The following is a 54644-nucleotide window of genomic DNA, read 5'->3' on the forward strand; positions in this document are numbered from 1 at the left end:
ACACGCCGAGCAGTATCAGGATCAGCATGATTTCATACAGCGCGTGCGCGCGGATGACCTCGCCCGCGGCCAGCACGACTGACAGTTCGTAGCTGCCGGCGATGTGTCCCAGCAACAGCACGCCCGCGAACAGTGCCAGCCCGCCGCCACCGGTGACCGCCAGCGCGATGCGCCCTGCCAGGCGCGATTCGTAGCTCTCCTGTTTGTAGGAGATCAGCAGGAAGGACGCGAGGCTGGTCAGTTCCCAGAACACCACCAGCAACAGCAGGTTCTCCGACAGCACCACGCCCAGCATGGAGGCCATGAACAGCAGCAGCAGCGTGTAGAAACGCCCCAGCTTGTCGTGCCCGTCCAGATAGTAGTAGGCGTACAGCGTGACCAGCAGGCCGATGCCCAGGATGAGCAGGCTGAACATCAGGCCGAGGCCGTCCAGACGGAAGGACAGGGCCAAGCCCCATTCCGGCAGCCAGGCGAAGCTGGCCAGCAAGGTGGTGCCCGCCATCACCGGCATCACCAGCGGTGCCAACACCGCCAGACAGCAAAGCATCACCAATGCGCTGCCCAATGCCGCGTAGCCGCGCCCGTAGCGCTGCATCAGCAGCGGCAGCGGACTGGCAGTGAGGGCGATGACGAGGATCGCAATCAGTGAAGAGGTCGGGTCCATGCGGCTATGTTAGCCAAGCTGGCGCAAAGTGTGCATGGAATCGGAGCGGCGGATATGTTAGGCGCGGCGCAAGCGGCCGGTTGTCTGGTCAATAGCTGCGGGCGAATCCGAAGCCGATGAAGTCGGCGGCGTTGCCGTTCACATCCAGGCCGAGGTGCAGGTCGAGCTGGGTGCGCTCGTCCAGTAGCCAGGCGAAGCCGCCGTCCACCATGACGCTGTCGTTGCCGGCGTGGTTCAGTGGATGGTCGGCATACAGTTCGAGGTAGCTTCCGAGCTGGTCGCTATGCGTGAACGAAGCGCCGAGGGCGGTTTGCATGTTGGTCTGCAAGCTGCCGGGGTTGCTGCTGGCGAGCTGGAACATGCCGAACAGGCCGCTCGTTGCATGGCTCCACAACAGCGCTGCCAGCGGTGCCGCGCGACTGCCTGCAGGGTTGCCGTTGCCGCTGGGCAGCGTGAGCAGTCCCAGCAGCGACAGGTCCAGCGTGTCGGAATCGAGCAGGCGATATTTGCCGCCCAGTGTCAGGTCGCCCACAGTCGTGGCACCGTTGGCGAAGTTCCAGCCGCCCCATTGCAACTCGAGTTCGGCCACCGGCGTCAGGCCTATGCGCACATTGCTCAAGGGGAGATTGTGGCTGCCCGACTCGGCCTGCAAGCCCAGTTCGATGTTGTAGTGGCCGGGGCTGACAGTGTAGGTGCCGGTGCTGAAACCGGGGCGGTCGGCGACGATGGGTTCGGCGTGCAGGGCGGTGACGGAAAACAGCAGGGGCAGGCAGGCGAACAGATACGGTCTCATGGTCGGTACAGTGTGTTGAAGGGTTTCATTCAGCCTGTGCGGTGCGCAGGCTGACTTCGGGCAGTTCGGTCAGTTGCATCACCGGTGTGGCGATCCTGACTTTGCCTTCGGTCTTCTCGAATTCTTCCAGGATGGCGGTGTACAGCCTGTCCTTGGTGCTGCGGCGACGCGTGTAGTCGGCAAGGTAGCGCAGGGTGAACTCGATCCAGTTGGCATCGAAACTCATGGTGACCACGATATCCAGTCGCGCTTCTTCGGCGCGGTTGTGCAGGGTGAAGGAGGACCAGGAAGCGCGGGCCGCCGCGATGGTGTCCGCCTGCACGCGTTCGCCGGCGGACTGGATCAGGGCGCGTGCCAGCCGGTGGTCGGAATCCGTGCGCACCGGTACCGTGATCTCGTCCCACAGATAGTTGAAGCCGCTGTCGGTGTAGTTGTGCACCTGCTCGCGCAGCACGATGTTGTTGGGCAGATATACCACGCGGCCGTTGTACAGGTCCGACTTCACCCAGTCGCCGCACTCCATCAGCGTGGTGGTGAGCGGGCCGATGTCCATCACGTCGCCCATCATGCCGCCGAGTCTGATGCGGTCGCCGGGTTTGTACAGGTTGCCGAAAGTGACCACGGCCCAGCCGATCAGGCTCTGGATCAGTTCGCGCAAGGCGAAGCCGAGGCCGACACCGAGCAGGCCGATCAGCACCGGCAGGTTGGACAGCTGGTTGCTGAAGATGGCGATCGCGACGATCAGCGCGAGGACATAGCCGGCCAGGCCGAACGCCTTGCGCGTCTTGTAGCGCAGGTCCTTGTTCTCGATGTTGTTGGTGGCGAGCAGCTTGGCGAAGCGTACCAGCAGGAAGATGAAGAACAGGCTCAGCGCGAGCTCGGCCAGTCTGGTGAACATCGGGTGCGAGATCAGGTCCTTGAACAGTTCGGTCATGGTCTTATCCGTCCGCGGTCAGGATTCGGGAGGCGGCACGAAGGCCGGTACCTTCATGGTGTCGCCCGGCGGTTTGCCCAGCAGGCGCGAATAGAGGCTGCGCACAGCCGGTGCGGGGTAGAGCATCACCAGCAGGGCAGTGAGCGAGATGCTGAACAGCACCACCATGTAGGTGGTGTCGCGTATCGTCTCGCCGCCGTCGATGCCGTATTGCAATGGCAGCGAAGCCAGCACCGCTGCCGCCAGTCCCTTTGGGGCCATCATGGAGGTGACGGCGGTATCGCGCAGGGTGTAGCCCGGGTCGCGGAACACCACGCGCGTCAGCAGCAGGCGCATCGCATAGACCAGCAGCACCATCACGATGGCGACCGTGGCCGGACCGATGGCACCGAAGTGGATGGAGATGCCCAGGTAGACGAAGAAGTAGGTCTTCAACAGGAACACCGCCTCGCGGTAGAAGATCAGGTCGACCTCGTTCAGCGGCTCGATGCTCTTGTCCAGATTGGGGATGCGGTGCAGGCCGAACTTCTGGAAGTTGGTCAGCGTGATGCCCAGTGCCAGTGCGGCGATGGCACCGGAGAAGCCGAGCGCTTCGGTCGCCCCGTACACGATGAACACATAGGCCAGCGTGGACGAGATGGTGTTGGGGAAGTCGCGCACCTTGCCCAGCACCAGCAGCCAGCCGATGCCGCCCACCACACCGAACACGGCGGCGAATATCAGCGCCGCCATCACGCCGCCCACCACTTTGCCGGCCGCCACATCGCCCTGGGTCATGATCTGCAGCATGGCGAACACGCCCACGATGCACAGCACATCGGTCAGCGCGGATTCGAGCACCAGCACGGTGGCCGGTTTCTCCGAGAGTTTCAGCGCACCCACCATGGGGATCACCACGGCTGAGGAAGTGCCGCCCAATGTCAGGCCCAGCAGAAGTGCGGGCATCAGGTCGAGGGCGAGCAGGGACATGCCGACCGCCGCGACCACCGCCGTGGTCAGCACGAAGCAGGCGACGGACAGGAAGCCGGTGGTGCCGATGGAGTGACCGAGCACATCGAGGTCGAGCGAGGTGCCGCTCTCGAACAGGATCACCACCAGCGCGATGGTGGCCAGCAGCGAGCCGACCTTGCCGAAATCCTCGGGCGACACGATGCCCAGCACGGGGCCGAGCAGGATGCCGATCAGCATCAGCACCAGCACGTCGGGGATGTTGGTGCGGGAGAATTGCAGCGACAAAAAGTGCGCAAAGAACACCATCAGGCCGATGACGAGTATGGTGGTGGACATGGATGCTCCTGCAATGGATGGGGCGCGATTATACCCGAGCCAATATGACAGCTCTGCGCGCCGCATGCGCTAGAATCGGCACTCGGACAACAAGCTGGAGTCTGGCATGGAAATCACCCCGATCATCGACAGCCTGCACATCCCCAAGGATATCCTGCGGGTGTTGCTCATCCTCGCCATCGCATGGTTCCTGCTCGTGCTCAGCCGCAAGCTGATACGTGTGTTCCGCGACTATATGCATACCCGCATCGTAGTGGCTGAGGACGGGCGCAGGTACGAGACGCTGGCGCGCGTGTTCCGCTACATCTCCACCGTGCTGATCTGGCTGGTGGCCGGCATGCTGGCACTGAGTGAACTTGGCATCTCCATCGCACCTATCCTGGGGGCGGCGGGTGTGGTCGGTATCGCGGTGGGTTTTGCGGCGAAGAGCCTGATCCAGGATTATTTCAACGGTATATTCCTGCTGCTCGAGAACCAGATCCGCCAGGGCGATGCGGTCGAGATCAGCGGCAAGACCGGCGTGGTGGAGGACATCACCCTGCGCTTTGTGGCGTTGCGCGATATCGAAGGCAATGTGCATTACATCCCCAACGGACAGATCACCATCCTGACCAACAAGTCGCGCGGCTATGCCTATGCGCTGATCGAGTTCGGTGTCGCTTACCGCGAGGATCTGGACGAAGTCTACCGGGTCACGCGCGAGACGGCGGCCGCGTTCCGGCAGGACCCAGAATTCGGCCCGAAGATACAGGAGGATCTCGAGATACAGGGTGTGCAGAACTGGGCGGACTCCGCCGTGGTCGTGCGTTGCCGGTTCAAGACCGAGGCACTGGAGCAATGGGCTGTCCGGCGCAATTTCCTGCTGTGGCTGAAGAAAGCCTTCGACGCGCACGGTATCGAGATCCCCTATCCGCACCTCACCCTGTATGCCGGGCAGGGCAAGAATGGTGAGGCCCCGCCCCTGCGCATCATGCAGGCCGCAGGCGGGGACTGATCACTCGAAATCGTCCGCAGTGCTGCTGTCGTTGCGTTCGTTGAACATCCGCTCCAGTCCTTCCTCGAAGAAGAACTTCTCCGTGCCGAAGGCCGGCTTCAGCTCGTCTATCCAGGTCGCAGTCTCGTTGTATTCCGCGAAGAACGGGCGCTGCACCCAATCCGGGTCGCGCCCCTGCAGGAAGCGCATCACCATCACCTTGCGGTCGCCAGCATCGGCTACGCCCAGCATCTGTATCTTGCCGGGGTTGGCCGACATGCTGGGGCCGCGCACTGTGCGTGCCAATCCCGACACCTGCTGGTAGGCCTCGCGGAAGATCTGCCAGGCGCGCACCAGCGGCAGCGAGAAGTAATGCTGCGCGCCGGTGTCGCGCGCGAGGAACATGTAATACGGCACGCAGCCCAGCTTGACCTGCTCTTCCCACATGCGCGCCCACAGCGCCGGATCGTCGTTGATGTGGCGCATCACCGGCGACTGGGTGCGGATCATCACGTTGGCCTCGCGCAGATTGCGGATGGCACGGCGCACCGTGTCGTTCTCCAGCTCGCGTGGGTGGTTGAAGTGCGCCATCAGCGCCAGTTGCTTGCCCGAGTCAGTCACCTTGCGGAACAGCGCCAGCATCTCCGGCGTGTCCTCGTCGTCCACGAGCTTGTGCGGCCAGTAGGCCAGCACCTTGGTGCCGATGCGGATATTGACCAGGTTGGGCAACTCGGCCGACAGCAGCGGCTCGATGTAGGCGGCGAGGTTCTTCGCGCTCATGATCATCGGGTCGCCGCCGGTGAACAGGATGTCGGTGATCTGCGGGTTGCGCTTCACGTATGCCACCAGTTTCTCCACCTCGCGGCTGGCGAACTTGATGTCGGTCATGCCGATGAACTGCGGCCAGCGGAAACAGAAGGTGCAATAGGCGTGGCATGTCTGGCCCTGGCTGGGGAAGAACAAAATGGTCTGCCGGTATTTGTGCTGCATGCCGTGCAGGCGCTCGCCGTCCATCTCGGGTACGTTGTGGTCGGCTTGTCCGGCCGGGTGCGGGTTCAGTTGCATGCGGATGCGGTTGGCCGCCTCCTTCACCTCGTCCTTGTCTGCGCGATTCCTGAGCAGCGTCGCCATCTCCTCGAAATGCTCGGCGCTCAGCATGTCGCGCTGCGGGAACGTCAGTGCGAAGATCGGGTCGTTTGGTACCTTGTCCCAGTCGATCAGCCGGTCGACCACGTAGTTGTTCACCTTGAACGGCAGCACATGGCCGACCACCTCTATTTCGAATCGCTGCTGTTCGGAAAGCCTGGCGACCTGCGGGATGTCGCGGAAGTTGTTCAGGTTGTACGACCTGAACTGGGGGGCGTCGGCTGAATAGATGGGAAAGTTCGTCTGTCGTGTGTCGGTCACGGTAAGGGCTCCTGTGCGATTGGATGGAAGCATCGATGCACGCGGCATCGTGTTTCTCGAATTAGGGTGGGGCCGCGTTTATAACACAGGGTGTCCCGGCATTCCAAACGTCGGCGCGATGACGACAGATGCGGATGGATTGATGCGGCGATTCTGAGTGTAGGCGACAATTGCAGCAAGACTAGCGCAAGCTCCGGTATAATGCGCGCATCACTCACCAATTAGTTCGTCGCGGAACCAATGTGGCGGCTGTCGTTACAGGCCGATGAAAGAAACAGCAGACCAGACCCGTTACACCCCAGCATCTTCCCTATCTTCTCGGCGCAGTGGAGCGACCGTCGCGCTATTCGGCGAGGTCCTCGCCGATGTCTTCCCGGACCGCAGCGTCCTCGGCGGCGCGCCCTTCAACGTCGCCAGACACCTCAAGGCCTTCGGCCTGGATCCCGTCCTCATCACCCGTACCGGCAACGATGCATTGCGCGCCGAACTGCTGGCGGCGATGGACGCCTGCGGCATGGAGACGGTGGGCGTTCAGTGTGACCAGAGTCATCCGACCGGTCAGGTGAGAGTCCAGCTCGAAGGCGGTTCGCATCGCTTCGAGATCCTGCCGGAACAGGCCTACGACCATATCCACGCTTCGGTCGCGCGCATGGTCGCGCTGTCCATCCATCCCGAGCTGGTCTATTTCGGCACGCTGGCGCAGCGGCACGCGGTGTCCAGGGGCGCGTTGAGGATGTTGCTGAACAGCAGCGGGGTGCCGACCTTCTTCGATGTGAATCTGCGCGCACCCTGGTATGACGCGCAAGTGTTGCGCCGATCGTTGCGCCAGGCGGACACGGTCAAGCTGAACAATGAAGAGATGCTGGTGCTGGCGGAGATGTTCGCTTTGCCCGGCGATACGCTGGCCGGGCATGCACGCGCCTTCATGCAGACCTTCGATATCGGCCAGGTGCTGGTGACCTGCGGGGCGGAAGGCGCATGGCTGGTGCAGCGCGACCAGGAGGACGTGAGCATGGTTCCGGGCGGCGCGCCCGTACAGGTGGTCGATACGGTCGGTGCCGGCGACGGTTTCTCGGCGGTGTTCATACTGGGCAAGTTGCGGCGCTGGCCCGCGCAGCAGACGCTGGCCCGTGCGCATGCCTTTGCGGCGGCGATCTGTACCTTGCGCGGTGCCGTCCCCGAGCACGCGGATTTCTACGCGCCTTTCCTGAGCGCCTGGCAGTCATGAAAAAGCCGCCATTGTTCATCGTGCTGGTCAGCGTGCACGGCCTGATACGGGGGCACGATCTGGAGCTGGGGCGCGACGCCGACACCGGCGGCCAGACCAAATACGTGGTCGAACTGGCGCGCGCACTGGGGGAGCACAGTGATGTCGAACGCGTGGTCCTGCTGACCCGCCGCGTGGCGGACGGGCATGTCAGCCCGGATTACGCGGTGCCGCTCGAAGCGCTTTCCGACAAGGCCGCCATCGTGCGCATCGACTGCGGCGAGCCGGTGTATCTGCGCAAGGAGATGTTGTGGGACACGCTGGAGAACTTCTCCGACAACGCGCTGGCCTGGCTCAAGGGGCAGACGCGACTGCCGGATGTCATCCACGGCCACTATGCCGATGCGGGTTACGTCGGTTCGCGCCTGTCGCATCAGCTCGGCATCCCGCTAGTGTTCACGGGCCATTCGCTGGGGCGCAGCAAGCGCAAGCAGCTGCTGGCCGGCGGTGTGTCGCGCAGCGAGATCGAGAGCACCTATCACATCTCGCGCCGTATCGGGGTGGAGGAGGACACGCTGGGGGTGGCCGAGCGCGTGATCACCAGTACCCGGCAGGAAGTCGAGCAGCAATACGGTCTGTACGACTTCTATCAGCCGGCGCGCATGCGCGTGATCCCGCCGGGCACCGACCTGAAACAGTTCTTCCCGCCGCATGGCGACGAGAAGCAAAGCCCCATCGCGCAACAGCTCGGGCGATTCCTGAAGGCACCGAACAAACCCATCATCCTTGCCCTGTCGCGCCCCGACCCGCGCAAGAACATCGTGGCACTGATCGAGGCATACGGGCAGTCGCCCCAGTTGCAAGCGATCGCCAACCTGGTGATCGTCGCCGGCAATCGCGACGATATCCACGAGATGGAGGACACCACGGCGGGTGTGCTCAACGGCATCCTGCTCGCCATCGACAAATACGACTTGTACGGCAAGGTGGCCTATCCCAAGCACCACGCGCAGGAGGAGGTGGCCGTGCTGTACCGTCTGGCGGCCGCGACCCACGGCGTGTTCGTCAACCCTGCGCTGACCGAGCCGTTCGGTCTGACCCTGATCGAGGCCGCCGCCTGCGGCCTGCCCATCGTGGCGACCGAGGACGGCGGTCCCATCGACATCATCGGCAACTGCAACAACGGCCATCTGATCAACCCGCTGGATCGGGCCGCAATGGCGCAGACGCTGCTCGATACGTTGAGCGACCGGCCCGCCTGGCGTCGCCTGGCGAAGCATGGCATCGAAGGTGTGGCACGTCACTATTCCTGGCAGGCGCACGTGGAGAAATATCTGCAGGTGATACGCCCGCTGGTGGAGCGGTCGGAGCCGGTCGCTCCCATCACCACGATCCGTCGTGCGGGCGTGTTCCGCGACCGTGCGATCTTCACCAGCATCGATCTCAACCTGATCGGGGACGATGCGGCGCTGCGGGAGTTCCTGCAACTCATGCAGGCGAACCGCAAGACGACCATCTTCGGCATCGCCACCGGCCGCAGGCTGGACGATGCATTGGCCAGACTGCGCGAATACAACATCCCCAAGCCGGATGTGCTGATCACCGGTCAGGGCACGGAGATCCACTATGCGCCGGCCCTGACCCGCTCAGAGAGCTGGGTACGCCACATCAACCATCGATGGAACGCGCAGGAAGTGCGCGACATCCTGGCCGGGGTGCCGGGCCTGACCCTGCAACCCAAGATGCACCAGAACCCGTTCAAGATCAGCTACTACGTGGACCACTCCCTTGCCAACGCGCACGAGGTGCGGCAGACCCTGTTGCGCAACGAGCAGGCCGTGAATTCGGTGTTCTCCTTCGGCCAGTTCCTCGATGTGGTGCCGGTGCGCGCCTCCAAGGGGCTGGCCATGCGCTGGTGCGCGGAGCAGCTCGGCTTCCCGTTGGAGAACACACTGGTGTGCGGCGTAACGGCGGCCGATACCGACATGCTGATGGGCAACACGCTGGGCGCGGTGGTGAGCAACCGCCATCTGGACGAGCTGGCCGATGTCGCGGCCATCGACAGTATCTATCTGACGGAAAGCCAGCATGCGGCCGGCGTTCTGGAAGCGATCGCGCACTATGGATTCTTCGCGCAGGGAGGGCGTGGCGCATGAACCGGCATCTGCTATGCACCGACCTGGACCGCACCCTGATCCCGAACGGTGTGCAGCCGGAATCGCCCGGTGCGCGAGAGACCTTCCGTCGTCTGGTCGGGCGCGATGACGTGCAGCTGGCATATGTCAGCGGACGCCATCGCGAACTGATCGAACAGGCCATCGCCGAATATGATCTGCCGCAGCCGGATTTCGTCATCGCCGATGTGGGATCGACGGTGTATCAGGTCGGGCGGCGCGGCTGGCAGCGCCGCGAAGAATGGGATGCGCAGATCGCGCCGGACTGGGGAGACCTGTCGTGCGAAGGATTGGCAAAGTTGCTGCAGGTGTTCGGCGACCTGCGTTTGCAGGAGCCCGCCAAACAGAACTTGCACAAGCTGAGCTTCTATGTCGACCTGACGGCGGACAGCGCTGCACTGCAGGAACAGATGCGCCGCTTGCTGGCGGGACGCGGCATCAAGGCCAACCTGATCTGGAGCGTCGACGAGGCCGAGCATGTCGGCCTGCTGGATGTGTTGCCCGCTTCCGCCAACAAGCTGCACGCCATCGAGTATCTGATGCGGCAGCAGGGCTACGGCAGGCTGGATACCGTGTTCGCGGGCGACAGCGGCAACGATCTGGATGTGTTGCAGAGCGATGTGCCGGCGGTGCTGGTCGCCAATGCCTCGCCCGAGCTGAAGCGGCAGGTCACGCATCTGCACAAGGCGTCGCTGTGCACCGCGCACGGCGGCTTCCTCGGCATGAACGGCAACTACAGCGCGGGCATCCTCGAGGGTGCGGCGTATCATTGGCCCGAGATCGAAGCCTGGCTGCTGGAAACGGACTGAGCGGGACAAAATGTACGAACAAGCCTCCCACGCGATGCTGAACGAGATACTGGTCGAACTTAATCCCGAGATCGGCAAGCAACGCCTGCGCCATTTCTATACCCGTCTGGGTGCGAACTTCTACAGCATCCACACCCTGTTCCATCGTCTTTACGGCGACCGTCCCGATTTCAAGGCGCAGATGGTCAGTCTGGTGGAGACGCTGGCGCAGCGTTATATCGAGCGTGCTCCGCATCTGCGCAAATCTGACCTGGCGCGTGAGCGCGACTACAACTGGTTCCTCAGCCAGAAATGGGTGGGTATGGCGCTGTATTGCGACCGCTTCGCCGGCGACCTGAAAGGGCTGCGCAAGAAGCTGCCATATCTGCAGGATCTGGGTGTGAACATGCTGCACGTGATGCCCATCCTCGACTGCCCGGAAGGGGCGAGCGACGGCGGCTATGCGGTGCGTGACTTCCACAAGGTGGATGCCCGCTTCGGCAGCAACGCCGATCTGGAAGCGCTGGCGGCCACGCTGAAGAAACGCGAGATGCTGCTGGTGCTGGATGTGGTGGTGAACCATACCTCGGACGAACACGCGTGGGCGAAGCTGGCTTGCGCGGGCGACAAGAAGTTCCAGGACTATTACTACGTGTATGACGACCGCGAGATGCCGGACGCGTTCGAGGAGGCCATGCCTGAGATATTCCCCAACACCGCGCCCGGCAACTTCACCTGGAACGACGAGATGGGCAAGTGGGTGATGACGGTGTTCAACAACTACCAGTGGGACCTCAACTACCGCAACCCGGCCGTGCTGATCGAGATGGTGGACATCATCCTGTTCTGGGCCAACAAGGGCGTGGACATACTGCGCATGGATGCGGTGGCCTTCCTGTGGAAGAAGATCGGCAGCACCTGCCAGAACGAACGCGAGGCGCACCTGCTGCTGCAACTGATGAAGGACTGCTGTCAGGTGACCGCGCCCGGCGTGCTGTTCATCGCCGAAGCCATCGTTGCGCCGGGAGAGATCAGCAAGTATTTCGGCGAGGACGCGATCATGGCCAAGGAATGCGAGATCGCCTACAACGCTACGCTGATGGCCTTGTTGTGGGACGCGGTGGCGACCAAGAACGCGAAGCTGCTCAACCTCGGCGTGCAACACCTGCCCGCCAAACTGGAGCGTGCGACCTGGCTCAACTATGTGCGCTGCCACGACGACATCGGCCTCGGCTTTGACGACAAGGATGCCGTGCTGGCGGGCTACGATCCCTACCACCATCGCCGTTTCCTGATCGACTACTTCACCGGCCACTTCGAAGGTTCGCCCGCGCGCGGCTTGCCGTTCGGCGAGAACCCGAAGACAGGCGACGCACGCATCTCCGGTTCGCTCGCCTCGCTGGCCGGGCTGGAGAGTGCCGTCGAATCCGGCGATGAGAGCGCGATAGACGAAGCCATAAGCACCATCCTGTTGCTGCACAGCGTCATCCTGTCGTTCGGCGGCATTCCGCTTCTTTACTACGGCGACGGTATCGGCATGCTGAACAGCGTGGAGTATCTGGCAGATCCTTCCCGGCGTGACGATACGCGCTGGGCGCACCGCTCACGTTTCGACTGGGACAAAGCGGAACGCCGCCACAAACCGGGGACCGTGGAGCATCGCATCTTCCACGGCCTGAAGAAGATGATCGCGCTGCGCAAGGAGTTGACCGCTTTTTCCGACTTCGACAACCGGCAGCAGGTGTTCGTGGAGAACCCGAATCTGCTGGTGTTCGTGCGCAGTGACCCGGTGTCGCCGCGCAACCGCGTGCTGGTGGTGGCGAACTTCAACAATGCCGAGCAGTCGCTGCCGCTTGAAGTACTGCGGTCCTATGGTTTCTTTTCGCATGGCCCGATGCGCGAGCTCTGCAGCGGCATGCGCAGCGAACCCGAACAGGATGTCCTCCGTATTCCCGCCTTGTCCTGTTACTGGCTGGCCGACTGAGCCGCCACACGAGTCGCGATTGTCCGGGGCCTGCATGAAGGTGTAACGCGATTCAAGGTCGGCGAGAACGGGGGCGCTGCCGGGCAGCATGATGCGGCAGTGCGGTCGGCTCGTCCACGGCTCAGCCGAGCTGCTCGCGCCGGAAGTAGTACCAGAGATAATAGACGCCGATGGCGGTGCCGACAGGTACGGTGAAAAGCGACAATGCCGCACAGGGCAGGCACAGCCGCCAGGAATATGGCAACTTGGCCAGCAGCATGAAACCGGCGGCCGTGAACAACAGTCCTTCGAGTATCCCCACGAACAGTTTGGACGGTTCCAGCGATGCCTGGCTGGTGGCCAGCACCGACAGGATGAGCACCCCCAGCAGCAGCCAGCAGACGCCGATGATGCGCTTGTGGAAGTTCTTGTCCGCCGCCATCGTTTGTCCCTAGCGCAATACGGCCAGCGCCGCGTCGTAGTTCGGCTCGTGCGTGATGTCGTCCACCAGCTCGGCGTGGATGATCTTGTCCTTGTCATCCAGCACCAGCACGGCGCGTGCTGTGACACCCGCGAGGGCGGTGTCGGCGATCTTCACGCCGTAGTTGCGCATGAAGTCACGGCCGCGCATCAGCGACAGCGTGACCACGTTCTCCAGCCCTTCCGCCACGCAGAAGCGACTCATGGCGAACGGCAGGTCGGCCGAGATCACCAGCACCACGGTGTTGTTCAGCCTGCCGGCAGCCTCGTTGAACTTGCGCGCGGAAGTGGCGCACACGGCGGTGTCCAGACTGGGCACGATGTTGAGTACCTTGCGCTTGCCGGCGAAATCCTTCAGCGAGACGTCCTTCAAGTCCTTGTCTACCAGAGTGAATTCCGGGGCGAGCTGGCCGACGGCGGGGAAGCTCCCGAACAGGGTGACGGGCGCGCCAGCCAATGTGACTGCGGTCTTGTTGCTGGGGTCCTTGGCCATGAGAGTCTCCTTAGGTGTATGAAGCGATGGGCGGGCAGGCGCAGATCAGGTTCTTGTCGCCATACACATTATCCACCCGCGCCACGGCCGGCCAGAACTTATTCTCACGCACCCAGGGCAGCGGATAGGCCGCCTGTTCGCGTGAGTAAGGACGTGCCCACTCATTCGCGCATGCCGTCTTCGCGGTATGCGGCGCGTGCTTGAGGATATTATCCTTCTTGTCGACTTTGCCGGTGATGACTTCCTCGATCTCCTTGCGGATGGCGATCATCGCGTCGCAGAAGCGGTCCAGCTCGGCCTTCGATTCGCTCTCGGTCGGTTCCACCATCAGCGTGTCCACCACCGGGAAGGAGGTGGTCGGTGCGTGGAAGCCGAAGTCCATCAGGCGCTTGGCGATGTCGGCCACTTCCACGCCGCCCGATTTCCACTCGCGGCAGTCGAGGATCATCTCGTGCGCGCAGCGGCCGTTGCTGCCGCTGTACAGCGTGGCGTAGTGATCCTTCAGCGATTCCTTGATGTAGTTGGCATTCAGGATCGCCATCCTGGTCGCTTCGGTCAGGCCCTTGCCGCCCATCATCTTGATGTAGCCGTAGGAGATCAGCAGGATCAGCGCGCTGCCGTAAGGCGCGGCGGACACCGCGTGGATGCCCTGCGTGCCGCCGACCTTGACCACCGGGTGCGAAGGCAGGAAGGGGGCCAGATGCGCGGCCACACCGATGGGGCCCGCGCCCGGTCCACCACCGCCGTGCGGGATGGCGAAGGTCTTGTGCAGGTTGAGGTGGCAAACGTCGGCACCGATGTTGCCGGGGCTGGTCAGGCCGACTTGCGCGTTCATGTTCGCGCCGTCCATGTACACCTGGCCGCCGTTGGCGTGGATGATGGCAGTGATGTCTTTGATGGACTCTTCATACACGCCGTGCGTGCTGGGGTAGGTGACCATCAGGCAGGACAGGTCTTCCCTGTGCTCTTCGGCTTTCGCGCGCAGATCGTCCACGTCGATGTTGCCGCGTGCATCGCACTTCACCACCACGATGTGCATGCCGCACATCGCGGCACTGGCCGGGTTGGTGCCGTGCGCGGAGGACGGGATGAGCACCACGTTGCGCTGGCCTTCGCCGCGCGAACGGTGATACGCCTGGATCACCAGCAGACCGGCGTACTCACCGGATGCACCACTGTTCGGCTGGAAGCTCATCTTGGCGAAGCCGGTGATCTCGGACAATGCGGCATCCAGACCGGCGATCAGTTCTGCGTAGCCCTCGGCCTGCTCCAGCGGTACGAACGGGTGCAGGTTGGCGAATGCAGGCCAGGTCAGGCCCAGCATCTCGGAAGCCGCGTTCAGCTTCATGGTGCAGGAGCCGAGCGAGATCATCGAGTGGGTGAGCGACAGGTCCTTGTTCTCCAGGCGCTTGATGTAACGCATCATCTCGGTCTCGGTGTGGTACGCGTTGAACACCGCGTGCGCGAGGATGGTCGAGTTGCGCGGGGTGAACATCAGTGCGTGATTGATCACTTGTTCGCGCGTCACGCAGGGCGCGGCTTTGTCGGCGGCTTGTGCGAACACGGCGAGGATGGCGTTCAGGTCGGCGACCGAGGCCGTCTCGTCCAGCGAAAGCGTGATGCCGTCGGCGGTGTAGCGGAAGTTGATCTGTGCGGCTTCGGCCAGCGCATGGATCTTCACGTTGTCGGTGTGCAGCAGGTGCAGAGTGTCGAAGAACACGCCGTCGGCCAGTTGATAACCCAGCTTCTTCAACTCCTCGGCGAGCACGGCAGTCGCCTGATGTACGCGACGCGCGATGCCACGCAGGCCTTCCGCGCCGTGGTACACCGCATACATGCCGGCCATGATCGCCAGCAGCGCCTGTGCGGTACAGATGTTGGAGGTCGCCTTCTCGCGGCGGATGTGCTGCTCGCGCGTTTGCAGTGCCATGCGCAATGCCGGGTTGCCGTCTGCATCGACCGACACGCCGATGATGCGGCCCGGCATGGAGCGCTTGTGCGCGTCGCGGCAGGCGAAGTACGCGGCGTGCGGGCCGCCGTAACCCATCGGTACACCGAAGCGCTGGGTGGAACCGAACACCACGTCCGCGCCCCATTCGCCCGGCGGCGTGAGCAGCACCAGACTGAGGATGTCGGCGGCGACCGCGATGCTCATGCCGCTGGCCTTGGCGCGCGTCACGAAGTCGGCATAGTCATGCACCGTGCCGTCGGCAGTCGGGTATTGCAGCAGCGCACCGTACAGCTTGTCGTTCAGCGTGACGGTCTTGAAGTCGCCGATCACCAGCTCGATGCCCAGCGGCTTGGCGCGCGTCTTCAGCAGTTCGATGGTCTGCGGGAAGCACTCGTGCGACACGAAGAAACTGTTCTTGCCGGCTGCCGCATCCTCGCGCGAGCGCAGGCCGTGCAGCATGGTCATCGCTTCGGCCGCGGCAGTGGCCTCGTCCAGCAGCGAAGCATTGGCGATCTCCATACCGGTCAGGTCCATCACCATGGTCTGGAAATTCAGCAGCGCCTCCAGACGACCCTGCGCGATCTCGGCCTGATACGGTGTGTACGCGGTGTACCAGCCCGGGTTCTCCAGCACGTTGCGCTGGATCACCGCGGGCAGCACGGTGCCGTAATAGCCCAGACCGATATATGTTTTGAACAGCTTGTTCTTGGCAGCGATACCGCGCAGATGGTCGAGGAACTCATGTTCCGACATCCCGTCCGCCAGATTCAGCGGCTGTTGCAGGCGGATGGCCGCCGGCACGGTCTGGTCGATCAGTGCATCCAGTGACGGCGCGTCGATCTTGTCCAGCATGGCTTGCGTATCTTGTGCGTTGGAACCGTTGTGGCGGGAGACGAAGTGGTCGGTGTTCATGGTGGGCTCGGGATGTCAGGAGTGATTGAAAACGCCACTGCGAGCACAGGTATCCTGTGTCCCCAGTGGCGATGGTTCTGGTTCAGTGCGCTTCGCTGTCTACATGCGCCTGATAGGCAGCGGCATCCATCAGGGCGGCAACGTCGGCGGCATTGTCCGGCTTCATCTTGAAGATCCAGGCGCCGTACGGTTCGTTGTTGATGGCTTCCGGTGCGTTATCCAGATCGGCGTTGGCGGCGGTCACTTCACCGGCGACCGGTGCGTACACGTCGGCGGCGGCTTTCACTGATTCCACCACGGCGCACTCTTCACCGGCCTTCAGCTTGCGGCCGGCGGCAGGAGCTTCAACGAACACCATGTCGCCCAGCAGTTCCTGCGCGTGGTCGGTGATGCCGACAGTGATCGTGCCGTCGGCTTCGGTCTTCACCCATTCGTGGGAGGCGGTGTATCTCAGGTCGGTCGGATTGCTCATGGTCTAGTCCTCAAAGAAAATTAAATCAGGCCCTTGCCGTTGCGGGCGAATGGGTATTTCACGACTTGCGCAGCCAGCATCTTATCGCGGATGACGACTTGCACGGTGTCGCCGATCTGCACATCTTTCGGTACGCGTGCCAGCGCGATGGATTTCTCCAGTGTGGGAGAGAACGTGCCGCTGGTGATCTCGCCGTCGCCATGCGGGGTGACGACCTTCTGGTGGCCGCGCAACACGCCGCGATCCAGCAGTACGAGGCCGACCAGCTTGCTGCTCGGCGGGTTCGCCAGCAAGGCGGCTTTGCCGATGAAGTCTCGCTCGCTCTTCAGATCCACCGTCCACGCCAGACCGGATTCCAGCGGACCGACCGTCTCGTCCATGTCCTGACCGTACAGGTTCATGCCCGCCTCCAGACGCAGCGTGTCGCGCGCGCCGAGGCCGATGGGCTTCACGCCTGCCTTGTTCAGGTCGTACCAGAACGCTTCCACTTTTTCTTTCGGTAGCATCACCTCGAAACCGTCTTCGCCGGTATAGCCGGTGCGGGCAATGAAGTATTCGCCGCAGTCGGCGGCCTGGAAGTTCACCAGATGCTCGGTCGCAGCCTTGGTTTGCGGCAGCACTTGCCACACTTTGGTGCGCGCGTTCGGGCCTTGTACCGCGACCATCGCCAGATCGTCGCGCGAAGTGATGGTGAGCTGCGGTGCGCGGGTGGCGGCCTGCTGTTTCATCCAGGCAATATCCTTGTCCGCCGTGCCCGCGTTGACCACGATGCGGAACCACTGCTCGGTCATGAAGTAGATGATGAGGTCGTCGATCACGCCGCCTTCGGGGCGCAGCATGGCGGAATACAACGCTTTGCCGGGCACGGTGAGTTTGTCGGCATTGTTTGCCAGCAGGTAGCGCAGGAAGGCGCGCACACCGTCGCCCTTCGCATCCACGACGCGCATGTGGCACACGTCGAACATGCCGCTGTCGTTGCGCACCTGATGGTGCTCGTCGATCTGCGAACCGTAGTTGACCGGCATGTCCCAGCCGCCGAAATCCACCATCTTGGCGCCCATGGCGCGGTGGGCTGCATTCAAAGGAGTCGTCTTCAGAGTCATGTGTGTTTTCCGGGCGATAAAAAAGGGCGAGGCCACATAGCCTCGCCCCCATCTGTCCTTGGTACCTGAGAGATTGCAACTTACGTCGCGTGCCCCTTCGGTGGCTGATCCAACAGCGCTCTCCAGATTTGCCTGTCCCGATAGTTCCTTTGGCCTGAGCGGTTGCGGGTGTTACGCCTTCGGCGGTGCTGTTGTCAGCACACTCTCCCATCGGTTTGAACGGCGCGCGGATTATACCGGAATTGCGCCTTGGCAAAGCGCCTGCTGGCGGCCATGAGCGAATAGATGGTAAGGTAAAAAAACGTGGCGGCCGGTGTGGTCGCCAGACTTTAGGAGTGTAGGGCTTATGCGGGTGCTCATCATCGAAGACAACCGGGACCTGGCGTCCAATATGTTCGACTTTCTCGAATCCAAGGGGCATGTCGTGGACGCGGCGGGCGATGGCGTGACCGGGCTGCATCTGGCGGTAGTCAACGAATACGACGCCATCGTGCTCGACCTGACCCTGCCTGGCATGGATGGGCTGACCCTGTGCCGCAGGCTGCGCGAGGATGCCGGCAAGGGCACACCCATCCTGATGGTCACTGCGCGCGATGCGCTGGAGGACAAGATCATCGGACTGGAGGCGGGTGCTGACGATTACCTGATCAAGCCTGCCGATCTGCTGGAAGTCGAGATGCGACTGCGGGTGCTGATGCGCAGGGGAGGCGACAGTAGCCAGCGGCAGAAGGTTCTGACAGTGGAAGACCTTACTTTGGACATGCTGACCTGTTCGGTGCGTCGCGCCGGCAAAGCCATCATGCTGCCACCCATCCCGTACAAGATACTGGAGGTGCTGATGGCGCGTTCGCCGCAGGTGGTGAGCCGCGAAGACATCGAGCGGGCCGTGTGGGGTGAGGGCAGGCCGGACAGCGATGCGCTGCGGGCGCATCTGTACCTGTTGCGCGAACTGATGGACAAGCCGTTCGAGCGCAAGTTGTTACACACTCTGCGCGGTTTCGGTTACCAGTTGGCAGGCCAGGATGCTGCGAAGGAATAGCCTGCGCTTTCAGGCGGCCGTCGTTTTTGCATTGTTCGGTGCTTTGATCAGTGCTGCCATTTCGGGAGCACTGTATTGGGCATTGAAGGACGCTGGCCGCCACTTGATGCAAGAGACTTTGAATGCCGAGCTGCAGGATTCCGTGGCGCGCCATGCGCGCGATCGAGTGTTCGTGCCGCCCAACACGCTCACCATCAAGGGCTATGTGCTGTCGCCGAAGGAACCTGAAGAACTGGTCCCGGATCAGGTGCATCATCTGCTACCGGGCTGGCATATCGTCCAGATGGAGGGTGAGAGCTATTTCACGCTGGTCGCAGACCATAACGAAGCGCGCTATTTCATGCTTTACAACATGGAGCAGCAGCGCGCGCGCGAAGCATCCTTCCTGAGCGCGCTGGTGCTGTTTGCTGTATTCATGATCCTGGGTTCGGCGGTAGGTGGGTTCTGGCTGGCGCTGCGCATCGTCGCACCGGTCACGCGTTTAGCTGAATGGGTGGGCGAAGCGGAACCGGGCACCAAACATCTGCCATCCGCCAAACTGGCGCGTCACGATGAAGTGGGCGAGCTGGCGCGCGCTTTCGAGCGCTATGTCGAGCGGCTCGGCGAATTCGTCGAGCGCGAGAAGAACTTCGCCGGCGATGTCAGTCACGAGCTGCGCACACCGCTGGCGGTGATCCTGGGGTCGGTCGAGGTGCTGCAACAGGACGAGAGTCTGAATGAGAAGCAGCGCGACAGGCTGGGCCGCATCAAGCGTTCCGGAAAAGAGATGGTGGGGATGATGCATGCCTTGCTGCTGATGGCGCGGGAGCGCATGGCGGGTGTCGATGAGCCGCTGTGTCAGGTGGCACCGGTGGTGCGGGAGGCGGTGGACAGGCATCGTGCCGCGCTGAATGGTTCGGCTGTCGATCTGGAGTTGGCAGTGCGGGCGGAACCGGCGTTGATGGTCGAACCGTCGCTGCTCGTCATCGCGGTGGACAACCTGCTGCGCAATGCCGCTTTCCATACGCGGCAGGGCCATATCCGACTGAGCTTGGAAGCCGATCGGCTGGAAGTCAGCGATACCGGCATCGGGATGACCCCGGAAGAGATGGCGCGGGCATTTGACCGTCACTTCAAAGGCAAAGCCAGTGCCGGTTTCGGTGTCGGTCTCTCCCTGGTCAAACGTATCAGTGAACGGTATGGCTGGAAAGTGGAGATCGTCAGCCGTCCCGGAGAAGGTACCGCCGTCACGCTCCGTTTCGACAGCGCAACGTCCTGAAGCATTCACCCTCTGCTTGTTGCAGAAAAGTCAAAATTCACCAAGCCTTCACTTTCCATTGACGGGATGCTCACAACCCCGTTGCTAGGATTGCCGCCGTGGTTGCGAGGCTGAGTCCTTCCATCCATCCAAAAGGTAATTATCCAAATCATCGAGGAGAAACATCAATGAAGAAAGTCGCTCTCTCTCTGGCTGGCGTTCTGGCTGCAGCAGCCTTCGCACCGGAAGCATCCGCTATTCCCGCGTTCGCGCGTCAAACCGGCATGGCTTGCTCCGCTTGCCACGCACAACACTTCCCGGTTCTGAACGGCTTCGGCCGCGCATTCAAAGCAGCTGGCTTCACCATGATGGGCGCACAAGAGAAGGTTGAAGGTGAGCACCTGTCTATCCCGTCGTCTCTGAACGCCGCTATGTTGCTGAAGGTTCGTTACCAGAAGTCTAACGGTGCTGCTCCTGCAACGCCGACGCTGGACAACACTAACAGCGGTGACTGGCAGTTCCCTGACGAGTTTTCCGTGTTCTTCGGTGGCCGTGTTGCTGACAACGGTGCAATGAAGGTCGGTATGATGTTCGAAGGCAATACTGCTGGTTCCATGCTGGTTGCAGGTCTGCGTGTACCAGTTGTTGTTGAATTGGATGCTGCCAAGCTGTCCGTGATTCCTTTCACGACTGACGCATTGGGTCCATTCTACGGTTACACCGAATCCAGCAACGGTATCAACCGTGCGATTCGTTGGGCTGAGCACCGCAAAGAGATTTCCGCATACCAGTACACGGGTATGGGTAACGGTTCTACAACCGGTCTGGCATTTGTTGCACACACAGACATGGGCTACATCAACATTTCGCGCTTCGCCCCTCAGTTTGCGAATGCATACGAAATGTCTTCGACTGCGGTTGAACTGGCTGCAACGCCGACCATCGCTGACTTCGCAACTGTGCTGACTGTCGATGCAGTATCTGGCACCAGCTACGATTCCGCCATGGCTCTGCAAACAACCAAGGGTACTGGCTTCAGCGCACAGGCTCATGGCGAACTGGCAGGCATGGAGACAGGTCTGTACGCTACTTACGCCAAGACTGACGCGACCAGCATGTACGGCGACAAGCAAGCAACTACTGTTGCTGCTGACTTCACTGTCATCCCGCACACACTGTCTCTCGGCGCTGCGATCCGCTCTGCCAAGTCTGCAAACGTGAGCGACAACGCAACGACATTCACTGCAGTTTACGATCTGGCCCAGAACGTTGCCGCAGTGGCAAACTTCACCAAGTACTCTAAAGCACAAGGCACCAACGGCGACAACCTGTTGACCATGATGCTGGAAGCCGCTTGGTAAGTTTGAGCTGACGTGACGGTGGCTGGCTTGCCAGCCCCTTAAACAAAGCACAAGCAGCAATGGAACAGGGGAGACTTCGGTCTCCCCTGTTTTCATTTCTAGTGAATGGTCATTGGGCTATTGCGGCTCAGGCGGGGAGTTTGACGTGTTCGCACGGAGCGGGGTTTCGCGCGGGGCTTGCAGTGTCAGTGTGTTGCGCCGTAATCGGCGGGGAAATGTCAGGGTGCGCCGTACAGCACACGAGCAAGGGTGATCGTCAGGCATACCCGGGTGTGGTTCATTGCGGATAGAACAGTAAAAGCCTGTAACCGCTCGGCCGCAGCTCGGTCGTGTCCAGTCGCAAAGCGATCTCGCGTTCACGGTTGTGACCGATGCCGCTTTGCAGTTCATCCGCGTCCTTGAGGTAGTCGGCCGGATGGAAGGTGCGGCGGGCGATGACTTCGTCGCGCGAGTCGGTGAGGGTGAGCTCGAGGCTGGGCCAGGCTTGTGCGTAGCCAGCACGGTTGTGCAGCAGCGCGTGCAGCGTGATGACGTTCACCAGCTTGGCATCCGCTTCCAGTTCGGAGGATTCGATGGACAGCAGTTCCGCTTCGCGCGGCAGTTCGATGCGGCAGCCTAGCCGATCGCACAGCTGCACCAGCAAGGGTTTGAGTCCGGGGAGTTTGACTGCCAGCGTGTCGCGGAAGTGATAGGCGGCCTGTGCGGTCAACAGCAGGAGCAGTGTCGCGCCGAAGAAGGTGGCGAGATGTCGCCTGGGCATGCGGGATGTCTCCCCATTCTCTTCTATCGGGTCATCCACGAACTGTACTTGTTGTGCCAGCGTGGTCGGCGTGTCTTCCAGTTCGGTCAGATCCGGAATGGGCGTGAGATCGGGCTGGGGGGCATCTTCGGTCAGCGACTTCACGGTACTGGGGAAGTGCCAGGTTTCGGTCGGGGTCAGCTTGGCAGGCCCGCTGGAGTTCTGCGCTACGGCGGACTCAGGTTCCTCATCGATCAGCAGGCTCAATTGCGGGCTGTGTTCTTCTTCTTGCAGATGTTCACGCGCATTGAATACGTTCTGGCAGCGGCCACAACGCACCATCCCTTCATGCACCGCGAGTTGCTCTTCACTGACCTTGAAGCGGGTGGTGCACTGCGGGCACTGCGTGACATCGCTCATCGTTTCACTCCCGACAGGCAGCACCAGCCATCCTCGATGACCGGAGGCGCGAAGTCGAACCACTGCCCATAGATACGCATCACCTCGTCCGCCTGATCCGCCAGGATGCCGGATAGTACGATACGGCCGCCGGTTCTGGCATAAGCCGCCAGTAACGGCGCCAGCGCGCGCAAGGGGTTGGTCAGGATATTGGCGACCACGACATCGTATTGGCCTCCGGCGGGCGCGTTATCCGGGACGTAGAAATCTGCTTGTGCCTGGTTGGCCTGCGCGTTGTCGCGGCTGGCGATGACCGCTTGCGGGTCGATGTCCACACCGAGTGCACTACCTGCGCCGAGTTTCATCGCCGCGATGGCGAGGATGCCGGAACCGCAGCCATAGTCGATCACCGATTCCCCGCCTTTGATATTGCCGTCCAGCCAGCGCAGACACAGGCGCGTGGTCGGGTGGCTGCCGGTGCCGAAGGCGAGACCGGGGTCGAGCGCGATGTTGATGGCGGCGGGGTCGCTGGCTTCATGCCAGGTCGGCACGATCCACAGGCGGTCACTGATGCGGATGGGGTCGAATTGCGACTGGGTGAGGCGCACCCAGTCGTTCTCTTCCAGCGTCTCGATGCGGTGGGGAGCGGGGCGTGTGATACCGAGCTCGGCATAGCAGGTACGGAGGATGGACTCGACATCGGCATCCGGCTCGAACAGCGCGTTGATGAGATTGTGCTGCCATACGCTGGCAGTGGGCTCGCCCGGTTCACCGAAGATGGCTTGTTCGTCAGGGGTATCGGCATCGGCATCGAGCATGTCCACCGACAGCGCGCCATGCGCCAGCAGCGACTCGCTCAATGCTTCAGCATGGCTGGCTTCCGCCTGCACCGACAGCGTGAGCCAGGCCATGGCTTACTTGCCCTTCGTGCGTTCCGCCAACTTGTGCTCCAGGTAATGGATGCTGGTACCGCCGCGCACGAAGGCGGCGTCGCTCATCAATTCCTGGTGCAGCGGGATGTTGGTCTGGATGCCTTCCACCGCCATCTCCGACAGCGCCGTGCGCATGCGCGCGATGGCCTGGTCTCGCGTGTCGCCGTAGGCGATCAGCTTGCCGATCATCGAGTCGTAATGAGGCGGGATGAAGTAGTTGGCATAGACATGCGAATCGACGCGGATGCCGGGTCCTCCGGGCACGTGCCAGGTGGTGATGCGACCCGGCGAAGGCACGAAGGTGTAGGGGTGTTCGGCGTTGATGCGGCATTCCACGGCATGGCCACGGAACTCGAGGTCCTTCTGGCGGAACGGCAGTTTCTCGCCGGCGGCGACGCGGATCTGCTGCTGCACGATGTCCACGCCGGTGATCAGTTCGGTCACCGGATGCTCGACCTGCACGCGGGTGTTCATCTCGATGAAGTAGAACTCGCCGTTCTCATACAGGAACTCGAAGGTACCCGCACCGCGATAACCGATCTTGCGGCAGGCCTCGGCGCAGCGTTCGCCGATCTTGGCGATCAGCTTGCGGTCGACGCCGGGGGCAGGAGCTTCCTCGATCACTTTCTGGTGGCGGCGCTGCATGGAGCAGTCTCGCTCGCCCAGATACACCGCATTGCCGTGCTGGTCGGCCAGCACCTGGATCTCGATGTGGCGCGGATTCTCCAGGAACTTCTCCATGTACACCATGGGATTGTTGAAGGCGGCCTGCGCTTCGGTCTTGGTCATGGTCACCGCATTGAGCAGCGCCGCTTCGGTATGCACCACGCGCATGCCGCGTCCACCACCCCCACCGGCGGCCTTGATGATGACCGGATAGCCGATGTGACGGGCGATCTTGATGATCTCGGCCGGATCGTCCGGCAGTGAGCCTTCCACACCGGGTACGCAAGGTACGCCGGCCTTGTTCATCGCGGCTTTGGCGGAAACCTTGTCGCCCATCAGGCGGATGGTCTCGGCGCGCGGCCCGATGAAGACGAAGCCGGATTTCTCGCAGCGTTCGGAGAAGTCGGCGTTCTCGGACAGGAAGCCATAGCCGGGGTGGATGGCCTGCGCGTCGGTCACCTCGGCCGCGCTGATGATGGCGGGAACATGCAGATAGCTATGGCTGGAAGGTGCCGGGCCGATACATACCGACTCGTCCGCCAGCTTCACGTATTTGGCTTCAGCGTCGGCCTCGGAATGTACAGCGACGGTCTTGATGCCCATCTCGCGGCAGGCGCGCTGGATGCGCAGCGCGATCTCGCCGCGGTTGGCGATCAGGATCTTCTCGAACATGACGGGCTTCTCCGGCACGGACGATCTGGGTTTGCGTTCGAACACGGCCATGATGGCTTAACCGACGATGAACAGTGGCTGGCCGAATTCAACCGGCTGGCCGTTCTCGACCAGGATGGCCTTGATCACGCCACCCTTGTCGGTCTCGATCTCGTTCAGCAGCTTCATCGCTTCGATGATGCACAGCGTATCGCCGGCATTCACGTTGGAGCCGATGTCCACGAAGGACTTGGCACCGGGGGAGGGTGCGCGGTAGAAAGTGCCGACCATGGGCGACTTGACCACATGGCCTTCGGGCTGGGCTGGTTCGGCCGTCGCGGGGGGCACGGCCGGCGCGGCTGCCGGGGCGGCGTGCTGCGGCGCGGCGGCATACACATGCTGCACCGGCGCGGCGACGGAGCTGGCGCGCGAGATGCGCACATGCTCTTCGCCTTCGGTCAGTTCCAGCTCGGCGATGCCCGAGTTCTCTACCAGTTCGATCAGTGTCTTCAGTTTGCGCAGATCCATTTTTTAGCTCCTTACAGAATGTTGTAGTGCGAATTGCAAAGCGAGTTCGTAGCCGGTCGCCCCCAGGCCGCTGATCACGCCGACGGCGATGTCCGAGAAATACGATTCCTTGCGGAACGCCTCGCGGGCGAACACGTTGGAAAGGTGGACTTCGACGAAAGGGATGGCGACCGCGGCCAGCGCATCGCGCAGGGCGACACTGGTGTGGGTGAAAGCGGCGGGATTGATGATGATGAAGTCGGTGCCGTCGACGCGGGCCTGTTGTACGCGGTCGACCAGCATGCCTTCGGTGTTGCTCTGGAAGTAGTCCAGCTTGGCGCCGTTCTTCTCGGCTTGTGCCGCCAATTTGGCGTTAATTTCATCCAACGTGGTGCGACCATACACTTCAGGCTCGCGTGTGCCGAGCAGGTTGAGGTTGGGGCCGTGGAGGACGAGGATGCGTTTCATGGCGCGCAGTTTGCCGCAAAATGGGGAACTTTGTCCATCAGTTCGGTGAAGTTGAGCGGAATCATAGTCATAGACCCGCCCGGGCGAGCGACGCGCCGAACTGCTGCGCATCCTGATACCCGATCACCCGCAGATCGGCTTGCTCGCGACCCTGCTTGTCGAAGAACAGGATGGCGGGCGGGCCGAACAGCTGGAAGCGTTGCAGCAGGGCCTTGTCGTCCGCGTCGTTGGCGGTGACATCGGCTTGCAACAGCAGCGCTTTGCTCATGCGCGCATGGATGGCCGGGTCGCTGAAGGTAAAGCGCTCCATCTCCTTGCACGAGATGCACCAGTCGGCATAGAAGTCCAGCATCACCACACGGCCTTGGGCTTGCGCCACGCGCGCTTCCAGTGCGGCAAGGCCTTTCACGCGCTCGAAAAGCTCGGCCTTGGCGGGTGCGGCTGTTCCGGGCGCGTTTTGCAGTGTGCCCAGCGGGCGCAGGATGTCGCGTGCGCCGGACAGCGCACCGATCAGATAGGCCACGCCCAGCAGCAAAGAGAGGATGCCGAGCGCTTTGCCCAGTTTCTTGATGCCGCGCGCATTGCTCGGCAGCGGGTCGAGCGCATGCAGATGGATGGCACAGAAGATCAGCAGTGCCGCCCAGGCCAGCATCTGTGCGGCGAGCGGGATGACCGGGGACACGATCCAGATGGCCAGTGCCAGCATCAGCACGCCGAAGAAGCGCTTCACCGATTCCATCCACGGTCCCGCCTTGGGCAGCAGGGTGCCTGCGGAAGTGCCGATGACCAGCAGCGGCACGCCCATACCCAGTCCCATGGTGAACAGGGCGCTGCCGCCCAGCACGGCATCATGCGTCTGGCTGATGTAGAGCAGGGCGCCCGCCAGCGGCGCGGCGACGCACGGCCCCATGATGATGGCGGACAAGGCACCCATGGCGAACACGCCGGTGAGGTGGCCGCCGTGGAGCTTGTTGCTGGTGTCGGTCAGCCTGCTTTGCAGCGCAGCGGGAAGTTGCAGCTCGTACAGGCCGAACATGGACAGCGACAGCACAACGAAGATGGCCGCGAAACCACCCAGCACCCACGGCGTCTGCAAGGCGTTGGAGATCAGCGCGCCGGAATAGCCGGCGGCCACACCCGCCACTGCATAGGTGATGGCCATGCCCAGCACATAGGCCAGCGATAACAGGAAAGCGTGCATGTGGGTGATCTTGTGGCCGCGCCCGACGATGATGCCGGACAGGATGGGGATCATCGGGAACACGCAGGGGGTGAGCGAGAGCAGCAGGCCGAAACCGAAGAAGCTGACGACGATCAGCCAGAAGTTGCCGTCCCTGAACAGGCGCGCGATCTGCGAGTTCTCATCCTCGGCAGGGGGGGCGATGGCCGACGCGGGGTTGCTGGCAGTCGTCACCAGATCGAGCGTGATCGTTTTCTCTATAGGCGGATAGCACAGTCCGTCGTCGCTGCATCCCTGGTAGCTGGCGTTCAGCACCAATGGCTGCTTTGGATCAACGCCTTCCAGAGCGATCTCGGCCTGGAAGCTGTTGTGGAACACTTGCATCACGCCGAAGTTGGGGTCGTTCTTGGTCTCGCCTTCCGGCAGCGACACCTGTGCGATCCTGGCCGGGCCTTCACCCAGAATGAAGGTGGTCTTGTCGCGATACAGGTAATAACCGGGCGTGATGTTGAAGCTGGCGATCAGGGTGTGCTGGTCGAGCGGACGCACTTCCAGCTTGAAGGCCTGATCGGGCGGCAGGAATTTGGGCTTGCTGCCGAACGAGAGCAGGTCGGCTTGCGCCAGCGGTGCGATGCATAACAAAGCGATCAAAAACAGACGACGTATCATTTATTGTTCCTTTGTTTCCTGTGTCACCCAATCCAGATAGGCCGGCAACCCGGCCGTCACCGGCAGGGCGACGATCTCCGGTACATCATAGGGGTGCAGCGTCCGCAATGTCGTTTCCAGTCGCGCATAGGCGGTGCGGGTGGTCTTGATCAGCATGGGTACTTCACCCGCCCGTTCTACTTTGCCTTGCCAGCGATAGACTGACGTACATTCGGCCAGCACATTCACGCAGGCGGCGGCGCGGGCTGTGACCAGCGCTTCGGCGATACGTTCCGCCGTGGCACGATCCGGCAGCGTGGTGACCACCAGCAACACTTCGCTCATCGCACCCCCGCCCGCGCGCAGCGCACGCCCAACTGCAGCAGTTCGTCCCACACATCGCCCTGACGCAAGCCTTTCACCAGCCGGTCGATCTGCGCCGCCTGTTTCAAGGCGCGCTCGGCGAAAGCCGGATTGAAACGGCGTGCCGCGCGTTCCACCAACTTCTGGCGGATGCCCCATACGCGTGCATCGCGCAAGGCACCGGACAGATTCCCGCCCTGCTGCACGGCGTGCGACACTTTGGCCAGCGCGCGGATGTCCTCCGCCACCGCCCACAGGATCAACACCGTCGCCGTGCCTTCCGCACGCAGACCTTCGAGGATGCGCACATAACGTTCCGCATCGCCCGCCAGCATCGCCTCGGACAACTTGAACACGTCATAACGCGCCACGTCCATCACCGAATCCTTCACCTGCTCGAAGCTGAGCGGCCCGGCCGGGAACAGCAAGGCCAGTTTCTGTATCTCCTGGAACGCGGCGAGCAGGTTGCCCTCCACCTTCTGGGCGAGGAAGGCCAAGGTGTCCGGGTCCGCGCTTTGTTCCTGCCGCTTCAATCGCCCGGCGATCCATGCGGGCAAGGCAGTGACGGACACTTCATCCGCACTGATCACGGTGGCGTGCTGCGCCAGCGCAGTGAACCATTTGCTCTTCATCGCCGTGCCGTCCAGCTTCGGCAACGAGATCAGCGTCAGGGTGTCGGCATTCAGATTCTCACAATGTTCCTGCAAGGCCTGCGCACCTTCCACGCCGGGCTTGCCGCCCGGGATGCGCAGGTCGATGACCTTGCGCGCCGAGAACAGCGACATGCTCTGTGCGCTGTTGCGCAGCGTCGACCATTTGAAACCCTGGTCAGCGATCAGCACCTCGCGCTCATCGTAGCCTGCACTGCGCGCTGCAGCCCGGATGGCATCGGCCGCCTCGATGGCGAGCAGCAAGGCTTCGCCGTGGATCACATACAGCGAACCCAAGCCCTTGGCCAGATGACGCGGCAGGTCTTCGCTGCTGATGTTCATGTCTATTCCTGCGGCTGCGGTTTCGCCCGCATCAGGCGACGCACGGTCTGGGCCACGGCATCGGCGCGCATGTCCTTGTACAACTGCGCTTCCTCCTGTTCCTTGGCCAGGATCACCGCGTCGTCATAGGTCAGCACGCGGTTCAGCTGAATATCGTCCGGCGGCAGCCATTCGACCTGCTGCAGGTCATAGGCGCGCATGGAGACGCGATAGCTCAACTGGTACTCGCGCACGCGACCGCTGGCGGACAGCGACAGGATCTGCTTGCCGGTGTTCTCTGAAACGATCTCCAGGATCAATTCGGCCTGGTCGGCTGTCGCGACCGGTTCCATCTTGTTCTTGCTCAGCGTACGGCGCAGCTCGGCGACGAATGGTGATTCGCCCTGCGTCTTGAGATAGAGCGATTTGAAACCGAAGCGCACATCCTGCAGGTCGCTGCCGCGAAGATGGAAACCGCACGCGACCAGCGTCAGCAGCGAGAGGGAGAGCAGAAGGTTGCGCAGGGATGTCATATCAGGCCACCACGTTGACCAAACGACCCGGCACCACGATGACCTTCTTTGCGGTCGCGCCTTCCAGGTGACGCTGCACCGCCTCGTGCGCGAGTGCGAGCTGTTCGATGCGGGCCTTGTCCGCATCCTTGGATACACGCAGGCTGCCGCGCAATTTGCCGTTCACCTGGATCATCAGCTCGATCTCGTCCTGCACAAGTGCGGCGGCATCGGCTTGCGGGAAGGGCTGCTCGCGCAAGACGGTACCGGGACGCAGTGCCGTCCACAACGCTTCGGCGATGTGCGGCACGATGGGGTTGAGCAACAGCACAGCGTTCTCCAGTACCTCCTGCGCCACGCTGCGCGCGACGGGGGTGTCTTGGTCGAACTTGCCCAGTGCATTGAGCAACTCCATGGTCGCGGCGATGGCGGTGTTGAAGGTCTTGCGGCGACCATAGTCGTCGTCGATCTTCTGGATGGTCTGGTGCAACTGCAGACGCAATGCCTTTGCGGCGGCACTCAACTCGCCATCCTTGTAGGCAGCTACCACGCCTTGCTCGACATGGTCGTGCACCGCTTTCCACACACGCTTGAGGAAGCGGAATGCGCCTTCCACGCCTGCATCCGACCATTCCAGCTGCTGGTCGGGCGGGGCGGCGAACATCATGAACAGGCGCGCGGTGTCCGCGCCGTATGCATCGATGATGGCCTGCGGATCGACACCGTTGTTCTTCGACTTGGACATCTTCTCGGTACCGCCGATGATGACCGGCTGCCCATCCGCCTTCAGTTTCGCACCCAGCGGGCGCGCCTTGGCATCGACTTCCACATCTACGTCGGCCGGGTTGATCCACAGCTTTTTGCCGCTGGCTTCCTCGCGATAGAAGGTCGGTGCCACCACCATGCCCTGCGTCAGCAGGTTCTTGAACGGTTCGTCGTCCTGCACCAGCCCCTCGTCACGCATCAGCTTGTGGAAGAATCGCGCATACAGCAGGTGCAGGATGGCGTGCTCGATCCCGCCGATGTACTGGTCTACCGGCAACCATTTTGCGGCGGCGGTCTTGTCCACCATGCCGGTGTCGCATTGCGGACTGGCGTAGCGCGCGTAGTACCAGCTCGACTCGACGAAGGTGTCCATGGTGTCGGTCTCGCGCTTGGCCGCGCCGCCGCATTGCGGGCAGGTGCATTCGTAGAATTCCGGCATCTTCGCCAGCGGCGAACCCGCGCCGTCCGGCACCACGTCCTCCGGCAGCTTCACCGGCAGTTGTTCGTCCGGCACGGCCACGTCGCCGCAGCTTGGGCAGTGGATGATGGGGATGGGGCAGCCCCAGTAGCGCTGGCGCGAGATGCCCCAGTCGCGCAGACGGAACTGCGTCTTCTTCTCGCCCAGTCCTTTGGCGGCGAGGTCGGCGGCGATGGCATCCACGGCTGCGTCGTGGTTCAGGCCGTCGTACTTGCCGGAATTGATGCAAACGCCTTTCTCCTTGTCGCCGTACCACTCCGCCCAGGCGTCTGTGGAGAAAGCCTCGCCCGCGACCTGGATGGACTGCTTGATCGGCAAGTTGTATTTCTTCGCGAAACCGAAATCACGCTCATCATGCGCCGGAACGGCCATCACCGCCCCTTCGCCGTAGCCCATCAGCACATAGTTGCCGACCCATACCGGCACTTGTTCGCCGGTCAGCGGGTGCGTCACCTTGAGGCCGGTGTCCATGCCCTTCTTTTCCATGGTGGCGATGTCGGATTCGGCCACGCTGCCGAGTTTGCATTCTTCGATGAAGGCGGCGAGTGCGGGGTTATTCAGGGCGGCTTGGGTCGCTAGCGGATGTTCCGCGGCCACGGCGACGAAAGTCACGCCCATGATGGTGTCGGCGCGGGTGGTGTACACCCACAGTTTCTCGTCGTTGCCGTAAGGGAAGGCGAAGCGCACGCCGTAGCTCTTGCCGATCCAGTTGGCCTGCATGGTCTTCACCTGCTCGGGCCAGCCGTCGAGCTGGTCGAGGTCGCCCAGCAACTGGTCGGCATACTGGGTGATGCGGAAGAAATACATGGGGATGTCGCGTTTCTCCACCAGTGCGCCGGAGCGCCAGCCACGGCCGTCGATCACCTGCTCGTTGGCCAGCACGGTGTTGTCGATCGGGTCCCAGTTCACCACCGAAGTCTTCTTATATATGACGCCCTTTTTGAACAAACGGGTGAACAGCCACTGTTCCCAGCGGTAGTAGTCAGGCTTGCAAGTGGTCACTTCGCGCGACCAGTCCACGCCCAGGCCCAGCGACTTCAGCTGCTGTTTCATGTAGTCGATGTTGGAATAGGTCCAGCCGGCGGGCGGCACGTTGTTGGCCATGGCGGCGTTCTCGGCCGGCAGTCCGAAGGCATCCCAGCCCATGGGTTGCAGTACGTTATAGCCCTTCATCTGGTGGTAGCGGCTCAATACGTCGCCGATGGTGTAGTTGCGTACGTGGCCCATGTGCAATTTACCCGAGGGGTAGGGGAACATGGAGAGACAGTAGTATTTCGGCTTGTTGCTGTGTTCGTCGGCCTTGAATGCCTGACTGGCCTCCCATTCCTGCTGGGCGGCGGCTTCGATGTCTTTGGGCGAATAGTGTTGTTGCATGGTCGGGGATCGGATGGCTGGAAATTGCAGGTTGGGCATTATAGCGACATCGCCGGTGCGCCGCCCGCACCTCGCTACCGGAAGCGAAACAAGGTAGAATCGCGCTCCAAAAATTTTATCCATATCGTTTTCAGGAGAGAGAACCTATGTCCGTCAAGCACCCCGTCATCGCCGTAACCGGTTCGTCCGGCGCAGGCACCACCACCGTCAAACGCGCGTTCGAGAACATCTTCCGCAGAGAGAAGATCAAGGCCGCCGTGATCGAAGGCGACAGCCTGCACAGTCTCGACCGCATGGCCTTCCGCGCGGCCGCTGCCGAAGCTGCCAAGAACGGCAACAACAGCTTCAGCCACTTCGGCCCTGAAGCCAACCACTTCGACAAGATCGAAGAGATGTTCAAGCAATACGGCGAGACCGGCATGTGCAAGCGTCGTTACTATGTGCACAGCGAGCCGGAAGCCGTCGAGCACAACCAGCACTTCGGCCTGACCGACCTCAAGCCCGGTGTGTTCACCCCGTGGGAAGACATCGAAGCCGGTTCCGACCTGCTGTTCTACGAAGGTCTGCACGGCATGGTCAAGGATGAAGCCAAGGGCGTTGACGTCAGCAAGTACGTCGACCTCGGCATCGGCGTGGTGCCTGTGGTCAACCTCGAGTGGATCCAGAAGATCCACCGCGACAAGGCAGAGCGCGGATATTCCGCCGAAGCGACCGTGGACACCATCATGCGCCGCATGCCGGACTACATCAAATACATCACCCCGCAGTTCACCCACACCGACATCAACTTCCAGCGTGTGGCGACCGTGGACACCTCCAATCCTTTCATCGCGCGCGACATCCCGACACCTGACGAAAGCTTCGTCGTGATCCGTTTCCGCAACCCGAAAGGCGTGGACTTCCCTTACTACCTGTCCATGATCCCGAACTCCTTCATGTCCCGCGCCAACACCATGGTGGTGCCTGGCGGCAAGATGAGCCACGCGATGGAGATCATCCTGTCGCCGATCATGCACGAGATGATCGAGAAGAAGAAAAAGTAAGCGGCACGTTTCAACGTGTCTCGCAGACGGGGAAGCAGTGATGCTTCCCCGTTTTGTTTGGGGGAATGACGCATCGGCCTGTGGGATAATCCAACGATGAATTCCTCCCTGCTTGCCGGCCTCAATCCCGAACAACGTGCCGCCGTCGAACTCCCCGCACGGTCAGCCCTGATCCTGGCGGGCGCGGGTAGCGGCAAGACGCGTGTGCTGACCACGCGCATCGCTTACCTCATCAGTACCGGCCAAGTCTCGCCTTCCGGTGTGCTGGCGGTGACCTTCACCAACAAGGCCGCCAAGGAGATGGTCACGCGCCTGTCGGCGATGCTGCCGATCAACACGCGCGGCATGTGGATCGGCACTTTCCACGGCCTGTGTAACCGCATGCTGCGCGCGCACCATCGCGAAGCGAACCTGCCGCAGACTTTCCAGATCCTCGACTCGGGCGACCAGCTCTCTGCCATCAAGCGCCTGATGAAGGCGATGAACGTGGACGACGAGAAATATCCCCCGCGCGAGATGCAGCACTTCATCAGCGGCCGCAAGGAAGAGGGGCTGCGCGCGCATGAGGTGGAAGCCTACGATCCCTACACGCGGCGCAAGGTGGAAGTGTTCGCCGAATACGACGCGCAGTGCCAGCGCGAGGGCGTGGTGGATTTCTCCGAATTGCTGCTGCGCTGCTATGAGTTGCTGGTGCGCAATCAGGCGCTGCGCGAGCACTATCAGGAACGCTTCAAGCACATCCTCGTCGACGAGTTCCAGGACACCAATCCCTTGCAGTATCGCTGGCTGAAGTTGCTGGCGGGCCAGAGCAACGCCCTGTTCGCAGTAGGAGACGACGACCAGTCCATCTATGCCTTCCGCGGCGCGAACGTCGGCAACATGCAGGAGCTGTTGCGCGACTTCCATGTGGAGTCGGTCATCAAGCTGGAGCAGAACTACCGCTCGCACGGCAACATCCTCGATGCGGCCAACGCGCTGATCGCCAACAATCGCGAGCGCCTCGGCAAGAACCTGTGGACCGATGCCGACAAGGGCGAGCAGATCCGCGTCTACGAGGCGGGTACCGATGTGGACGAGGCGGCCTTCATCGTGGAGGAGATCAAGCAGCTCCACCGCGAAGGCGTGCACCTCACCGAGATGGCATTGCTGTACCGTTCCAATGCACAGTCGCGCGTACTGGAGCATGCGCTGGTGTCGGCCGGATTGTCCTACCGTGTGTACGGCGGTCTGCGCTTCTTCGAGCGGCAGGAGATCAAGCATGCCTTGGCCTACCTGCGCCTGATGGAGAACACCGACGACGACAATGCGCTGCTGCGCATCATCAATTTCCCCACGCGCGGAATCGGCGCGCGCAGCATCGAGCAGTTGCAGGAGGCTGCGAAGCAATACAACACCACGCTGTGGGATGCCGCGGCCCGCGCGGGAGGCAAGGTCACCGCCTTCGTCGGCCTCATCGAAGCGTTGCGCAGTGCGACCAAGGGACTGCCACTGCCGGAGATCATGGAGCACGTGCTGGAACACAGCGGTCTGGTGGCGCATTACCAGAACGAGACAGGTGCCAAGAAACGCGAGGCACAGGAGCGGCTGGAGAACCTGAACGAGCTGATCAACTCGGCCACCCTGTTCGTGCACGAGAACGAGGACGACAGCCTCACCGCCTTCCTCACCCACGCCTCACTGGAAGCGGGAGAGCATCAGGCGGGCGACAGCGAGGACGCACTGCATCTGATGACGGTGCATGCCGCCAAGGGGCTGGAGTTCCATACCGTGTTCATCACCGGTCTGGAAGAGGGCCTGTTCCCGCACCAGAACAGCATCGACAACGGCGATCTCGACGAGGAGCGTCGCCTGATGTATGTGGCGATCACCCGCGCGCGGCGTCGCCTCTACCTCACTTTCGCCCAGAGCCGCATGCTGCACGGGCAGACGCATTACGGCCTGGTGTCCAGCTTCTTGCGCGAGTTGCCGGAAGCCTTGCTGCACTGGATCACACCGCGCTTCACCGCGCGCAAGACCTTCGACAGCGGACGCCACGAGACCGCGAGCTATGTGGCCGCATTCAACGGTGCCCCCAGTGTGCCTGCGCCGCCATCCCCGCAATCACTGTGGCGCATCGGCCAGCGGGTGTTCCACCAGAAGTTCGGCGAGGGTGTGGTGACGGATACCGAGGGCAGTGGCAACGAAGGCCGCGTGCAAGTCAATTTCAAGCGCGCCGGCAGCAAATGGCTGGCACTCGAATATGCCAAGCTCACGCCCATCTGATGCGCGCCTGCAGCTGATCGCCGAGAGCTATCAGCGACTGACCGGCAAGTCGCTGCTGCCCGATCTGCCGCAGGACGAAGCAACGCTGCACGATGCGATGTGGCATGCTCCGTTCGCCATCGTCGCACATGGCACCGAAGCCGATCCCGTATTCTTCTATGGCAACCAGTATGCCTTGCGGCATTTCGGGATGAGCTTCGAGGAATTCGTGCAACTGCCTTCGCGCCTGTCTGCCGAGCCGGTGAACCAGCAAGCGCGCGAACAGGCGCTGCGCAAGGTGGCCGAGCGTGGGTATATAGACGGCTATTCAGGGATGCGCGTAGCGAAGGGCGGTCGCCGTTTCATGATCACGGATTGCACGATCTGGAACCTGCTGGATGCGGCGGGAGGGCATCACGGGCAGGCGGCGATCTTCGTGGCACATGACCCGGACAACAACACAGGAGGGAAGTGATGGAAAAATCTTACAAGGAGATCACGCACGGCATCAGCCAGGAGCTGAGGACCTTCCGCAAGGAAGCCCAGGCACCGATGGCGGGTTTCGATGCGATGGCGATATCCGCCATGGCGGAGGGGGTGCTGAGCGCGCTACAGAAGGAACTGATCGCCACCGGTATCGCTGTCTCCACGCGTTGCGAGGGCTGCATAGGATTCCATGTACGTTCGCTGGTGAAGCTGGGCGCGACGCGCGAGCAGATCAACGAGATGCTCGCGGTGGCGGTGTATATGGGCGGCGGCCCGTCGCTGATGTATGCGGCGGAAGTGCTGGCCGCATACGAGGAATTCAGTCAGGCCTGAGCGGTTTCAGGCTGTGGGAACTTTGCCACCAGCTTGTCCGGCAGTTCGCCTTTCTGCGCCATCGAGAAGGCGGAGAACGCCATCACCGAAGTGACCAGCACGATGATCAGCGTGGGCATCAGCGCGATGCGGGTGAGTGCCGTCCACACGATGCTCGCCATGTGCGGGTCGCTGGAGACCTGGCTGATCAGCCAGGCGACAAGGATCAGCGCGGCCGAGACGGCATAGCCGATGATGAGGATGCGGCAGCGCGTCCACGCCAGACGCCAGTGCATCTGCACGAACCACACGCCGTCCTGGTTGCCGCGCCAGTTGATGTAGGCCATCAGCGTGCCGGAGAAGAACAGCGGGATCAGCAGGCTGACCATGCCCAGTTTCATGGCCAGCACGGCCGGGGTCATGAACAGGTCGAAGGCGAACAGGCCGACGATGAACAGGTTGTGCGGGCTCTGTGCCAGCCGTCTTGCTTCAGGGCTGGGATTGAATCGCATCAGGTGTTCTCCTGACCTGCGGCGGCGACCGCCGCCGGCTCGTCCAGCCACGGGAAGATGTTGCGGTAGCTGACATACAGCGAGGTCAGCCCCAGCGGCAGCAACAGCAGCATGCCGATGCCGAACGGCAGGATGCCGAGCAGCATGGTGAGCACCTGCATGATCAGGCTGTACACGGTGTAGGGGATGATGTTGCGCAAGGTGCCGGCGAAGCTGGCGCGCAGCGCGAGCCAGGGCGAGATGCCGCTGAAGAACACCAGGATGGGCGCATATTGCCAGGCCACCACCAGTGCCAGCATCAGTGTCAGCCCGATCAGCACGGCAAGCGAGACGCGGCTGTCGCCGCCCGCGATGGCCTGCATCAGTTTCTGTGAATCCTCGGCGCTGTGCATCTGCTCCATCAGTGCCGCGAACGACTCGCCGCCCACGGTCACCATCACGGTCGAGGCGAACAGCATGCCCAGCATCAGGAACGCACCCAGCGCGACCAGGCTGGAGGTGTGCTTTTTGAAACCGGCCAGCAGCATGGCTGGCGACATCTTCTCGTTCTCTTCCAGCGCGCGGCAGATGCGCATGTAGCCGGCCAGCATGATGGGCATCAGCGCGACAGCCAGCAACGGCCCGATGAGCGGCACCATCAGTGCCACGAACACGGTCAGCACGCACAGGATCGCGGCACTGATGCCGAGCAGGGGATTGCGCATCAGCAACTGGAAGCCCTGTTTTACCCAGGTCCAGCCGCGTGCGGCTTCGAGTTTGCGTATCTCCATCTTGGTCTCCTATAGCCAGACCGGCTGGCCGGTGGCGATGTGGTTGCGCAGGATGCGTTCGAACACCGCCGGATCGTGCGCGTTGACCATCTCGCCGTCGCGCGGCAGGTGCAGGTCGTACAGGCGCGAGATCCAGAAACGCAGCGCGGCCAGACGCAGGGTCATCGGCCATGCAGCGGCCTCGTCATCCGTGAATGGGCGCACCGCATGGTAGGCGCGCAGGAACCCGGCGGCGCGCGCGGCATCGAGCCGGCCGTCGGCCTGCATGCACCAGTCGTTGAGCGTGATCGCCACGTCGTACAGCAGCACGTCGGTGCAGGCGAAATAGAAATCGATCAGGCCGCCGACGCGGTCGCCCTCCATCAGCACGTTGTCGCGGAACAGGTCGGCGTGGATCACGCCGCGCGGCAAGTTGCCTGTGTCGCGCGCCGCATGCAGAGCAACTTCCTCGGTGAGCAGTCGGGCAGCCTCCGCAGGCAGGAAGCGCGACACCTGTTGCGACGCGTATGCACGCCAAGCCGCACCGCGCGGGTTCTCCATCTGTTCGCCGAAGCTCTGTCCGGCGATATGCATCTGCCCCAGCATCGCGCCGACGGCGGCGCATTGTCCCACATCAGGCTGCATCACCGACTTTCCCGACAGGCGGCTGACGATGCAGGCAGGCTTGCCGTTCAACTCGCCGAGGAAACGGTTGTCACGGTCAGCCACCGGTGCCGGGCAGGGGATGCCGTGCCGCGCCAGATGTGACATCAGGTCGAGGTAGAACGGCAGCTCGTCCGGGGTGAGTTTCTCGAACAGCGTCAGCACGAAACGGCCGTTACCGGTGGTGACGAAATAGTTGGTGTTCTCGATGCCGGCCGGGATGCCCTGCAGTTCCTGCAAGGTGCCAAGCGAATAATGGGAAAGCCAATGCGTGATGTCTGTTTCAGAGACACTGGTGAAGACTGCCATGCCTGTGTCCTGTCAGAATCTCTTGATGATCCACTGCGGCACGCGCAGGCCGGAATCCAGATTGTCCTGGCGGGCGAACTTGCCGTCGCCGCGCTCGTCGATCAGATAGTAGGGGGGGCCGTACTTGGGTGTGATCTTGATCATGTAGAGCTTGCCGTGGGAACGATATTCTTCGACGACCGTATCGCTCTGCTGGGTGATGGTCACCTCGGGGGCGGTATCGGTCTCGGCGTGCACGTTGAGGCCGATGAAGAGCAGGGCGAGCAGGGTAATGATGCGCATGATGGGTTCCGTTCGGTGTGTGGGTGGATTCTATCCGATTCGTCTTACAGGTTGAGCTGCATCTCGCGCTCCGCCTGCGAAGGCTCGAAGCCGCGTGTCTCGTAATGCTTGAAGATGGCCGCGACGACTTCCTCCGGCTCGTCGATGACCTGGATCAGGTCGAGGTCGCCGGGGCCGATCAGTTTCTCCTCCAGCAGGGCTGTCCTGAACCATTCCACCAGCCCGCCCCAGAACTTGTTGCCGACCAGGATGATGGGCATCTTGCGTGTCTTGCCGGTCTGCACCAGTGTCAGCGCTTCCATCAGCTCGTCCAGCGTGCCGAAGCCGCCGGGCATCACCACATAGGCGCTGGCGAACTTCACGAACATCACCTTGCGCGTGAAGAAGTGGTGGAAGGTCTGACTGATGTTCTGGTAGGGGTTGTTGTGCTGCTCGTGCGGCAACTGGATGTTGAGGCCGACGCTGGGCGACTTGCCGTAGAACGCGCCCTTGTTGGCCGCCTCCATGATGCCTGGTCCGCCGCCCGAGATCACGGAGAAGCCGGCGTCCGACAACAGACGCGCGATCTCCTCGGTGAGCTGATAGTAGGGATGGTCGTGCGGCGTGCGTGCGCTGCCGAAGATACTGACCGCCGGATGGATGTTGGAAAGGCGTTCGGTCGCCGAAACGAATTCTGACATAATGCCGAACACCCGCCAGGACTCCTTCGATTGCATCAATTCTGGCGATTGCGCCGGCGGCAGTTTCATATCGTTGTTCATTTCGGAATCCTAATAGATGAAAACCCTGTTGTTGGTGGACGGCTCGTCCTATCTCTACCGCGCTTTCCATGCCATGCCCGATCTGCGCAGCCCGCAGGGCGAGCCGACCGGTGCCATCCACGGCGTGCTCAACATGTTGCGCAAGCTGCGTGCCGATTTCCCGGCGGATTATAGCGCCTGCGTGTTCGACGCGAAGGGCAAGACGTTCCGCGACGACTGGTACCCCGAATACAAGGCGCACCGCCCGTCCATGCCGGACGACCTGCGTGCGCAGATCGAACCGCTGCACGAAGTGGTGGCCGCCGCCGGCTGGAACATCCTGATGGTGGACGGAGTGGAGGCCGACGACGTGATCGGCACGCTGGCGCGCGAGGCCTCGCGCAACGGCGCGCGCTGCATCATCTCCACCGGCGACAAGGACCTCACACAACTGGTGGACGACAACACGCTGTGGGTCAACACCATGAGCGAAGAGAAACTGGACGCCGCCGGCGTCACCGCCAAATTCGGCGTGCCGCCCGAGCGCATCGTCGATTACCTCGCGCTGGTCGGCGACACGGTCGACAACGTGCCCGGCGTCGCCAAATGCGGCCCCAAGACCGCCGTCAAATGGCTCGCCGAATACGGCACACTGGACAACCTGATCGCGCATGCTGACGAAGTGAAGGGCGCGGTCGGTGAAAACCTGCGCGCCGCGCTGGAATGGCTGCCGATGGGCAAGCGACTGGTCACCGTGAAATGCGATGTGCCACTGGACAAACGTTTCGACGAACTGCTCGCCCCCGCCGCCGACACCGTCAAACTGAAAGCCATGTACGAGCACTTCGGCTTCAGAAGTTTGATGCGCGAGCTGACCGGTGAAGCAGCCGCGCCGAAGCCGCGTACCACTCCCAGCGTTGCACAGCGCGACTTCACGCAACACGAAGCGCCGCAAGACCTGTTCCAGAACGACACCTCCAACTACGAAGCCATCCTCACCGAAGCCCAACTCGATAGCTGGCTGGCAAAGCTGATGGAAGCAAAGCTGGTGAGTCTGGACACCGAAACCACCGGCCTCGACCCCATGACCGCGCAACTGGTCGGCATCTCCGTCTCCATCGCGCCGCACGCCGCCGCCTACATCCCGCTGGCACATCACTACCCCGGCGCACCGGAGCAGATCGCTTTCGACCGTGCGCTGGAAATACTCAAGCCCTGGCTGGAAAGCGACGCACACAAGAAGCTCGGCCAGAACCTCAAATACGACCAGCACATCTTCGCAAACCACGGCATCGCGTTGCGTGGCATCGCCGAAGACACACTGCTGCAATCCTACGTACTCGAATCGCACAAACCGCACGAGATGGGCAACCTCGCGCTGCGTCATCTCGGCATGAGCACCATCGCCTACACCGACATCGTGGGCAAGGGCGCCAAGCAGATCGGCTTCGACCAGGTCGATGTAGAGACCGCCACCAAATACGCCGCAGAAGATGCCGACATCACCCTGCAACTGCACCAGACTCTGTCGCCGCAATTGCAAGGCCGTCTTGCCGAGGTGTATCGCGACATCGAGATGCCGGTGCGCGAAGTGCTGTTCAAGATGGAACGCAACGGCGTGCTGATCGACAGCAGCAAACTCGCGCGGCAAAGCCACGAACTCGGCCTGCGCATAAACGAGATCGAACAACAGGCCTACGAGCTGGCCGGGCAACCCTTCAACCTTGCTTCCCCCAAGCAACTGGGCGAGATACTGTTCGGCAAACTGGGTTTGCCGGTGAAGAAGAAGACTGCCACCGGCGCGCCCTCCACCGACGAAGAAGTGCTGCAGGAACTCGCGCTCGACTACCCGTTGCCCAAGCTGCTGCTCGAACATCGCGGAATGGCGAAACTCAAATCCACCTACACCGACAAACTGCCGCAGATGGTGAATGCCAAGACCGGCCGCGTGCACACCAGCTACTCGCAAGCCGTGGCCGTCACCGGACGCCTCTCGTCCAGCGATCCCAACCTGCAGAACATCCCGATCCGCACCCCCGAAGGCCGCCGCATCCGCGAAGCCTTCATCGCACCCGCAAATTCGCGCATCATCTCCGCCGACTATTCGCAGATCGAACTGCGCATCATGGCGCACCTGTCCGGCGACGAAGGCCTGCTCAAAGCCTTCGCCAACGGTGAAGACATACACCGCGCCACCGCCGCCGAAGTGTTCAGCGTGTCATTGAGTGATGTGAGCAGCGAACAGCGCCGCTACGCCAAGGTCATCAACTTCGGCCTCATCTATGGCATGTCCGCCTATGGCCTCGCCTCGCAACTCGGCATCGAAAACAACGCCGCCAAGCAATACATCGACCTCTACTTCGCGCGCTATCCCGGCGTGAAGCACTACATGGACGACACGCGCGAACAGGCCAAGGCTCAGGGTTTCGTCGAGACTTGGTTCGGTCGCCGTCTGTGGCTGCCCGAGATCAACGGCGCGAACGGCATGCGCCGGCAGGCTGCAGAACGTGCGGCGATCAATGCGCCGATGCAGGGCACGGCGGCGGACTTGATCAAGCTGGCGATGATCGCGGTGCAGGATTGGCTGGAGCAAGAGAAGCTGCAGACCAAACTCATCATGCAGGTGCATGATGAATTGGTGTTGGAAGTGCCTGAATCAGAGTTGGGGCTGGTGAAGGAGAAGGTGCGGGAGTTGATGTGTGGGGTGGCGGAGTTGAGGGTGCCGTTGGAGGTGGGATTGGGGGAGGGCAACAACTGGGATGAGGCGCATTAATTTACTAAGGAGCTTTTATGTCACTTTTTTATAGTTGCCCTATTTGCAATAGTAGTAGTGATAAAACTCCGACGAATCTCGATGGGGATAGTGTGAGTTGTCCTAGGTGTGGGAAATATTCGATTTCTCGTTCCGCTAAGCTGACGATTAAGAGTTTGCAACCGGAAGAACGTCAAATAGCTAACTTGAGTGGCTGGATTATGGAAAATCAGGGAGTGCAGATTTCATCTGCAAATCTCGATAGTTTGCTAGCACTGAGAACTCCTTCAGTTAGCGAAAAAGCAGAAAAGTTAATGCATGCCATAGAGAAGCACTCCAGATTTATTGGGGGCGAAGTGGAGATTCCATATGACAACGGCAGCAACCCATGGCTCAGCTATTCCTGGTCTCTGTCTGGAGAGGAGCTAACTTTCCTTGTTGAGAAACTTTTGATTCAAGAGGAAGGCTGGATTTCAGATAACAACAACGCATTTTCTTTGAACAAGACCGTTCAACTTACGCCTTCAGGTTACGCGTATCTAGAAAAGATTCGGCAGGAACAGGGAGCAGGTGTACAGGGATTTTGCGCTATGTGGTTTAACGAATCTGTCCTGTCTGTTTGGACTGATGCGATATCACCGGCAATCACGAAAGCAGGCTATCAACCCATTCGAATTGATGAGGTGAACCACAACAATCGGATTGATGATGAAATCATGGCGCAGATTAGGCGCAGTCGTTTTGTTGTTGCAGATTTCACTGGTAACCGAGGTGGCGTGTACTTTGAGGCGGGTTTTGCTCTTGGTTTGGGAATCCCTGTGATTTGGACTGTGCAGGATGAATGTCTAGCAGACATTCATTTTGATAATAGGCAATACAACTTTTTGCAATGGAGCTTGAGCGACATGCCGTCTTTTCTGAAGTCTTTGCAAAGCAGAATCGAAGCAACATTGGGGCAGGGCCCACTCCGTAACTAGCATGCGTAGGATGGGTTGAGCGCAGCGATACCCATCAATCCGAATCGTCGGGGGTTGCCCGACAGCAAGTTACTTTCTTTTGCTTCGCCAAAAGAAAGTAACCAAAGAAAAGGCGACCCTGGTTTGCCGCCCACCACGTGGGTACCCTGCGTTGCTCGGCAAGTCAGGCGGCTGCGGAACTCGCGCTACGCGCTCAGACAGTCCTCGCCGACTACCCCTGACTTACCTGTGCTACTCGGCGGCGCTCAAGGGAAATAAATTCAACTGCGGTTTTGTGTGCGCTTTGCGCACGTTTCTTTTTGTGGCGAGGCGGGCAATGCCCGCCTCGCGGGTTTTGCTCTTGGTTATTAGGTTTTGACTTTCTCTCCCCTGTGCACCGCCGAGTAGCGCAGGACGGGCGGGGGTAGTCCGACGAATATTTTTGAGCACGTGGCCGCGTAGCGGATCGTGCGAGTTTATGAGGAGGCCCGACCGTTCGAGCAACGCAGGGAACCCACGAAGTGGGCGGTAAGCTGGGGTCGCCTTTTCTTTGGTTACTTTTTCTTGGCGAAGCAAGAAAAAGTGACTTGCTGTCGGGCAACCCCCGACGGTTTTGACTTTGAATTATTAAGAAATCACTTCGAACGAAGCGACCGCAAATACAACTCCTCCACCTTCGCCCTGGCCCAAGGCGTCCTCCTCAAAAACTTCAAACTCGATTTCACACTCGGGTCATGCGTGAAGCAGCGGATGGGGATGGCATCGGCCATCGCTTCCCATCCCATGCTTTCGGAGAGTTGCGTGACGATCTTTTCCAGAGTGATGCCTTCCAGTGGCGGGCGTTTGGTGTCGGGTGAGTTCATGGCCGGATTTTACAGGGGAACGTGGTGAGCCTGCGTTTACAATGCGCGCCTTGTTTCGATGAATCTGCTTCCATGACCGAACCCATCCGCCTTGCCAAAGTTGTCGCCGAACTGGCCGCCTGCTCGCGCCGTGAGGCTGAGCTGTATATCGCGGGTGGTTGGGTGAAGGTGGACGGGCAGGTGGTGGAGTTGCCGCAGTTCATGGTGACGATGCAGCAGGTGGAGATCGATCCGAATGCCAGGGCGGTGCCGCTGGATCCTGTGACCATCGTCCTGCATCAGCCTCCTGCGCTGAACGACGAGGGGGTGACATCGCTGTTGCGTGCCGACACGCAGGCGGCGGACGATCACTCTCACATTCGTGTTCTGCAACAGCATTTCGTGAAGCTGACGCCGTGTCTGCCGCTGGAGTCGGGTGCGAGCGGGATGTCGGTGTTCACTCAGGATTTCCGTGTGTCACGCAAACTGGTGGATGGTGCGGCGACGGTGGAGCAGGAATATGTGGCGGAGGTGGCGGGCGAGTTGTCGGAGGATGGACTGAAGCTGCTGAATAACGGGCTGGTCTTCAACGGCAAGCCGCTGCCCCACGCCAAGGTGAGTCGCCAGAGCGAGACGCGGCTGCGTTTTGCGTTGAAGGGCGTGCGGCCCGGGCAAGTCGTATTCATGTGCGAGAGCGTCGGGCTGCAGCTGTTGGGCTTGCGTCGTCTGCGCATCGGGCGCTTGTCGATGGGCAAGTTGCCAGCGGGGCAGTGGCGCTATTTGGCTGCGTATGAAAAGTTCTAAGGCCGAGCTGGAGCTGGATGCGTTCTGCCAGTGGGATGGCGATACGCTGGTGCTGAACGTGCTGGGACGGCCGCGTGCGAACCGCACCCGCATCGGCAAGGTGATTGGCAAGCAACTGGAGATATACGTCGCTGAGAATCCGGTGCGCGGGCGCGCGACGGCGCATCTGGTGCGTTATCTGGCGGGCAGGTTCGAGGTGTCCGAGGGGGCGATCACGGTGGTGTTCGGGGTGTACAACGTGAACAAGCAGTTGCGCATCAAGGCGCCGAAACAGTTACCTGCAGTGATCGCGAAGCGGCTGGCCGCCGCTGCGGGGTGATTCAGCCGAAGATCCTTTTCAGTGCACCGCCCAGCCAGCCACCGGAGGTGTCGGATTTCTTGATCTCGACGCCGAGCGAGTTGACCACCGCTTCGACGTAGTCGGCATCGTCTCCCTTGATGTGGTTGACCAGCCAGATCTTCAGCATGCCCAGCAGTTCCGGTGCGACATTCTCGCCCTGAGAGGCGCGTTGCTGGAATTCGGCGACGCGCTTGGTGAATATCTCATGCACGCGCTTGTGTGCCTTGTAGAACGGATAGTTTGCTTTCTCCTGCAGTTCTTCCTCGAAGCTGAAGTGCGACAGGGTGTAGTCGACCAACTCGCCCAGCACATGGTTGATCACGGCCGGGTCGCCACTCTCGTTGGCGGTGTTCAATTCGTTGATCAGATCGACGATGCGCCGATGCTGTTTATCGATGACTTCGATCCCTGTGTCCAGCTCATTGGACCAGTGCAGGTATGCCATAATCCCCTCCGGTTCGATATGTCGAACGTAATAGTTTTTTTAACTGCGGGCCGCATTCTTTACCACCCCTACTGATGAGTCAACCAAAATGAGCCCGAGTCTTTTCATCGGGTATGCGTGATGCCTGTACTGCCTGCAAAAGACGAACGTTCCCTGCTGCGCCGCTATCTGCTGGCGGGTTATGTGCTGATGATCGTGTATGCCAGTCTCTCCCCGTTCGCGGGCTGGCAGGCTGGGGTGCCAACCTTCATGGAAGTGCTCGCTGCGCCGTTTGGCCAGGCCTATACCGCTTTCGACGCCGCTGCCAACTGGCTGGCTTATCTGCCGCTGGGCATATTGCTGGCGCTCAATCTGAGTACGCGATTCAAGTCTGTACACAGTGTGACGCTGGCCACATTGGCTGCGCTGGCGTTATCCATGGCTATGGAATTTTTGCAGATATACCTGCCGATGCGTGCGGCGGCCAGTGTGGATGTGCTCACCAACGGGTTGGGGGCGCTGTGCGGGGCAGGCATGGCGGTGTGGATCGCGCCGCATGCCTGGTTCATACGCGCGACACAATGGCGCATCGAGCTGTTCCAGCGCGGTGACGGCGTGGATTTCGGCCTGGCGCTGGTGATGCTGTGGATGTTCGCGCAGATCAATCCTTCATTGCCCATGCTCGGCAATGTGTTCATCACCGAAGAGGCGGGGCGTATCGCCACGGTCGCGCCGCCGCAGTTCAGCATGTGGGCGAGTGCGGCGGTGGCCTGCAACCTGCTGCTGATCGGTTTGCTGTTGCAGACCCTGTTCCGCATCCGCCGTCATGTGGTGGCGGCATTGCTGCTGATGCTGAGCGTGGTGGCGCTGGGCAAGTTCATCGCGGCGGCTGTGCTGTTGAGGTCCTGGGCCTTGATGCTATGGTTGAACGGCGAGGCCGTGCTGGGCTTGCTGGCGGGGCTGGCATTGACCGCTGCCAGTTTCTGGCTGCCGCGCGCTGCGTTGCTGTGGGCGGCGGTGCTGACCAGCGGCGCATATCTGGCATTGGCGGCAGGGGTATTGGACAGCGCCGCACCCGCTGCCGCGATGCGCTTGTATCATTGGCACTACGGCCATCTGCGCAACTTCAACTGGATGTCGCAGATCGCTTCGGCTGTGTTCCCCTTGTTGCTGGTGATCTATCTGGCCTGGGCGCATCGCCGCATCATGAGTATGGAGGAGAGTAATAAATGACCCAGTATTTCGACAAGCATGTGTTCTTCTGTACCAACCAGCGCGCGGACGGCAGTGACTGCTGCAACAACCACGGTGCGCAGAAGGCGCGCGACTATGTGAAGGACAAGGTCAAGGCGCTGGGCATCTCTGACCGGCACAACAAGATCCGCATCAATTCCGCCGGTTGTCTGGACCGCTGCGACGACGGCCCCGTGCTGGTGATCTATCCCGAAGGCACCTGGTACACCTTCGTCGACGAGCGCGATCTGGATGAGATCATCGAGGAACATCTGCAGCATGGTCGCGTGGTGGAGCGTCTGAAGATCTGATGACTGTCGCACTGAAGGATTTCGTACTGCAGGGGCCGGCAGGGCAGCTCGAAGGCGTGGCGCATCTGCCGGACGGCGAACTGCGTGCGATCGCGGTGGTGGCGCATCCCTTGCCCACCATGGGTGGCACGATGGAGAACAAGGTGGCGGTGACGCTGGCCAAGACGTTCGCCGACATGGGCTGTGCGGCCTTCCGCTTCAACTTTCGCGGCGTAGGCGCGAGCGACGGCGGATTCACCGGCGGCGACGGCGAGACGGAAGACCTGATCGCGGTGGCGCGTTACGCGCAGGAACAGTTCGGCGGCGAACTGCCGCTGGTGTTGTCCGGTTTCTCGTTCGGCGGTTATGTCGCGGCGCGTGCCGCGCAACGATTGCAGCCGCAGCATTTGGTGCTGGCCGCCCCCGCCGTCGGGCGCTTCGCGATGCCGGCCGTTTCGCCCGACACCCTGGTCGTGCACGGCGAGCATGATGACGTGGTGCCGCTGGCCGATGCGCTGGAGTGGGCGCGACCGCAACATCTGCCCATCGTGGTGCTACCGGCAGCAGAGCATTTCTTTCACGGTCGCCTGACACAATTGCGCGATATCGTGAAGAAGCATTTCAGTGGAGTTGAATTGTGAATCCAGTCATACAGGCCAAAGGCCTGCAAAAATCCTACGGCGGCCACTGCGTGGTGGACGGGCTCGATCTGTCCATCTACAAGGGCGAATGTTTCGGGCTGCTCGGCCCCAACGGCGCGGGTAAGACCACCACGCTGCGCATGCTGCTCGGGCTGATTGCGCCCGATGCGGGTACGGCTACGCTGCTCGACTTGCCGGTGCCGCAGGCCGCGCGCGAGGCACGCATCAAGGTGGGCGTGGTGCCGCAGATGGACAACCTCGATCCCGACTTCACCGTGGCGGAGAACCTGCTGGTGTACGGACGCTATTTCGGCATGCAAGACAGCGACATCGAGGCGCGCATCCCTGACTTGCTCGATTTCGCCAGCCTTACCAGCAAACGCGACGCGAAGGTGCCGACGCTGTCCGGCGGTATGAAGCGCCGTCTGACGCTGGCACGCGCGCTGGTGAACGATCCAGACGTGGTGTTCCTCGACGAGCCGACCACCGGCCTCGATCCGCAGGCGCGCCACCTGATCTGGCAGCGCCTGCGCGAACTGACGCAGCAGGGCAAGACGCTGCTGCTGACCACGCATTTCATGGACGAGGCCGAGCGCCTGTGCCACCGCCTGGCGGTGATGGACAACGGCAAGCTCATCAGTGAAGGCTCTCCGCGCGAACTGATAGAGCGCAACATCGAGCCGCAGGTGGTGGAGGTGTTCGGCGAGACATCCGGGCAGTGGGCGGACATGCATGCGGCGAACTTTGCGCAACGCTATGAAGTGAGCGGAGAGTCGGTGTTCTGCTATGTGCCGGAGGCGCAGCCGCTGGTGATGCACTTGCAGGCGCAGAGCACATTGCGCTATCTGCACCGGCCCGCGAATCTGGAGGATGTGTTCCTGAAACTGACCGGACGGGAGATGAGGGAATGAGCATGGGTCACTTTGCAGCACCGCGGTTGACGCTGCGCTTCTTCCCCATCTGGCGCAGGCACTGGCTGGTGTGGCGCAAGGTGGCGGCACCTTCCATCCTCGGCCATCTGGCCGACCCGGTGATCTACATGCTGGGCCTGGGCTATGGTTTGGGCAGTCTGTTGCCGGAGATGGGCGGTATGTCCTATATCGCCTTTCTGGCGGCGGGCACACTATGTTACTCGTCGATGAACAGCGCCAGCTTCGAGGCGCTGTATTCCGGCTTTGCCCGCATGCACGAGCAGCGCACCTGGGAAGCGATACTGAACACGCCGGTTGCGCTGGACGACGTGGTGTTGTCGGAGATACTGTGGGCGGCAACCAAGAGCCTGATGTCGGGGGCCGCTGTGCTGGTGGTGATCTGGATATTGGGGCTGTCGCATTCGCTGCTGTCGCTGTGGATGATCCCGCTGGCACTGCTGATCGGTCTGGCCTTTGCGGCTATCGGCCTCATCATGACCGCGCTGGCACCGGCCTACGATTTCTTCATGTACTACTTCACGCTGGTCATCACACCGATGATGCTACTATGCGGCGTCTTTTTCCCGGTCAGCCAATTGCCGGAAGCCTTGCAGGCGCTGGCCGCCGCCTTGCCGCTGACGCATGCGGTGGATCTGGCGCGACCGTTGATGAACGGTGCAGTGCCACCACAGGCGCTCATGCATGTCGGCGTACTGCTGACCTATACGCTGGCCGGTTTCTATATTTCCCTGGTTCTGTTCAGACGCAGATTGTCGAGGTAACTACATGTTGTGGCTCAAAGCATTCCATATCTTCTTCGTGGTCAGTTGGTTCGCGGGGCTGTTCTATCTGCCGCGCATCTTCGTCAATCATGCGATGGCGGAAGAGGCGGCGGTGAAGGAGCGCCTGAAACTGATGGAGCGCAAGCTGTACAAATTCGTCACGCCTATCGGCGCGCTGGCCGTCGTCACCGGCCTGTGGCTGTGGTTCGGTTACGGTTTCTCGGGCGGCTGGCTGCATGCCAAGACCGCCTTCGTGGCGGGACTTGTCGCCTATCACCTGTACTGCGGCCATCTGGTGAAGGTGTTCGCCGAAGACCTCAACACGCGCAGTCATGTGTGGTTCCGCTTCTTCAATGAAGTGCCGGTGCTGGTGTTGCTGGCGGTGGTCATCCTCGTCGTCGTGAAGCCTTTCTAAGATGCCTGATTATTTCGCCACCTGTCCGCGCGGACTGGAAAGACTGCTCTCCGACGAACTGACCTCGTTCGGGGCGGCCGATGTGCGCGCTACCGATGGCGGGGTCGGTTTCTCCGGTGATTGGCCGTTGTGCTACCGAGCCAACCTGCAGAGCCGCCTCGCCTCGCGCATCCTGTGGCGTGTGAAAGCGCCGATGCCGTATCGCAACGAGCAGGACGTGTACCAGGCGACCTACGATCTGCCGTGGACGCGCTGGTTCGATGTGAAGCACACCATGCTGGTCAAGGTCACCGCGATCAAGAGTCCGCTGACCAGTCTGGAATTCATCACGCTCAAGATCAAGGATGCGGTGTGCGACAAGTTCCGCGCCGAGAAGAAGGAGCGCCCCAGTATCGCCAAGCTGGAGCCCGACATGCGCATCCATGCCTTCTTCGAGGGCGACAAGTTCACGCTGTACCTGGATACCTCGGGCGAGGCGCTGTACAAGCGCGGCGTGCGCACGCACACCAACATCGCGCCGCTGCGCGAGAATCTGGCGGCGGGCATCCTGCTGCTGACCGGCTGGAAGCCGGGCATCCCGCTGCTCGACCCGATGTGCGGTAGCGGCACCTTCCTGATCGAGGCGGCGCAGATGTCGCTCAATATCCAGCCGGGCATCGCGCGCCATTTCGCTTTCGAGAAGCTGAAGAACTTCGATGCCAGGACATGGGCCGCGATGCGCGAGGCAGCCATCGCCGCGCAGAAGCCGGTGTGCGAGTTGCCGCTGCACGGCAGTGACTTGTACGGCGATGCGCTGGTGGCCGCGCACCAGAATCTGGAAGAGGCGGGCATACGCGAGACGGTGGATCTGAAGCAGTGCAACGTGCTGGAAGCATCTCCGCCGGAGAAGGAGGGTATCCTCGTTGCCAACCTGCCCTATGGCGAGCGCATGGGGGATGAAGATGAACTGGCCGAGCTGTATCCCAAGCTGGGCGATGCATTGAAGAAGAAGTTCGGCGGATGGCACGCCTACCTGTTCACGGGCGATCTCCGCATCGCCAAGTTGATGCGGCTGACCCCCTCCAAACGCACGCCGCTGTTCAATGGTGCGATCGAGTGTCGATTGTTCGAGTACAAGATCGTCAGCGGCAGTAACCGCAAATGAAAAAGCCGCCTTCAAGGCGGCTTTTCCATCAGGTGTTTCGTATCAGGTGAGCTTCAGATGTTCGGTGCCGCTCATCACATCGCGATCCTTGGTCTCGCTGCTCTCCAGCTTGATACGCAGCCGCAGGTCGTTCACCGAATCGGCGTTCTTCAGCGCCTCCTCGTAACTGATGAAGCCCCCCTCGAACAGGTCGAACAGCGCCTGGTCGAAGGTCTGCATGCCGATCTCGCGCGACTTGGACATGACTTCCTTGATCTGGTGCACTTCGCCCTTGAATATGAGGTCGGAGATCAGCGGCGAGTTGAGCAGGATCTCGAATGCGGCAGAACGCCCCTTGCCATCCTTCTTCGGTATCAGGCGTTGCGAGATGAGAGCCTTCACGTTCAGCGACAGGTCCATCAGCAACTGCTCGCGGCGTTCCTCGGGGAAGAAGTTGATGATGCGGTCCAGCGCCTGGTTGGCGCTGTTGGCATGCAGGGTGGCCATGCACAGGTGCCCTGTCTCGGCGAAAGCCACCGCGTATTCCATGGTCTCGCGGTCGCGGATCTCGCCGATCAGGATCACGTCCGGTGCCTGGCGCAGGGTGTTCTTCAGCGCGTTGTGCCAGTTGTCGGTATCCACGCCGACCTCGCGGTGGGTGATGATGCACTTGTTGTGCTCGTGCACGTATTCGACCGGGTCTTCGATGGTGATGATGTGGCCCTGGCTGTTGCAGTTCCGGTAGCCGATCATGGCGGCCAGCGTCGAAGACTTGCCGGAGCCGGTACCGCCGACCAGGATGACCAGACCGCGTTTGGTGAGCGTGACGTCCTTCAGCACCTCAGGCAGGCGCAACTCCTCGAAACTTGGGATCTTGGTGGTGATGGTGCGCAACACCATGCCGACCTTCTGCTGCTGCATGAACACGTTGACGCGGAAACGGCCGATGCCGGGCGGGCTGATGGCGAAGTTGCACTCGTGCGTGGATTCGAACTCGGCTGCCTGACGGTCGTTCATGATGCTGCGCGCAAGCTCTTGTGTGTGCTGCGACGACAGGACCTGGTTGGAGACCGGCGTCATCTTGCCATCCACCTTGAACGCCGGCGGGAAACCGGCGGTGACGAACAAGTCGGATGCCTTCTGCGAGATCATGCCTTTCAGCAGATTGTGTACGAGTTCGGTGGCCTGGCTTCTTTCCATGTGTTTCTCCTGATGCGGTGGTGCCCGGCTGCGACTTAACCGGGGAACAGGTCCTTGTTGGCTGCCTTGCCGCGTGCCTCGCTCGAAGCGACCACGCCGCGTTTGACCAGATCGGTCAGGCACTGGTCCAGTGTCTGCATGCCGATGTTGCCGCCGGTCTGGATGGCGGAATACATCTGCGGCACCTTGGCTTCGCGGATCAGGTTACGGATGGCGGGGGTACAGATCATGATCTCGTGCGCGGCAGCGCGGCCTGCACCATCCTTGGTCTTGAGCAGGGTCTGCGAGATCACCGCGCGCAGCGATTCGGACAGCATGGCGCGCACCATCTCCTTCTCGTCGGCCGGGAACACGTCGATGATACGGTCGATGGTCTTGGCGGCGGAGCTGGTGTGCAGCGTGCCGAACACCAGGTGACCGGTCTCGGCGGCGGACATGGCGAGGCGGATGGTCTCCAGGTCGCGCATCTCGCCGACCAGGATCACGTCCGGGTCTTCGCGCAGCGCGCTGCGCAAAGCGTTGTTGAACGACAGGGTGTGCGGGCCGACTTCGCGCTGGTTGACCAGACACTTTTTGGACTCGTGCACGAATTCGATCGGGTCCTCCACGGTCAGGATGTGGCCCATCTCGTTCTCGTTGATGTGGTTCACCATCGCGGCCAGCGTGGTGGACTTACCGGAGCCGGTGGGGCCGGTGACCAGCACCATGCCGCGCGGGTTCTCGGCGATGTCCTTGAAGATGGGCGGAGCCTTCAGGTCTTCCAGCGTCAGGATCTTGGACGGGATGGTACGCATGACCGCGCCGGCACCGCGGTTCTGGATGAAAGCGTTGACACGGAAGCGTGCCAGATTGGGCACTTCAAAGGAGAAGTCGACCTCCTTGTTCTCTTCGTAATGCTTGCGCTGCCCGTCGTTCATGATGTCGTACATCATGGCATGCACTTCCTTGTGCTCCATCGCCGGCAGGTTGATGCGGCGCATGTCGCCGTGCACGCGGATCATCGGAGGCAGGCCGGCGGAGAGGTGCAGGTCGGATGCTTTGTTCTTCACGCCGAAGGCGAGCAGTTCGGTGATATCCATATATAATTCCCCAGTCGTTAAACAACCGCCAATGTCGTGCAGGCCGCCGGATTATGACTGCAATCCTTTCCAACTTGCAAGCCGTGAGACGGGCTGTGGCAGACGCCGCGACGGCCGCCGGACGCCCCGTCGATGCGGTGCGTCTGCTGGCGGTCAGCAAGACCTTTCCGGCCGCCGCTGTGCGCGAGGCATATCAAGCCGGGCAGGCTGCCTTCGGCGAGAACTATCTGCAGGAAGCGCTGGACAAGATCGGGGCTTTGCGCGACTTGCCGCTGGTATGGCATTTCATCGGGCCGATACAGAGCAACAAGACGCGCGCCATCGCCGAGCACTTCGACTGGGTGCATGGTGTGGACCGGCTGAAGGTCGCCGAGCGCTTGTCGGCACAGCGCCCGTCATCGCTGCCACCCCTGAGCATCTGCTTGCAGGTCAATGTGAGCGGCGAGGCAAGCAAGAGCGGTGTGGCACCGCAGGACGTCGCGCAGTTGGCGAACGAGGTGGCGCGGTTGCCTCGGCTGCGGTTGCGTGGTCTCATGGCGATCCCCGCGCCGGCAGACGATCCGGCGCAGCAGCGGGCCCCGTTCGCGCGTATGCGCGAGTTGCTCGCGACATTGAATGCACAGGGCATGCGGCTGGACACGCTCTCGATGGGCATGTCGCATGATTTTGCGATGGCGATACAGGAGGGGGCGACCATCGTGCGTATCGGCACCGCGATCTTCGGAGCCAGGGACTATGGAGGCGAACAATGAACATCTGTTTTGTCGGTGGCGGGAACATGGCGAAGGCGCTGATCGGCGGCCTGCTCAAGCGCGGTTATGCACCGTCCAAGATCCGCGTGGTCGAGCTGGACGAGGCACGTTGCCAGCAGCTGCATCACGACTTCGTGGTGCGCGCCACGACCGACATGAGCGATGCCATCCCGTACAGCGAGATCATCCTGCTGGCCGTGAAGCCGCAACAGATGCAGGGCACCTGCCGCAATCTGGCTCCCTTGCTGACCGGGCAGCTGGTCATCTCCATCGCTGCCGGGATACGCGCGCATGACATCGCACGCTGGCTGGGGACAGGCAACATCGTGCGCGCCATGCCCAACACGCCGGCGCTGATCCGCCATGGCGTGACCGGTCTGTATGCGCTGGAGGCGGTCAGCTCGGGCAGCCGGACACGCGCCGAGGCGATCATCGAAGCGGTCGGCACCTCGTTGTGGGTGGAGGATGAATCGCTGCTGGACAGCGTGACGGCCATCTCTGGCAGCGGCCCAGCCTATGTGTTCTATTTCATCGAGGCGATGCAGCAGGCGGCGCAGGAACTGGGGCTGGATGAATTGCAGTCGCGACAACTGGTGCTGGATACCTTCATCGGCGCGGCCAAACTGGCGGATAGCAGCCAGCAGGATATCGCCACGCTGCGGGCTAATGTGACTTCCAAGAACGGCACGACCGAGCGTGCTTTGTCGACGCTGGAGGCGCACGATGTTCGCGCGCATATCGTCGCGGCCGCCCATGCTGCGGCGGAGCGCTCCCGTGAGCTGGGCGATGAACTGGGTAAGGATTGATGATGCTGTCTGAAGCGCTGTTGTTCCTGGTCGATGCACTGTTGCAGCCGTTCGCGGCGGTGTTGC

Annotated in this window: 55 protein-coding genes and 1 riboswitch (2 of these 56 only partly in view); of the genes, 26 read left to right on the forward strand and 29 right to left on the reverse strand. The window is 61.7% G+C overall.

Annotation, left to right across the window (positions count from 1 at the left end):
- The 4 genes from ACYPYQ_RS00785 to ACYPYQ_RS00800 all read right to left on the reverse strand — a co-directional run.
- Nucleotides 1-664 carry the beginning of a monovalent cation/H+ antiporter subunit A gene (locus tag ACYPYQ_RS00785; RefSeq protein WP_459717927.1) on the reverse strand. Its footprint begins 2132 nt before the window's first position, so the window shows 664 of its 2796 coding nt (coding positions 1-664); it begins with the start codon at nucleotides 662-664; its stop codon lies beyond the left edge, outside the window.
- A gap of 88 nt (nucleotides 665-752) precedes the next feature.
- Nucleotides 753-1457: a transporter gene (locus tag ACYPYQ_RS00790; protein ID WP_459717933.1), complete on the reverse strand. Its 705-nt coding sequence runs from the start codon at nucleotides 1455-1457 to the stop codon at nucleotides 753-755.
- A 25-nt stretch (nucleotides 1458-1482) separates the two neighbouring features.
- Nucleotides 1483-2391: a mechanosensitive ion channel family protein gene (locus tag ACYPYQ_RS00795; protein WP_459717938.1), complete on the reverse strand. Its 909-nt coding sequence runs from the start codon at nucleotides 2389-2391 to the stop codon at nucleotides 1483-1485.
- An 18-nt stretch (nucleotides 2392-2409) separates the two neighbouring features.
- A complete protein-coding gene (locus ACYPYQ_RS00800; protein ID WP_459717943.1) occupies nucleotides 2410-3678 on the reverse strand; it encodes a cation:proton antiporter in 1269 nt (422 codons plus the stop codon).
- 106 nt (nucleotides 3679-3784) lie between these two features.
- Between ACYPYQ_RS00800 and ACYPYQ_RS00805 the strand changes: the two genes are divergently transcribed.
- A complete protein-coding gene (locus ACYPYQ_RS00805) occupies nucleotides 3785-4672 on the forward strand; it encodes a mechanosensitive ion channel family protein (protein WP_459717946.1) in 888 nt (295 codons plus the stop codon).
- On the opposite strand, the gene ACYPYQ_RS00810 is transcribed toward ACYPYQ_RS00805, so the two are convergent.
- Nucleotides 4673-6058, reverse strand: coding sequence for a KamA family radical SAM protein (locus ACYPYQ_RS00810; protein WP_459717949.1), 1386 nt, complete (start codon nucleotides 6056-6058; stop codon nucleotides 4673-4675). It lies immediately after the preceding gene.
- Between the two features lie 265 nt (nucleotides 6059-6323).
- On the opposite strand from ACYPYQ_RS00810, the gene ACYPYQ_RS00815 reads away from it, so the two are divergent.
- Genes ACYPYQ_RS00815 through ACYPYQ_RS00830 form a run of 4 tightly spaced genes read left to right on the forward strand, consistent with a single transcriptional unit; the run spans nucleotide 6324 to nucleotide 12211 of the window.
- Entirely contained in the window at nucleotides 6324-7286 is a 963-nt protein-coding gene (locus ACYPYQ_RS00815) for a carbohydrate kinase family protein (RefSeq protein WP_459717952.1), read from the forward strand.
- A complete protein-coding gene (locus ACYPYQ_RS00820; RefSeq protein ID WP_459717956.1) occupies nucleotides 7283-9421 on the forward strand; it encodes an HAD family hydrolase in 2139 nt (712 codons plus the stop codon). Before ACYPYQ_RS00815 ends, ACYPYQ_RS00820 begins: the two co-directional genes overlap by 4 nt.
- Nucleotides 9418-10248, forward strand: coding sequence for an HAD-IIB family hydrolase (locus tag ACYPYQ_RS00825; RefSeq protein WP_459717958.1), 831 nt, complete (start codon nucleotides 9418-9420; stop codon nucleotides 10246-10248). Before ACYPYQ_RS00820 ends, ACYPYQ_RS00825 begins: the two co-directional genes overlap by 4 nt.
- 10 nt (nucleotides 10249-10258) lie before the next feature.
- The gene (locus tag ACYPYQ_RS00830) at nucleotides 10259-12211 is read left to right on the forward strand and encodes an amylosucrase (RefSeq protein WP_459717961.1); all 1953 of its coding nucleotides are present in this window, start codon (nucleotides 10259-10261) and stop codon (nucleotides 12209-12211) included.
- Between the two features lie 121 nt (nucleotides 12212-12332).
- On the opposite strand, the gene ACYPYQ_RS00835 is transcribed toward ACYPYQ_RS00830, so the two are convergent.
- The 5 genes from ACYPYQ_RS00835 to gcvT form a co-directional block, all read right to left on the reverse strand.
- Entirely contained in the window at nucleotides 12333-12632 is a 300-nt protein-coding gene (locus ACYPYQ_RS00835) for a hypothetical protein (protein WP_459717964.1), read from the reverse strand.
- Nucleotides 12633-12641: 9 nt separating this feature from the next.
- The gene (gene tpx / locus ACYPYQ_RS00840) at nucleotides 12642-13163 is read right to left on the reverse strand and encodes a thiol peroxidase (protein ID WP_459717966.1); all 522 of its coding nucleotides are present in this window, start codon (nucleotides 13161-13163) and stop codon (nucleotides 12642-12644) included.
- Nucleotides 13164-13173: 10 nt separating this feature from the next.
- The gene (gene gcvP, locus ACYPYQ_RS00845) at nucleotides 13174-16026 is read right to left on the reverse strand and encodes an aminomethyl-transferring glycine dehydrogenase (RefSeq protein WP_459717969.1); all 2853 of its coding nucleotides are present in this window, start codon (nucleotides 16024-16026) and stop codon (nucleotides 13174-13176) included.
- Nucleotides 16027-16108: 82 nt separating this feature from the next.
- Entirely contained in the window at nucleotides 16109-16498 is a 390-nt protein-coding gene (gene gcvH / locus ACYPYQ_RS00850) for a glycine cleavage system protein GcvH (protein ID WP_459717972.1), read from the reverse strand.
- A gap of 20 nt (nucleotides 16499-16518) precedes the next feature.
- A complete protein-coding gene (gene gcvT / locus ACYPYQ_RS00855; protein ID WP_459717975.1) occupies nucleotides 16519-17601 on the reverse strand; it encodes a glycine cleavage system aminomethyltransferase GcvT in 1083 nt (360 codons plus the stop codon).
- Nucleotides 17602-17643: 42 nt separating this feature from the next.
- Nucleotides 17644-17737, reverse strand: a riboswitch (glycine riboswitch).
- 210 nt (nucleotides 17738-17947) lie between these two features.
- On the opposite strand from gcvT, the gene ACYPYQ_RS00860 reads away from it, so the two are divergent.
- From ACYPYQ_RS00860 to ACYPYQ_RS00870, 3 genes are all read left to right on the forward strand, one after another.
- Nucleotides 17948-18640: a response regulator transcription factor gene (locus tag ACYPYQ_RS00860; RefSeq protein WP_459717978.1), complete on the forward strand. Its 693-nt coding sequence runs from the start codon at nucleotides 17948-17950 to the stop codon at nucleotides 18638-18640.
- A 106-nt stretch (nucleotides 18641-18746) separates the two neighbouring features.
- Entirely contained in the window at nucleotides 18747-19898 is a 1152-nt protein-coding gene (locus tag ACYPYQ_RS00865) for a sensor histidine kinase (protein ID WP_459717982.1), read from the forward strand.
- A 167-nt stretch (nucleotides 19899-20065) separates the two neighbouring features.
- A complete protein-coding gene (locus ACYPYQ_RS00870) occupies nucleotides 20066-21238 on the forward strand; it encodes a hypothetical protein (RefSeq protein WP_459717985.1) in 1173 nt (390 codons plus the stop codon).
- Nucleotides 21239-21515: 277 nt separating this feature from the next.
- Here ACYPYQ_RS00870 and ACYPYQ_RS00875 read toward each other — a convergent pair whose 3' ends face one another.
- From ACYPYQ_RS00875 to leuS, 10 genes are all read right to left on the reverse strand, one after another.
- A complete protein-coding gene (locus tag ACYPYQ_RS00875) occupies nucleotides 21516-22397 on the reverse strand; it encodes a DUF3426 domain-containing protein (RefSeq protein WP_459717988.1) in 882 nt (293 codons plus the stop codon).
- Nucleotides 22394-23287 carry a 50S ribosomal protein L11 methyltransferase gene (gene prmA, locus ACYPYQ_RS00880; RefSeq protein WP_459717991.1) on the reverse strand — a complete coding sequence of 298 codons (894 nt, stop codon included), beginning with the start codon at nucleotides 23285-23287 and terminating at the stop codon, nucleotides 22394-22396. The genes ACYPYQ_RS00875 and prmA overlap by 4 nt, the downstream gene beginning before the upstream one ends.
- A 3-nt stretch (nucleotides 23288-23290) precedes the next feature.
- A complete protein-coding gene (gene accC, locus ACYPYQ_RS00885; RefSeq protein WP_459719285.1) occupies nucleotides 23291-24646 on the reverse strand; it encodes an acetyl-CoA carboxylase biotin carboxylase subunit in 1356 nt (451 codons plus the stop codon).
- A gap of 57 nt (nucleotides 24647-24703) precedes the next feature.
- On the reverse strand, nucleotides 24704-25153 hold the full coding sequence (gene accB / locus ACYPYQ_RS00890; RefSeq protein WP_459717995.1) for an acetyl-CoA carboxylase biotin carboxyl carrier protein: 450 nt from the start codon (nucleotides 25151-25153) through the stop codon (nucleotides 24704-24706).
- Nucleotides 25154-25156: 3 nt separating this feature from the next.
- Nucleotides 25157-25600 carry a type II 3-dehydroquinate dehydratase gene (gene aroQ / locus ACYPYQ_RS00895; protein ID WP_459717998.1) on the reverse strand — a complete coding sequence of 148 codons (444 nt, stop codon included), beginning with the start codon at nucleotides 25598-25600 and terminating at the stop codon, nucleotides 25157-25159.
- A gap of 67 nt (nucleotides 25601-25667) precedes the next feature.
- Entirely contained in the window at nucleotides 25668-27449 is a 1782-nt protein-coding gene (gene dsbD, locus ACYPYQ_RS00900; protein WP_459718000.1) for a protein-disulfide reductase DsbD, read from the reverse strand.
- Complete coding sequence (gene cutA, locus ACYPYQ_RS00905) at nucleotides 27450-27773, reverse strand: divalent-cation tolerance protein CutA (protein ID WP_459718003.1); 324 nt, start codon at nucleotides 27771-27773, stop codon at nucleotides 27450-27452. It lies immediately after the preceding gene.
- Complete coding sequence (gene holA, locus ACYPYQ_RS00910) at nucleotides 27770-28783, reverse strand: DNA polymerase III subunit delta (protein WP_459718006.1); 1014 nt, start codon at nucleotides 28781-28783, stop codon at nucleotides 27770-27772. Before holA ends, cutA begins: the two co-directional genes overlap by 4 nt.
- 2 nt (nucleotides 28784-28785) lie before the next feature.
- Nucleotides 28786-29295 (reverse strand): LPS-assembly lipoprotein LptE, encoded by a 510-nt coding sequence (locus tag ACYPYQ_RS00915; RefSeq protein WP_459718010.1) that lies wholly within the window; start codon nucleotides 29293-29295, stop codon nucleotides 28786-28788.
- A gap of 1 nt (nucleotide 29296) precedes the next feature.
- Nucleotides 29297-31891 (reverse strand): leucine--tRNA ligase, encoded by a 2595-nt coding sequence (leuS, locus tag ACYPYQ_RS00920; protein ID WP_459718012.1) that lies wholly within the window; start codon nucleotides 31889-31891, stop codon nucleotides 29297-29299.
- A 146-nt stretch (nucleotides 31892-32037) separates the two neighbouring features.
- Here leuS and ACYPYQ_RS00925 point away from each other — a divergent pair, with 146 nt between their 5' ends.
- From ACYPYQ_RS00925 to ACYPYQ_RS00940, 4 genes are all read left to right on the forward strand, one after another.
- A complete protein-coding gene (locus ACYPYQ_RS00925; protein ID WP_459718016.1) occupies nucleotides 32038-32934 on the forward strand; it encodes a phosphoribulokinase in 897 nt (298 codons plus the stop codon).
- Between the two features lie 96 nt (nucleotides 32935-33030).
- Nucleotides 33031-35196 carry a UvrD-helicase domain-containing protein gene (locus tag ACYPYQ_RS00930; RefSeq protein WP_459718021.1) on the forward strand — a complete coding sequence of 722 codons (2166 nt, stop codon included), beginning with the start codon at nucleotides 33031-33033 and terminating at the stop codon, nucleotides 35194-35196.
- Complete coding sequence (locus tag ACYPYQ_RS00935; protein WP_459718024.1) at nucleotides 35174-35650, forward strand: MEKHLA domain-containing protein; 477 nt, start codon at nucleotides 35174-35176, stop codon at nucleotides 35648-35650. Before ACYPYQ_RS00930 ends, ACYPYQ_RS00935 begins: the two co-directional genes overlap by 23 nt.
- A complete protein-coding gene (locus ACYPYQ_RS00940; protein WP_459718028.1) occupies nucleotides 35650-35994 on the forward strand; it encodes a carboxymuconolactone decarboxylase family protein in 345 nt (114 codons plus the stop codon). Before ACYPYQ_RS00935 ends, ACYPYQ_RS00940 begins: the two co-directional genes overlap by 1 nt.
- Here ACYPYQ_RS00940 and ACYPYQ_RS00945 read toward each other — a convergent pair.
- From ACYPYQ_RS00945 to ACYPYQ_RS00965, 5 genes are read right to left on the reverse strand one after another with little or no spacing between them, the layout of a single operon-like run.
- Nucleotides 35985-36485, reverse strand: a complete 501-nt coding sequence (locus ACYPYQ_RS00945) for a hypothetical protein (RefSeq protein ID WP_459718031.1) — start codon at nucleotides 36483-36485, stop codon at nucleotides 35985-35987. The genes ACYPYQ_RS00940 and ACYPYQ_RS00945 overlap by 10 nt on opposite strands.
- Nucleotides 36485-37255 carry a BPSS1780 family membrane protein gene (locus ACYPYQ_RS00950; protein ID WP_459718034.1) on the reverse strand — a complete coding sequence of 257 codons (771 nt, stop codon included), beginning with the start codon at nucleotides 37253-37255 and terminating at the stop codon, nucleotides 36485-36487. Before ACYPYQ_RS00950 ends, ACYPYQ_RS00945 begins: the two co-directional genes overlap by 1 nt.
- Nucleotides 37256-37264: 9 nt before the next feature.
- On the reverse strand, nucleotides 37265-38206 hold the full coding sequence (locus tag ACYPYQ_RS00955) for a homoserine kinase (RefSeq protein WP_459718038.1): 942 nt from the start codon (nucleotides 38204-38206) through the stop codon (nucleotides 37265-37267).
- A 12-nt stretch (nucleotides 38207-38218) separates the two neighbouring features.
- Nucleotides 38219-38488, reverse strand: a complete 270-nt coding sequence (locus tag ACYPYQ_RS00960; protein WP_459718041.1) for a DUF2782 domain-containing protein — start codon at nucleotides 38486-38488, stop codon at nucleotides 38219-38221.
- A gap of 44 nt (nucleotides 38489-38532) precedes the next feature.
- A complete protein-coding gene (locus tag ACYPYQ_RS00965; protein ID WP_459718044.1) occupies nucleotides 38533-39249 on the reverse strand; it encodes an LOG family protein in 717 nt (238 codons plus the stop codon).
- Between the two features lie 16 nt (nucleotides 39250-39265).
- On the opposite strand from ACYPYQ_RS00965, the gene polA reads away from it, so the two are divergent.
- The gene (gene polA, locus ACYPYQ_RS00970; RefSeq protein WP_459718048.1) at nucleotides 39266-42001 is read left to right on the forward strand and encodes a DNA polymerase I; all 2736 of its coding nucleotides are present in this window, start codon (nucleotides 39266-39268) and stop codon (nucleotides 41999-42001) included.
- A 155-nt stretch (nucleotides 42002-42156) separates the two neighbouring features.
- Nucleotides 42157-42957, forward strand: coding sequence for a hypothetical protein (locus ACYPYQ_RS00975; RefSeq protein ID WP_459718051.1), 801 nt, complete (start codon nucleotides 42157-42159; stop codon nucleotides 42955-42957).
- A gap of 614 nt (nucleotides 42958-43571) precedes the next feature.
- On the opposite strand, the gene ACYPYQ_RS00980 is transcribed toward ACYPYQ_RS00975, so the two are convergent.
- A complete protein-coding gene (locus ACYPYQ_RS00980; protein WP_459718053.1) occupies nucleotides 43572-43799 on the reverse strand; it encodes a VF530 family protein in 228 nt (75 codons plus the stop codon).
- Between the two features lie 72 nt (nucleotides 43800-43871).
- Between ACYPYQ_RS00980 and ACYPYQ_RS00985 the strand changes: the two genes are divergently transcribed.
- Nucleotides 43872-44582, forward strand: a complete 711-nt coding sequence (locus ACYPYQ_RS00985) for an RNA pseudouridine synthase (RefSeq protein WP_459718057.1) — start codon at nucleotides 43872-43874, stop codon at nucleotides 44580-44582.
- The gene (locus ACYPYQ_RS00990; RefSeq protein WP_459718060.1) at nucleotides 44569-44901 is read left to right on the forward strand and encodes a DUF167 domain-containing protein; all 333 of its coding nucleotides are present in this window, start codon (nucleotides 44569-44571) and stop codon (nucleotides 44899-44901) included. The genes ACYPYQ_RS00985 and ACYPYQ_RS00990 overlap by 14 nt, the downstream gene beginning before the upstream one ends.
- A gap of 1 nt (nucleotide 44902) precedes the next feature.
- Here the strand turns inward: ACYPYQ_RS00990 and ACYPYQ_RS00995 are convergent, their stop codons facing one another.
- Nucleotides 44903-45367: a bacteriohemerythrin gene (locus ACYPYQ_RS00995; RefSeq protein ID WP_459718064.1), complete on the reverse strand. Its 465-nt coding sequence runs from the start codon at nucleotides 45365-45367 to the stop codon at nucleotides 44903-44905.
- A 120-nt stretch (nucleotides 45368-45487) separates the two neighbouring features.
- Between ACYPYQ_RS00995 and ACYPYQ_RS01000 the strand changes: the two genes are divergently transcribed.
- From ACYPYQ_RS01000 to ACYPYQ_RS01030, 7 genes are read left to right on the forward strand one after another with little or no spacing between them, the layout of a single operon-like run.
- Nucleotides 45488-46579, forward strand: a complete 1092-nt coding sequence (locus tag ACYPYQ_RS01000; protein WP_459718067.1) for a VanZ family protein — start codon at nucleotides 45488-45490, stop codon at nucleotides 46577-46579.
- Nucleotides 46576-46890, forward strand: a complete 315-nt coding sequence (locus ACYPYQ_RS01005) for a (2Fe-2S) ferredoxin domain-containing protein (protein WP_459718070.1) — start codon at nucleotides 46576-46578, stop codon at nucleotides 46888-46890. The genes ACYPYQ_RS01000 and ACYPYQ_RS01005 overlap by 4 nt, the downstream gene beginning before the upstream one ends.
- Nucleotides 46890-47510 (forward strand): alpha/beta hydrolase, encoded by a 621-nt coding sequence (locus ACYPYQ_RS01010; protein ID WP_459718074.1) that lies wholly within the window; start codon nucleotides 46890-46892, stop codon nucleotides 47508-47510. Before ACYPYQ_RS01005 ends, ACYPYQ_RS01010 begins: the two co-directional genes overlap by 1 nt.
- On the forward strand, nucleotides 47507-48421 hold the full coding sequence (locus tag ACYPYQ_RS01015; protein WP_459718078.1) for an ATP-binding cassette domain-containing protein: 915 nt from the start codon (nucleotides 47507-47509) through the stop codon (nucleotides 48419-48421). Before ACYPYQ_RS01010 ends, ACYPYQ_RS01015 begins: the two co-directional genes overlap by 4 nt.
- Before the next feature lie 2 nt (nucleotides 48422-48423).
- Nucleotides 48424-49203: an ABC transporter permease gene (locus ACYPYQ_RS01020; protein WP_459718081.1), complete on the forward strand. Its 780-nt coding sequence runs from the start codon at nucleotides 48424-48426 to the stop codon at nucleotides 49201-49203.
- 4 nt (nucleotides 49204-49207) lie between these two features.
- A complete protein-coding gene (locus ACYPYQ_RS01025) occupies nucleotides 49208-49618 on the forward strand; it encodes a CopD family protein (protein ID WP_459718085.1) in 411 nt (136 codons plus the stop codon).
- A 1-nt stretch (nucleotide 49619) separates the two neighbouring features.
- Complete coding sequence (locus tag ACYPYQ_RS01030) at nucleotides 49620-50762, forward strand: THUMP domain-containing class I SAM-dependent RNA methyltransferase (RefSeq protein ID WP_459718089.1); 1143 nt, start codon at nucleotides 49620-49622, stop codon at nucleotides 50760-50762.
- A gap of 42 nt (nucleotides 50763-50804) precedes the next feature.
- On the opposite strand, the gene ACYPYQ_RS01035 is transcribed toward ACYPYQ_RS01030, so the two are convergent.
- Both ACYPYQ_RS01035 and ACYPYQ_RS01040 read right to left on the reverse strand, forming a co-directional pair.
- Entirely contained in the window at nucleotides 50805-51941 is a 1137-nt protein-coding gene (locus tag ACYPYQ_RS01035) for a PilT/PilU family type 4a pilus ATPase (protein WP_459718093.1), read from the reverse strand.
- A 35-nt stretch (nucleotides 51942-51976) separates the two neighbouring features.
- Nucleotides 51977-53020 (reverse strand): type IV pilus twitching motility protein PilT, encoded by a 1044-nt coding sequence (locus tag ACYPYQ_RS01040; RefSeq protein WP_459718095.1) that lies wholly within the window; start codon nucleotides 53018-53020, stop codon nucleotides 51977-51979.
- 53 nt (nucleotides 53021-53073) lie between these two features.
- Here ACYPYQ_RS01040 and ACYPYQ_RS01045 point away from each other — a divergent pair, with 53 nt between their 5' ends.
- The 3 genes in view from ACYPYQ_RS01045 to ACYPYQ_RS01055 are tightly spaced (each overlapping or abutting the next) and all read left to right on the forward strand, a layout consistent with a single transcriptional unit that may run on beyond the window.
- The gene (locus ACYPYQ_RS01045) at nucleotides 53074-53772 is read left to right on the forward strand and encodes a YggS family pyridoxal phosphate-dependent enzyme (RefSeq protein ID WP_459718099.1); all 699 of its coding nucleotides are present in this window, start codon (nucleotides 53074-53076) and stop codon (nucleotides 53770-53772) included.
- On the forward strand, nucleotides 53769-54578 hold the full coding sequence (gene proC / locus ACYPYQ_RS01050) for a pyrroline-5-carboxylate reductase (protein WP_459718101.1): 810 nt from the start codon (nucleotides 53769-53771) through the stop codon (nucleotides 54576-54578). The genes ACYPYQ_RS01045 and proC overlap by 4 nt, the downstream gene beginning before the upstream one ends.
- Nucleotides 54578-54644, forward strand: the 5' end (the start) of a protein-coding gene (locus ACYPYQ_RS01055; protein ID WP_459718104.1) for a YggT family protein. It continues 503 nt past the right edge of the window; only the first 67 of its 570 coding nucleotides appear in the window; its start codon is at nucleotides 54578-54580; the stop codon falls past the right edge of the window. Before proC ends, ACYPYQ_RS01055 begins: the two co-directional genes overlap by 1 nt.

The sequence above is a fragment of the Sideroxyarcus sp. TK5 genome (genome assembly GCF_054601595.1).

What these genes read in the sequence shown, in the direction of transcription:
- ACYPYQ_RS00790 (WP_459717933.1), bottom strand. Translation starts at nt 1,457, where the DNA reads ATGAGACCGTATCTGTTCGCCTGCCTGCCCCTGCTGTTTTCCGTCACC.
- ACYPYQ_RS00795 (WP_459717938.1), bottom strand. Translation starts at nt 2,391, where the DNA reads ATGACCGAACTGTTCAAGGACCTGATCTCGCACCCGATGTTCACCAGA.
- ACYPYQ_RS00800 (WP_459717943.1), bottom strand. Translation starts at nt 3,678, where the DNA reads ATGTCCACCACCATACTCGTCATCGGCCTGATGGTGTTCTTTGCGCAC.
- ACYPYQ_RS00805 (WP_459717946.1), top strand. Translation starts at nt 3,785, where the DNA reads ATGGAAATCACCCCGATCATCGACAGCCTGCACATCCCCAAGGATATC.
- ACYPYQ_RS00815 (WP_459717952.1), top strand. Translation starts at nt 6,324, where the DNA reads ATGAAAGAAACAGCAGACCAGACCCGTTACACCCCAGCATCTTCCCTA.
- ACYPYQ_RS00820 (WP_459717956.1), top strand. Translation starts at nt 7,283, where the DNA reads ATGAAAAAGCCGCCATTGTTCATCGTGCTGGTCAGCGTGCACGGCCTG.
- ACYPYQ_RS00825 (WP_459717958.1), top strand. Translation starts at nt 9,418, where the DNA reads ATGAACCGGCATCTGCTATGCACCGACCTGGACCGCACCCTGATCCCG.
- ACYPYQ_RS00830 (WP_459717961.1), top strand. Translation starts at nt 10,259, where the DNA reads ATGTACGAACAAGCCTCCCACGCGATGCTGAACGAGATACTGGTCGAA.
- ACYPYQ_RS00835 (WP_459717964.1), bottom strand. Translation starts at nt 12,632, where the DNA reads ATGGCGGCGGACAAGAACTTCCACAAGCGCATCATCGGCGTCTGCTGG.
- tpx (WP_459717966.1), bottom strand. Translation starts at nt 13,163, where the DNA reads ATGGCCAAGGACCCCAGCAACAAGACCGCAGTCACATTGGCTGGCGCG.
- gcvP (WP_459717969.1), bottom strand. Translation starts at nt 16,026, where the DNA reads ATGAACACCGACCACTTCGTCTCCCGCCACAACGGTTCCAACGCACAA.
- gcvH (WP_459717972.1), bottom strand. Translation starts at nt 16,498, where the DNA reads ATGAGCAATCCGACCGACCTGAGATACACCGCCTCCCACGAATGGGTG.
- gcvT (WP_459717975.1), bottom strand. Translation starts at nt 17,601, where the DNA reads ATGACTCTGAAGACGACTCCTTTGAATGCAGCCCACCGCGCCATGGGC.
- ACYPYQ_RS00860 (WP_459717978.1), top strand. Translation starts at nt 17,948, where the DNA reads ATGCGGGTGCTCATCATCGAAGACAACCGGGACCTGGCGTCCAATATG.
- ACYPYQ_RS00865 (WP_459717982.1), top strand. Translation starts at nt 18,747, where the DNA reads ATGCAAGAGACTTTGAATGCCGAGCTGCAGGATTCCGTGGCGCGCCAT.
- ACYPYQ_RS00870 (WP_459717985.1), top strand. Translation starts at nt 20,066, where the DNA reads ATGAAGAAAGTCGCTCTCTCTCTGGCTGGCGTTCTGGCTGCAGCAGCC.
- ACYPYQ_RS00875 (WP_459717988.1), bottom strand. Translation starts at nt 22,397, where the DNA reads ATGAGCGATGTCACGCAGTGCCCGCAGTGCACCACCCGCTTCAAGGTC.
- prmA (WP_459717991.1), bottom strand. Translation starts at nt 23,287, where the DNA reads ATGGCCTGGCTCACGCTGTCGGTGCAGGCGGAAGCCAGCCATGCTGAA.
- accC (WP_459719285.1), bottom strand. Translation starts at nt 24,646, where the DNA reads ATGTTCGAGAAGATCCTGATCGCCAACCGCGGCGAGATCGCGCTGCGC.
- accB (WP_459717995.1), bottom strand. Translation starts at nt 25,153, where the DNA reads ATGGATCTGCGCAAACTGAAGACACTGATCGAACTGGTAGAGAACTCG.
- aroQ (WP_459717998.1), bottom strand. Translation starts at nt 25,600, where the DNA reads ATGAAACGCATCCTCGTCCTCCACGGCCCCAACCTCAACCTGCTCGGC.
- dsbD (WP_459718000.1), bottom strand. Translation starts at nt 27,449, where the DNA reads ATGATACGTCGTCTGTTTTTGATCGCTTTGTTATGCATCGCACCGCTG.
- cutA (WP_459718003.1), bottom strand. Translation starts at nt 27,773, where the DNA reads ATGAGCGAAGTGTTGCTGGTGGTCACCACGCTGCCGGATCGTGCCACG.
- holA (WP_459718006.1), bottom strand. Translation starts at nt 28,783, where the DNA reads ATGAACATCAGCAGCGAAGACCTGCCGCGTCATCTGGCCAAGGGCTTG.
- ACYPYQ_RS00915 (WP_459718010.1), bottom strand. Translation starts at nt 29,295, where the DNA reads ATGACATCCCTGCGCAACCTTCTGCTCTCCCTCTCGCTGCTGACGCTG.
- leuS (WP_459718012.1), bottom strand. Translation starts at nt 31,891, where the DNA reads ATGCAACAACACTATTCGCCCAAAGACATCGAAGCCGCCGCCCAGCAG.
- ACYPYQ_RS00925 (WP_459718016.1), top strand. Translation starts at nt 32,038, where the DNA reads ATGTCCGTCAAGCACCCCGTCATCGCCGTAACCGGTTCGTCCGGCGCA.
- ACYPYQ_RS00930 (WP_459718021.1), top strand. Translation starts at nt 33,031, where the DNA reads ATGAATTCCTCCCTGCTTGCCGGCCTCAATCCCGAACAACGTGCCGCC.
- ACYPYQ_RS00935 (WP_459718024.1), top strand. Translation starts at nt 35,174, where the DNA reads ATGCCAAGCTCACGCCCATCTGATGCGCGCCTGCAGCTGATCGCCGAG.
- ACYPYQ_RS00940 (WP_459718028.1), top strand. Translation starts at nt 35,650, where the DNA reads ATGGAAAAATCTTACAAGGAGATCACGCACGGCATCAGCCAGGAGCTG.
- ACYPYQ_RS00945 (WP_459718031.1), bottom strand. Translation starts at nt 36,485, where the DNA reads ATGCGATTCAATCCCAGCCCTGAAGCAAGACGGCTGGCACAGAGCCCG.
- ACYPYQ_RS00950 (WP_459718034.1), bottom strand. Translation starts at nt 37,255, where the DNA reads ATGGAGATACGCAAACTCGAAGCCGCACGCGGCTGGACCTGGGTAAAA.
- ACYPYQ_RS00955 (WP_459718038.1), bottom strand. Translation starts at nt 38,206, where the DNA reads ATGGCAGTCTTCACCAGTGTCTCTGAAACAGACATCACGCATTGGCTT.
- ACYPYQ_RS00960 (WP_459718041.1), bottom strand. Translation starts at nt 38,488, where the DNA reads ATGCGCATCATTACCCTGCTCGCCCTGCTCTTCATCGGCCTCAACGTG.
- ACYPYQ_RS00965 (WP_459718044.1), bottom strand. Translation starts at nt 39,249, where the DNA reads ATGAACAACGATATGAAACTGCCGCCGGCGCAATCGCCAGAATTGATG.
- polA (WP_459718048.1), top strand. Translation starts at nt 39,266, where the DNA reads ATGAAAACCCTGTTGTTGGTGGACGGCTCGTCCTATCTCTACCGCGCT.
- ACYPYQ_RS00980 (WP_459718053.1), bottom strand. Translation starts at nt 43,799, where the DNA reads ATGAACTCACCCGACACCAAACGCCCGCCACTGGAAGGCATCACTCTG.
- ACYPYQ_RS00985 (WP_459718057.1), top strand. Translation starts at nt 43,872, where the DNA reads ATGACCGAACCCATCCGCCTTGCCAAAGTTGTCGCCGAACTGGCCGCC.
- ACYPYQ_RS00990 (WP_459718060.1), top strand. Translation starts at nt 44,569, where the DNA reads ATGAAAAGTTCTAAGGCCGAGCTGGAGCTGGATGCGTTCTGCCAGTGG.
- ACYPYQ_RS00995 (WP_459718064.1), bottom strand. Translation starts at nt 45,367, where the DNA reads ATGGCATACCTGCACTGGTCCAATGAGCTGGACACAGGGATCGAAGTC.
- ACYPYQ_RS01000 (WP_459718067.1), top strand. Translation starts at nt 45,488, where the DNA reads ATGCCTGTACTGCCTGCAAAAGACGAACGTTCCCTGCTGCGCCGCTAT.
- ACYPYQ_RS01005 (WP_459718070.1), top strand. Translation starts at nt 46,576, where the DNA reads ATGACCCAGTATTTCGACAAGCATGTGTTCTTCTGTACCAACCAGCGC.
- ACYPYQ_RS01010 (WP_459718074.1), top strand. Translation starts at nt 46,890, where the DNA reads ATGACTGTCGCACTGAAGGATTTCGTACTGCAGGGGCCGGCAGGGCAG.
- ACYPYQ_RS01020 (WP_459718081.1), top strand. Translation starts at nt 48,424, where the DNA reads ATGGGTCACTTTGCAGCACCGCGGTTGACGCTGCGCTTCTTCCCCATC.
- ACYPYQ_RS01025 (WP_459718085.1), top strand. Translation starts at nt 49,208, where the DNA reads ATGTTGTGGCTCAAAGCATTCCATATCTTCTTCGTGGTCAGTTGGTTC.
- ACYPYQ_RS01030 (WP_459718089.1), top strand. Translation starts at nt 49,620, where the DNA reads ATGCCTGATTATTTCGCCACCTGTCCGCGCGGACTGGAAAGACTGCTC.
- ACYPYQ_RS01035 (WP_459718093.1), bottom strand. Translation starts at nt 51,941, where the DNA reads ATGGAAAGAAGCCAGGCCACCGAACTCGTACACAATCTGCTGAAAGGC.
- ACYPYQ_RS01040 (WP_459718095.1), bottom strand. Translation starts at nt 53,020, where the DNA reads ATGGATATCACCGAACTGCTCGCCTTCGGCGTGAAGAACAAAGCATCC.
- ACYPYQ_RS01045 (WP_459718099.1), top strand. Translation starts at nt 53,074, where the DNA reads ATGACTGCAATCCTTTCCAACTTGCAAGCCGTGAGACGGGCTGTGGCA.
- proC (WP_459718101.1), top strand. Translation starts at nt 53,769, where the DNA reads ATGAACATCTGTTTTGTCGGTGGCGGGAACATGGCGAAGGCGCTGATC.